The organism is Rhabdonatronobacter sediminivivens, from assembly GCF_013415485.1.
In the GTDB taxonomy this organism is placed as follows: Bacteria; Pseudomonadota; Alphaproteobacteria; order Rhodobacterales; family Rhodobacteraceae; genus Rhabdonatronobacter; species Rhabdonatronobacter sediminivivens.
The window spans coordinates 1-56,079 of record NZ_JACBXS010000023.1 but is presented as its reverse complement, the minus strand read 5'-3'; the positions used below and the strand labels follow the sequence as shown (position 1 = coordinate 56,079).

Annotated in this window: 53 protein-coding genes, 1 tRNA gene and 1 riboswitch (1 of these 55 only partly in view); of the genes, 33 read left to right on the top strand and 21 right to left on the bottom strand. The window is 65.8% G+C overall.

Annotation, left to right across the window (positions count from 1 at the left end):
- From HUK65_RS11935 to HUK65_RS11910, 6 genes are all read left to right on the top strand, one after another.
- Positions 1-98 carry the 3' portion of an ABC transporter ATP-binding protein gene (locus HUK65_RS11935; RefSeq protein ID WP_179906496.1) on the top strand. 970 nt of this gene lie to the left of the window's left edge, so 98 of the gene's 1,068 nt are visible here — the last part of the coding sequence; the start codon falls outside the window, past its left edge; the stop codon is at positions 96-98.
- The gene (locus tag HUK65_RS11930) at positions 95-1,810 is read left to right on the top strand and encodes a peptide ABC transporter substrate-binding protein (protein ID WP_179906495.1); all 1,716 of its coding nucleotides are present in this window, start codon (positions 95-97) and stop codon (positions 1,808-1,810) included. The genes HUK65_RS11935 and HUK65_RS11930 overlap by 4 nt, the downstream gene beginning before the upstream one ends.
- An 80-nt stretch (positions 1,811-1,890) precedes the next feature.
- The gene (locus HUK65_RS11925; RefSeq protein ID WP_179906494.1) at positions 1,891-2,898 is read left to right on the top strand and encodes an ABC transporter permease; all 1,008 of its coding nucleotides are present in this window, start codon (positions 1,891-1,893) and stop codon (positions 2,896-2,898) included.
- Positions 2,891-3,820, top strand: a complete 930-nt coding sequence (locus HUK65_RS11920; RefSeq protein WP_179906493.1) for an ABC transporter permease — start codon at positions 2,891-2,893, stop codon at positions 3,818-3,820. The genes HUK65_RS11925 and HUK65_RS11920 overlap by 8 nt, the downstream gene beginning before the upstream one ends.
- 206 nt (positions 3,821-4,026) lie before the next feature.
- Complete coding sequence (locus HUK65_RS11915; RefSeq protein ID WP_179906492.1) at positions 4,027-4,767, top strand: MipA/OmpV family protein; 741 nt, start codon at positions 4,027-4,029, stop codon at positions 4,765-4,767.
- Between the two features lie 142 nt (positions 4,768-4,909).
- Positions 4,910-5,356 (top strand): DsrE family protein, encoded by a 447-nt coding sequence (locus tag HUK65_RS11910; RefSeq protein ID WP_179906491.1) that lies wholly within the window; start codon positions 4,910-4,912, stop codon positions 5,354-5,356.
- A 246-nt stretch (positions 5,357-5,602) separates the two neighbouring features.
- On the opposite strand, the gene gcvP is transcribed toward HUK65_RS11910, so the two are convergent.
- A complete protein-coding gene (gcvP, locus tag HUK65_RS11905) occupies positions 5,603-8,437 on the bottom strand; it encodes an aminomethyl-transferring glycine dehydrogenase (protein ID WP_179906490.1) in 2,835 nt (944 codons plus the stop codon).
- Between gcvP and HUK65_RS11900 the strand changes: the two genes are divergently transcribed.
- On the top strand, positions 8,436-8,789 hold the full coding sequence (locus HUK65_RS11900) for a hypothetical protein (protein ID WP_179906489.1): 354 nt from the start codon (positions 8,436-8,438) through the stop codon (positions 8,787-8,789). The two genes, gcvP and HUK65_RS11900, sit on opposite strands and share 2 nt — an antisense overlap.
- Here the strand turns inward: HUK65_RS11900 and gcvH are convergent.
- Both gcvH and gcvT read right to left on the bottom strand, forming a co-directional pair.
- Positions 8,779-9,138 (bottom strand): glycine cleavage system protein GcvH, encoded by a 360-nt coding sequence (gcvH, locus tag HUK65_RS11895; RefSeq protein WP_179906488.1) that lies wholly within the window; start codon positions 9,136-9,138, stop codon positions 8,779-8,781. The two genes, HUK65_RS11900 and gcvH, sit on opposite strands and share 11 nt — an antisense overlap.
- Positions 9,139-9,170: 32 nt before the next feature.
- Positions 9,171-10,301 carry a glycine cleavage system aminomethyltransferase GcvT gene (gene gcvT, locus HUK65_RS11890; RefSeq protein WP_235442113.1) on the bottom strand — a complete coding sequence of 377 codons (1,131 nt, stop codon included), beginning with the start codon at positions 10,299-10,301 and terminating at the stop codon, positions 9,171-9,173.
- 141 nt (positions 10,302-10,442) lie between these two features.
- Positions 10,443-10,535, bottom strand: a riboswitch (glycine riboswitch).
- A 92-nt stretch (positions 10,536-10,627) separates the two neighbouring features.
- Here gcvT and HUK65_RS11885 point away from each other — a divergent pair.
- A complete protein-coding gene (locus HUK65_RS11885) occupies positions 10,628-11,191 on the top strand; it encodes a gamma-glutamylcyclotransferase family protein (RefSeq protein ID WP_179906486.1) in 564 nt (187 codons plus the stop codon).
- A 180-nt stretch (positions 11,192-11,371) separates the two neighbouring features.
- Here HUK65_RS11885 and HUK65_RS11880 read toward each other — a convergent pair whose 3' ends face one another.
- The 5 genes from HUK65_RS11880 to HUK65_RS11860 all read right to left on the bottom strand — a co-directional run bounded on the left by HUK65_RS11880 (position 11,372) and on the right by HUK65_RS11860 (position 16,797).
- Positions 11,372-12,001, bottom strand: a complete 630-nt coding sequence (locus tag HUK65_RS11880) for a CoA transferase subunit B (protein WP_179906485.1) — start codon at positions 11,999-12,001, stop codon at positions 11,372-11,374.
- A gap of 14 nt (positions 12,002-12,015) precedes the next feature.
- Complete coding sequence (locus HUK65_RS11875) at positions 12,016-12,711, bottom strand: CoA transferase subunit A (RefSeq protein ID WP_179906484.1); 696 nt, start codon at positions 12,709-12,711, stop codon at positions 12,016-12,018.
- Between the two features lie 77 nt (positions 12,712-12,788).
- On the bottom strand, positions 12,789-13,154 hold the full coding sequence (locus HUK65_RS11870; protein ID WP_179906483.1) for a hypothetical protein: 366 nt from the start codon (positions 13,152-13,154) through the stop codon (positions 12,789-12,791).
- Positions 13,151-15,754 carry a type I DNA topoisomerase gene (gene topA, locus HUK65_RS11865; protein ID WP_179906482.1) on the bottom strand — a complete coding sequence of 868 codons (2,604 nt, stop codon included), beginning with the start codon at positions 15,752-15,754 and terminating at the stop codon, positions 13,151-13,153. Before topA ends, HUK65_RS11870 begins: the two co-directional genes overlap by 4 nt.
- 242 nt (positions 15,755-15,996) lie before the next feature.
- Positions 15,997-16,797 (bottom strand): lytic transglycosylase domain-containing protein, encoded by an 801-nt coding sequence (locus HUK65_RS11860; protein WP_179906513.1) that lies wholly within the window; start codon positions 16,795-16,797, stop codon positions 15,997-15,999.
- Between the two features lie 410 nt (positions 16,798-17,207).
- On the opposite strand from HUK65_RS11860, the gene HUK65_RS11855 reads away from it, so the two are divergent.
- The 13 genes from HUK65_RS11855 to HUK65_RS11795 all read left to right on the top strand — a co-directional run bounded on the left by HUK65_RS11855 (position 17,208) and on the right by HUK65_RS11795 (position 29,457).
- Complete coding sequence (locus HUK65_RS11855; RefSeq protein WP_179906481.1) at positions 17,208-17,414, top strand: hypothetical protein; 207 nt, start codon at positions 17,208-17,210, stop codon at positions 17,412-17,414.
- Positions 17,415-17,561: 147 nt separating this feature from the next.
- Positions 17,562-17,759, top strand: coding sequence for a hypothetical protein (locus HUK65_RS11850; RefSeq protein ID WP_179906480.1), 198 nt, complete (start codon positions 17,562-17,564; stop codon positions 17,757-17,759).
- 165 nt (positions 17,760-17,924) lie between these two features.
- Positions 17,925-18,758, top strand: coding sequence for a Flp pilus assembly protein CpaB (cpaB, locus tag HUK65_RS11845; protein WP_179906479.1), 834 nt, complete (start codon positions 17,925-17,927; stop codon positions 18,756-18,758).
- 233 nt (positions 18,759-18,991) lie between these two features.
- Positions 18,992-20,392, top strand: coding sequence for a type II and III secretion system protein family protein (locus HUK65_RS11840; protein ID WP_179906478.1), 1,401 nt, complete (start codon positions 18,992-18,994; stop codon positions 20,390-20,392).
- Between the two features lie 71 nt (positions 20,393-20,463).
- Entirely contained in the window at positions 20,464-21,102 is a 639-nt protein-coding gene (locus HUK65_RS11835) for an OmpA family protein (protein WP_179906477.1), read from the top strand.
- A 317-nt stretch (positions 21,103-21,419) separates the two neighbouring features.
- Positions 21,420-22,652: an AAA family ATPase gene (locus HUK65_RS11830; protein ID WP_179906476.1), complete on the top strand. Its 1,233-nt coding sequence runs from the start codon at positions 21,420-21,422 to the stop codon at positions 22,650-22,652.
- A gap of 14 nt (positions 22,653-22,666) precedes the next feature.
- Entirely contained in the window at positions 22,667-24,106 is a 1,440-nt protein-coding gene (locus HUK65_RS11825; protein ID WP_179906475.1) for a CpaF family protein, read from the top strand.
- A 6-nt stretch (positions 24,107-24,112) separates the two neighbouring features.
- Positions 24,113-25,081, top strand: coding sequence for a type II secretion system F family protein (locus HUK65_RS11820; RefSeq protein WP_179906474.1), 969 nt, complete (start codon positions 24,113-24,115; stop codon positions 25,079-25,081).
- An 18-nt stretch (positions 25,082-25,099) separates the two neighbouring features.
- Positions 25,100-26,104 (top strand): type II secretion system F family protein, encoded by a 1,005-nt coding sequence (locus HUK65_RS11815; RefSeq protein ID WP_179906473.1) that lies wholly within the window; start codon positions 25,100-25,102, stop codon positions 26,102-26,104.
- 41 nt (positions 26,105-26,145) lie between these two features.
- Positions 26,146-26,673 carry a tetratricopeptide repeat protein gene (locus HUK65_RS11810; protein WP_235442114.1) on the top strand — a complete coding sequence of 176 codons (528 nt, stop codon included), beginning with the start codon at positions 26,146-26,148 and terminating at the stop codon, positions 26,671-26,673.
- A gap of 39 nt (positions 26,674-26,712) precedes the next feature.
- Positions 26,713-27,573 (top strand): tetratricopeptide repeat protein, encoded by an 861-nt coding sequence (locus HUK65_RS11805; protein WP_179906472.1) that lies wholly within the window; start codon positions 26,713-26,715, stop codon positions 27,571-27,573.
- Positions 27,570-28,070: a prepilin peptidase gene (locus tag HUK65_RS11800; protein ID WP_179906471.1), complete on the top strand. Its 501-nt coding sequence runs from the start codon at positions 27,570-27,572 to the stop codon at positions 28,068-28,070. The genes HUK65_RS11805 and HUK65_RS11800 overlap by 4 nt, the downstream gene beginning before the upstream one ends.
- A 76-nt stretch (positions 28,071-28,146) precedes the next feature.
- Positions 28,147-29,457, top strand: coding sequence for an ATPase (locus tag HUK65_RS11795; RefSeq protein WP_179906470.1), 1,311 nt, complete (start codon positions 28,147-28,149; stop codon positions 29,455-29,457).
- Positions 29,458-29,472: 15 nt separating this feature from the next.
- Here HUK65_RS11795 and HUK65_RS11790 read toward each other — a convergent pair whose 3' ends face one another.
- Genes HUK65_RS11790 through tcuA form a run of 3 tightly spaced genes read right to left on the bottom strand, consistent with a single transcriptional unit; the run spans position 29,473 to position 32,983 of the window.
- Positions 29,473-30,432: a D-2-hydroxyacid dehydrogenase family protein gene (locus HUK65_RS11790; RefSeq protein ID WP_179906469.1), complete on the bottom strand. Its 960-nt coding sequence runs from the start codon at positions 30,430-30,432 to the stop codon at positions 29,473-29,475.
- Positions 30,433-30,444: 12 nt separating this feature from the next.
- Positions 30,445-31,596 (bottom strand): tricarballylate utilization 4Fe-4S protein TcuB, encoded by a 1,152-nt coding sequence (gene tcuB / locus HUK65_RS11785; RefSeq protein WP_179906468.1) that lies wholly within the window; start codon positions 31,594-31,596, stop codon positions 30,445-30,447.
- Positions 31,583-32,983 carry an FAD-dependent tricarballylate dehydrogenase TcuA gene (gene tcuA / locus HUK65_RS11780; RefSeq protein WP_179906467.1) on the bottom strand — a complete coding sequence of 467 codons (1,401 nt, stop codon included), beginning with the start codon at positions 32,981-32,983 and terminating at the stop codon, positions 31,583-31,585. Before tcuA ends, tcuB begins: the two co-directional genes overlap by 14 nt.
- A 174-nt stretch (positions 32,984-33,157) precedes the next feature.
- On the opposite strand from tcuA, the gene HUK65_RS11775 reads away from it, so the two are divergent.
- The 6 genes from HUK65_RS11775 (at position 33,158) to HUK65_RS11750 (ending at position 38,215) form a co-directional block, all read left to right on the top strand.
- Positions 33,158-34,078, top strand: coding sequence for a manganese-dependent inorganic pyrophosphatase (locus tag HUK65_RS11775; protein WP_179906466.1), 921 nt, complete (start codon positions 33,158-33,160; stop codon positions 34,076-34,078).
- Between the two features lie 90 nt (positions 34,079-34,168).
- Entirely contained in the window at positions 34,169-35,041 is an 873-nt protein-coding gene (locus HUK65_RS11770) for a TIGR01459 family HAD-type hydrolase (RefSeq protein ID WP_179906465.1), read from the top strand.
- Positions 35,042-35,208: 167 nt separating this feature from the next.
- Positions 35,209-35,652: a MaoC family dehydratase gene (locus tag HUK65_RS11765; RefSeq protein WP_179906511.1), complete on the top strand. Its 444-nt coding sequence runs from the start codon at positions 35,209-35,211 to the stop codon at positions 35,650-35,652.
- Between the two features lie 25 nt (positions 35,653-35,677).
- Positions 35,678-36,634, top strand: a complete 957-nt coding sequence (locus HUK65_RS11760) for a bifunctional riboflavin kinase/FAD synthetase (protein ID WP_179906464.1) — start codon at positions 35,678-35,680, stop codon at positions 36,632-36,634.
- A gap of 64 nt (positions 36,635-36,698) precedes the next feature.
- Complete coding sequence (locus HUK65_RS11755; RefSeq protein ID WP_179906463.1) at positions 36,699-37,148, top strand: YcgN family cysteine cluster protein; 450 nt, start codon at positions 36,699-36,701, stop codon at positions 37,146-37,148.
- Positions 37,148-38,215: a threonine aldolase family protein gene (locus HUK65_RS11750; RefSeq protein WP_179906462.1), complete on the top strand. Its 1,068-nt coding sequence runs from the start codon at positions 37,148-37,150 to the stop codon at positions 38,213-38,215. The genes HUK65_RS11755 and HUK65_RS11750 overlap by 1 nt, the downstream gene beginning before the upstream one ends.
- A 254-nt stretch (positions 38,216-38,469) precedes the next feature.
- Here the strand turns inward: HUK65_RS11750 and HUK65_RS11745 are convergent, their stop codons facing one another.
- Positions 38,470-39,357 carry a ribokinase gene (locus HUK65_RS11745; protein ID WP_179906461.1) on the bottom strand — a complete coding sequence of 296 codons (888 nt, stop codon included), beginning with the start codon at positions 39,355-39,357 and terminating at the stop codon, positions 38,470-38,472.
- Positions 39,358-39,595: 238 nt separating this feature from the next.
- Between HUK65_RS11745 and mutS the strand changes: the two genes are divergently transcribed.
- Positions 39,596-42,235: a DNA mismatch repair protein MutS gene (gene mutS / locus HUK65_RS11740; RefSeq protein WP_179906510.1), complete on the top strand. Its 2,640-nt coding sequence runs from the start codon at positions 39,596-39,598 to the stop codon at positions 42,233-42,235.
- 50 nt (positions 42,236-42,285) lie between these two features.
- Here mutS and aroC read toward each other — a convergent pair whose 3' ends face one another.
- The 9 genes from aroC to HUK65_RS11695 all read right to left on the bottom strand — a co-directional run bounded on the left by aroC (position 42,286) and on the right by HUK65_RS11695 (position 50,557).
- Positions 42,286-43,389 (bottom strand): chorismate synthase, encoded by a 1,104-nt coding sequence (gene aroC, locus HUK65_RS11735; protein WP_179906460.1) that lies wholly within the window; start codon positions 43,387-43,389, stop codon positions 42,286-42,288.
- A 103-nt stretch (positions 43,390-43,492) separates the two neighbouring features.
- Positions 43,493-45,181 (bottom strand): complex I subunit 5 family protein, encoded by a 1,689-nt coding sequence (locus HUK65_RS11730; RefSeq protein ID WP_179906459.1) that lies wholly within the window; start codon positions 45,179-45,181, stop codon positions 43,493-43,495.
- A gap of 4 nt (positions 45,182-45,185) precedes the next feature.
- Entirely contained in the window at positions 45,186-46,700 is a 1,515-nt protein-coding gene (locus HUK65_RS11725; RefSeq protein WP_179906458.1) for a complex I subunit 5 family protein, read from the bottom strand.
- Entirely contained in the window at positions 46,697-48,181 is a 1,485-nt protein-coding gene (locus HUK65_RS11720) for a complex I subunit 5 family protein (protein ID WP_179906457.1), read from the bottom strand. The genes HUK65_RS11725 and HUK65_RS11720 overlap by 4 nt, the downstream gene beginning before the upstream one ends.
- Complete coding sequence (locus HUK65_RS11715; RefSeq protein ID WP_179906456.1) at positions 48,178-48,489, bottom strand: NADH-quinone oxidoreductase subunit K; 312 nt, start codon at positions 48,487-48,489, stop codon at positions 48,178-48,180. The genes HUK65_RS11720 and HUK65_RS11715 overlap by 4 nt, the downstream gene beginning before the upstream one ends.
- A complete protein-coding gene (gene mbhE / locus HUK65_RS11710) occupies positions 48,486-49,475 on the bottom strand; it encodes a hydrogen gas-evolving membrane-bound hydrogenase subunit E (protein ID WP_179906455.1) in 990 nt (329 codons plus the stop codon). The genes HUK65_RS11715 and mbhE overlap by 4 nt, the downstream gene beginning before the upstream one ends.
- Entirely contained in the window at positions 49,472-49,765 is a 294-nt protein-coding gene (locus HUK65_RS11705) for a cation:proton antiporter (RefSeq protein ID WP_235442111.1), read from the bottom strand. Before HUK65_RS11705 ends, mbhE begins: the two co-directional genes overlap by 4 nt.
- Positions 49,765-50,031 (bottom strand): monovalent cation/H+ antiporter complex subunit F, encoded by a 267-nt coding sequence (locus tag HUK65_RS11700; protein WP_179906453.1) that lies wholly within the window; start codon positions 50,029-50,031, stop codon positions 49,765-49,767. Before HUK65_RS11700 ends, HUK65_RS11705 begins: the two co-directional genes overlap by 1 nt.
- Before the next feature lies 1 nt (position 50,032).
- Positions 50,033-50,557 carry a Na+/H+ antiporter subunit E gene (locus HUK65_RS11695; RefSeq protein WP_179906452.1) on the bottom strand — a complete coding sequence of 175 codons (525 nt, stop codon included), beginning with the start codon at positions 50,555-50,557 and terminating at the stop codon, positions 50,033-50,035.
- Positions 50,558-50,794: 237 nt separating this feature from the next.
- Between HUK65_RS11695 and HUK65_RS11690 the strand changes: the two genes are divergently transcribed.
- The 5 genes from HUK65_RS11690 to HUK65_RS11670 all read left to right on the top strand — a co-directional run bounded on the left by HUK65_RS11690 (position 50,795) and on the right by HUK65_RS11670 (position 56,026).
- Complete coding sequence (locus HUK65_RS11690; RefSeq protein WP_179906451.1) at positions 50,795-52,081, top strand: homoserine dehydrogenase; 1,287 nt, start codon at positions 50,795-50,797, stop codon at positions 52,079-52,081.
- Between the two features lie 219 nt (positions 52,082-52,300).
- Positions 52,301-53,266, top strand: coding sequence for a class II fructose-bisphosphatase (gene glpX / locus HUK65_RS11685; RefSeq protein WP_179906450.1), 966 nt, complete (start codon positions 52,301-52,303; stop codon positions 53,264-53,266).
- A 39-nt stretch (positions 53,267-53,305) separates the two neighbouring features.
- A complete protein-coding gene (gene recJ / locus HUK65_RS11680) occupies positions 53,306-55,081 on the top strand; it encodes a single-stranded-DNA-specific exonuclease RecJ (RefSeq protein ID WP_235442110.1) in 1,776 nt (591 codons plus the stop codon).
- 86 nt (positions 55,082-55,167) lie between these two features.
- Positions 55,168-55,242: transfer RNA gene (locus HUK65_RS11675), tRNA-Glu, on the top strand.
- A 445-nt stretch (positions 55,243-55,687) separates the two neighbouring features.
- Complete coding sequence (locus HUK65_RS11670) at positions 55,688-56,026, top strand: transposase (protein ID WP_179906449.1); 339 nt, start codon at positions 55,688-55,690, stop codon at positions 56,024-56,026.
- Positions 56,027-56,079 lie beyond the last annotated feature (53 nt).

Sequence of the window (56,079 nt, the reverse complement as noted above, 5' to 3'; positions counted from 1 at the left end):
ACCTGCACGATGCGGGGATCATGGATAATCAGACGAACGCCGGATCAGCCGGCGCCCCCCCGAGGAACGAGCATAAACAACAAGGAGAGGACGCATGAAACGAAGAACAGCCCTGATGGGTGCTGTCGCCGCCGCCGCGCTGGTGCCGGGGATGGTCATGGCCGAGGAGCGCGAGCGCGGATCGTCGGGCCATCTGAATGTCATCTACTGGCAGGCCGTGTCCACGATGAACAGCTACCTGTCCGGTGGCACCAAGGAGATGAACGCGGCCTCGGTCGTCTGGGAGCCTCTGGCGCGTTTCGACAATGAAGGCGAGCTTGTCGCCTGGCTGGCCGAGGAGATCCCCACGCTGGACAATGGCGGCGTGTCCGAGGACCTCAAGACCATCACCTGGGTCCTGAAGGAAGGCCTGCTGTGGTCGGACGGCACCGATGTGACCGCCGAGGATGTGGTGTTCACCTATGAATACTGCACCCATCCCGAGGGCGGTTGCTCCTACCGCGACCGGTATGCGGGCATCGAGAGCGTCGAGGCCGTGGACGACCGCACCATCCTGATCACCTTCGAGGATGCGACGCCCAACCCCTACATCCCCTTTGTGGGCGCGGGCTCGCCGATCATCCAGCGGGCGCAGTTCCAGGACTGCATGGGCGCCCGGGCGCCAGAATGCACCGACGAGAACTTCGCCCCCATCGGCACCGGCCCCTATGTGGTGACCGACTTCCGCCCCAATGACGTGATCCAGTTCGAAGCCAACGAGAACTACCGAGTCGCGAACCAGCCCTATTTCCAGACCATCACCTGGGCCGGGGGCGGCGATGCCACGGGCGCCGCGCGCGCCGTGTTCCAGACCGGCGAGATGGATTACGCCTGGAACCTGCAGCTTGCCCCCGAAGTGATCGAGCAGATGGAAGGCGGCGGCATGGGCACGCTGCTGGTGGACTTCGGCCCGCTGATGGAGCGGATCGAGTTGAACTTCACCGATCCCTCGCCCGACCTGCCGGCCGATGAACGCGCCACCATGCAGCATCCGCACCCGATCCTGAGCGATATCCGCGTGCGCGAGGCGCTCAGCCGCGCCATCGACCGCGAATTGCTGACCGAGATCGGCTATGGCCCCACCGGGCGCCCGGCCTGCAACTTCATCGTCGCACCTCCTGCCATGGTGTCGCCCAACAACGATGACTGCCTGGTGCAGGACATGGACCGCGCCAATGCGCTTCTGGACGAGGCCGGCTGGGAACGCGGCTCGGACGGCATCCGTGTGAAGGACGGCGAGCGGCTGGAACTGCTGTTCCAGACATCGACGAACGCCGTGCGTCAGGACTTCCAGGCGCTGATCCAGCAGTGGTGGCGTGAAATCGGGGTCGAGGCGCGCCTGCGCAACATCGACGCCGGTGTGTTCTTCGGCTCGGACCCCGGCAGCCCGGACACCTACATCAAGTTCTGGGCCGATGTGCAGATGTATGCCTCGCTCTTCGAAGGCACCGACCCGACCCCCCACCTGGAGCAGCGCCGCTGCGGACGCGAGCCGCGGCCGGAAACCCAGTGGCAGGGGCAGAACATCAACCGCTACTGCAACCCGGAATACGATGCGCTCTGGGCCGAACTGAATCGCGAGCCTGACCCCGAGCGTCGTCAGGAACTGGTGATCGCGCTCAACGACATGTTCATTCAGGACTATGCGCATATTCCGCTGGTCGCGCGGGGCCGGGTGTCGGCTGCGGCGAACACGGTCGGCGGCATCATCCTGAACGTCTGGGACTCCGAGCACTGGAACCAGGCCGAATGGTACCGGATCGAGGATTGATCCACGCCTGAGTCTGCCCGCCCCGGTTTTGACCGGGGTGGGCCCCTCGAATGACCGCTCAAGCCGCGGGGCTTCGCTGCATGTTTACCTATACCCTCCGCCGCCTGGCCTTCGCCGTGCCCACGGTTCTGGTCATCAGCCTGATCGTTTTCCTGATGCTGGACATGGCGCCGGGTGATCCGACCGGCAGCCTGCCGCTGACCATCCCGCTGGAAGTCCGCGAACAGATCCGCGCGGCGCTTGGCCTGGGCGATCCAGTGCTGGTGCGGTATTTCAAGTGGCTGCATATGATGGTGATCATCGAGCCATCGCATATGCTGGCCAATGCCACCGGCTGGAACGTCGCCGTGGAGGGCCCGCGCATCCTGTCCTGGCAGACCCGGTCGCCGGTGGGCGATATCATCGTGCAGCGCATTCCGCAGACGCTGTGGGTCGTGGGGCTGGGCTATCTGTTCGGCATTCTGATCGCCGTCCCCATCGGGGTGATTTCCGCCTACAAGCAGTATTCCTGGTTCGATCAGACCGGGACATTCGTCTCCATGGTCGGTTTTTCGGTGCCCACATTCTTTACCGGCGTGGTGTTCATCCTGATTTTCTCGGTCTGGCTGGGCTGGTTCCCGTCCATGTACGACACCACGCACCGGGTGCGTGACTGGGACAGCTTCCTGTTCCAGGTCCGCCAGATCGCCATGCCGGTTGCGGTGCTGGCGCTGTTCAACGCCAGCCAGATCAGCCGCTTCATGCGCGCCTCCATGCTCGATAACCTCAATCAGGATTATGTGCGCACCGCGCGCGCCAAGGGCATGGCCGAAAAGACCGTGCTGCTGGTCCATGTGCTGCGCAATTCCATGATCCCGGTCGTCACCGTCATCGCCATCGGCATCCCCACCGTGTTCACCGGCGCCATCATCACCGAACAGATCTTCCGCGTGAACGGTCTGGGCGATGCGCTGATCCGGGCGATCTATGTCAGTGACTGGCCCATGGTCCAGACCATCACCTTCATCTTTGCGATCCTGATCGTGCTCTTCAACCTGATCGCCGACGTGCTTTACGGCATCCTTGACCCGAGGATCCGCTATGACTGACACCACCCCCGTCACCGCCGCCGAGGACGTCCACGACCTGCGCCCGCCGCGCAACCAGTGGTGGGATGTCTGGGATCAGTTCAAGTCTCACAAGGGCGCCATGGCCGGGATGTTCGTCTTCATCTCGATCCTGCTGTTCGTCTTTGCGGGGCCCTGGGTCTGGCAGGTTGATCCCGGCCTGATCGATATCCGCTCACGCAACCAGGGATCAAGCTGGGCCCACCCCATGGGCACCGACCAGCTGGGCCGCGACCTTCTGGCCCGGATGATGTACGGGGGGCGCATTTCCGTGGCCGTGGGCCTGACCGCCATGCTGCTGGGGCTGGTGCTGGGCACGCTGATCGGTGTGCTGGCCGGGTATTTCAAGCTCATGGACGGCCCGCTGATGCGGGTGACAGACCTGTTTCTGGCGCTGCCGCTGCTGCCGCTGCTGCTGATTCTGGTCACCCTTTTCCGGGATCCGCTGGAGGGCGCCTTTGGCCAGGCTGCGGGCGTGTTCGCGCTGATTGTCGTGGCCATTGCCGTGACCAGCTGGATGCAGACCGCGCGAATCGTGCGCGGGGATGTTCTGGCGCTGAAGGAACGCGAGTTCGTGCTGGCCGCACGCTCCATCGGCACGCCTGCACGGCGTATCAGTACCCGCCACATCCTGCCCAATGTCATGTCTCCGATCATGGTCTCGGCCACGCTGGGCATCGCTTCGGCCATCATCACCGAATCAGCGCTGTCCTTCCTCGGCCTTGGCTTCCCGCCGGATTTTCCCACCTGGGGGCGCATTCTCTATGACGGCCGCGACTGGATCGAACAGTATCCCGCGCGTGTGGTCTGGCCGGGGGTCTTGATCTCTCTGACCGTGCTGAGCGTGAATTACATCGGAGACGGGCTGCGCGACGCGCTGGATCCGCGTATCCGGGGCCGCTAGGCCAGGAGGCCGTGGGCCAGTCAACTGTGGGAAGGGTGTTGCAGCGAAACCCATGCATGGTGGCATTGCGCCCGTCCCGGACCATGTGAATTGACCACGGCAGGCTCTCGGGCCTAGGAGCGGGCATACCCACGCGATTACCCAAGGGATCACTCAGAATCATGCGATACCTGTCATCTCTGCGCCATGCACTTCGTGCCGCCGTTGTGTCCGCAGCCGTTTTCGCCGCAGCCCCCATGGCCCTTGCCGAAAGCCCCCGGCTGGCCTTTGGCCTTGGCCCTCAGGCGGTAATCGCCCCCAGCTATCCTGGCGCGGATAGCTACACTGCCCGCCCGGGCGCCATCTTTCAGCTCCAGAACCTGCGTCTGGGTGGGGTGACGCTGTCCGAATCCGACGGCTGGTTCGACCGGGATGGCACTGGTTTTCGCGGCTCGCTGCGGGTGCTCAGCGCCCGCAAGGCAAGCGACAACCCCGAATTACAGGGGCTTGAGGATCTGAGCACCGCCCTGGAACTGGGCGGCGGTATCTATCACAAGACGCGCGAGTTCCAGATCTATCTGGATCTTCGTCACGGAGTGACCGGCCATCGCGGCTGGGTCGGCGAGGCCGGGATCGACATGTTCCTGCGCCCGGTCGACGGTCTGACCCTGGCTGCAGGCCCAAGGGTCGGCTTTGCCGATGGCGGCTACATGCGCCAGTATTTCGGCGTGACCGGCGCCGAGTCTGCCGACTCGGGGCTGGCCGCATTCACTCCGGGCTCGGGATTCCATTCCGCAGGCGTGGGGCTGCGCGCCGTCTATGAGCTGAACCAGGACTGGGCCATTCTTGGCTCTGTCGGGTATGATCGGCTGATCGGCGATGCCGGCCGTTCGCCCATCGCCCGGCAAGGGTCGCGCGATCAGTTCAGCGTCACTCTGGGCGTGGCGCGGGTCCTGCGCCTGCACTGAATGTGCTGCAGGGATTGCCGGGGGCCACGCAGGCCCCCGGCTTTGCGGCCATTGCTGTGGTCGCGTCATAATGTCTTATTTGAATTTCTGAACATTTCCATCATGACTCCGGGGCGATCCACCAACCCACACGGAGGTCACGATGATTTCGAACAAGCTCACAGTCGCAGCGGCTGCCCTGGCCACGGCCACCGCCTTCGCCACCCCCTCGATCGCCGAGGATTCCATGCCTCTGGTCACCGTCGTGACCAGCGAAAACGCACAGACCCAGCTCATGGCGATGGTGCTGACGACCCAGGCCATGGAACAGGGGGCCGAAACACGGATACTCCTTTGTGGCCCCGGTGGTGACATTGCCCTGGCCGAGGCCCCCGAAACAGCCACCGCCCCGCAACCCCCGCGCGACATGAGCCCTCAGGGAATGCTGCAGATGCTTATGGACCGTGGCGCCACGGTCGAGGTCTGCGCCATCTACCTGCCAGGGCTGGGCGCCGATGAGAGCGTCCTGATCGAAGGTGTGGGCGTTGCCCAACCGCCCGCCATGGCCGCGGCCATGCTGGGTGAAGGCACACGGGTCTGGTCCTTCTGATTGCTTTTCCGGGTCGCGGCATGTGACCCTGGGTCACGTGCCGCCCTGCCGCTTCGGATACGCTATCAGGACCTACGACCCGGCACGCGGTCAATCTCCCCGTCGGCAAGAAGCCCGGTACAACTGACTTGCAGCAAGGCAAGGTCTGTGCGCCTGCCGCCGCGCGCCCGTCAGGGCGCGCGGCCCGGCCCAACCGAAGGGCGCGGATTTTCAATCCGTGCGCTTCGGGCGGGAGCCCGCCCCGCCCTATTCTGCCGCTTCGGCGTAATCCTCCATCGGCGGGCATGTGCAGACCAGGTTGCGGTCGCCATAGACATTGTCCACCCGCCCCACCGGAGGCCAGTACTTGTCTGTCCGGAAACTGGCGGGTGGAAAGCACCCCTGTTCGCGGCTGTAGGGCCGATCCCATTTCGCCACCAGATCCTCGACCGTATGCGGCGCACGCTTCAGCGGGTTGTTGGCGGCGTCGATCTCGCCCGCTTCCACCGCCGCGATCTCCGCGCGGATGGCCAGCATCGCGGTCACAAAGCGGTCGATCTCGGCCTTGGTCTCGCTCTCGGTCGGCTCCACCATCAGCGTGCCCGCCACGGGCCAGCTCATGGTCGGCGCGTGGAACCCGTTGTCGATCAGCCGCTTGGCAATATCATCCACGGTGATCCCGGCCTTGGCAAATGGCCGCGTGTCCAGAATGCACTCATGCGCCACCCGCCCCCGGTTGCCCATGAACAGCACCTCATAGGCACCCTTCAGCCGCGCAGCGATATAGTTCGCGTTCAGGATCGCAACCCGCGTCGCCTGTGTCAGCCCCGCACCCCCCATCATCACGCAGTACGCCCAAGAGATCAGCAGGATCGAGGCCGAGCCGAAGGGCGCGGCCGAAACCGGTCCTTCGGCGCCGCCGGTCTCCGGGTGGCCGGGCAGGAAGGGCGCCAGATGCGCCCCAACCCCGATCGGCCCCATCCCCGGGCCGCCACCGCCATGGGGGATGGCAAAGGTCTTGTGCAGGTTCAGGTGGCTAACATCGCCGCCGATCTCGCCCGGTTTGACCAGCCCGACCATGGCGTTCAGATTCGCCCCGTCGATATAGACCTGCCCGCCGTGGTCATGGGTGATCTTGCAGACCTCCCGCACGGTTTCCTCGAACACGCCATGCGTGCTGGGATAGGTGATCATGCAGGCCGCCAGCCGGTCGCCCGCCGACGCCGCCTTGTCGCGGAAATCATCCAGGTCGATATCACCGTTGGGCGCGGATTTGACCGCCACAACCTTCATGCCGCACATCTGGGCGCTGGCCGGGTTGGTGCCATGGGCCGACATTGGGATCAGACAGATATCCCGCGCGCCCTCGCCCCGGCTGCGGTGCCAGGCCTGAATGGTCAGCAACCCCGCATATTCCCCCTGCGCGCCCGAGTTGGGCTGCATGGACATGGCGTCATAGCCGGTGATCTCGCACAGCTTCGCCGCCAGATCGTCGATCACCTCGGCATAGCCCTGTGCCTGGTCCGCGGGAGCGAACGGGTGGAGGTTTGCAAACTCGGGCCAGGTGATGGGCAGCATCTCGGCCGCGGCATTGAGCTTCATGGTGCAGGACCCCAGCGGGATCATCGCCCGGTCCAGCGCCAGATCGCGGTCGGCCAGACGGCGCATGTAGCGCATCATCTCGGTTTCCGCCCGGTTCATGTGGAACACCGGATGGGTCAGGTAATCGACATCGCGCAGCATCGGCTGCGGAAAGCCCAGCCGTTCACGGTGCGGCGGAACCCCATCTATGCCAAAGGCGCGCAAGACGCGCATGCAGACCCGTTCGTCACAGGTCTCGTCCAGGCTGATGCCCACCCGGTCCGTGCCGACACGGCGCAGGTTCAGCCCTTCCAGACGCGCGGCGGCCAGGATGCCAGCCTGGCCCACGCCGACCTCGACCGTGATGGTATCGAAGAACGCCTCGGTCAGGACTTTCGCCCCGGCCGCGCGCAGCGCGCGGTGCAGCCGCTCGGTCAGTCCGTGGACCCGTTCGGCGATGGCGCGCAAGCCTTCGGGTCCATGGAATACGGCGTACATGGAGGCCATAACGGCCAGCAGCGCCTGCGCCGTACAGACATTGCTGGTGGCCTTCTCGCGCCGGATATGTTGCTCTCGTGTCTGCAGTGCCAGCCGGTAGGCCGGGTTGCCGCGCGCGTCGATGCTGACGCCAACGATCCGCCCGGGCATGGAACGCTTGTAATCATCCCGGCAGGACATGAAGGCCGCATGCGGGCCGCCATAGCCCATGGGCACGCCAAAGCGCTGCGCAGACCCCACGGCGATATCCGCCCTCATGGCGCCCGGCTCTCGCAGCATGGTCAGCGCCAGCAGGTCCGTGGCCAGAATCGCCACGGCCTTTGCCTCATGCAGCGCGGTGATGCTGCCGGTGTAATCCACCACATCGCCATAGGTCCCGGGATACTGGAAGATCGCGCCAAAGACCGCTGCGGGGTCCAGCGCATCAGGGCGGCCGACAACCACCTTGATCCCCAGCGGCGCGGCCCGGGTCTGCATCACGGCGATATTCTGCGGGTGGCAGTTTTCATCCACAAAGAACGCCGCAGCCTTGGACTTTGCCACCCGCTTTGCCATCACCATCGCCTCGGCGCAGGCGGTGGATTCGTCCAGCAGCGAGGCATTGGCGATCGGCAGCCCGGTCAGGTCCGCCACCATGGTCTGGAAGTTCAGCAGGGCCTCCAGCCGCCCCTGGGCGATTTCCGGCTGATAGGGGGTATAGGCCGTATACCAGCCCGGGTTTTCCAGGACGTTGCGCTGGATCGCCGGCGGAGTGACCGTGCCGTAATACCCCTGCCCGATGAGCGAGGTCAGCACCTTGTTTCCCCCCGCCGCCTTGCGCAGATGCGCCAGCATCTCGCCCTCGGACAGCGGCGCCCAGCTCAGGGGCTTGTCCTGGCGTATGCCCTGCGGCACCGTCTGGTCAATCAACTCCTCCAATGATGCCACGCCCAGCGCCTGCAGCATCGCCTCCATCTCGGATGGCGAGGGGCCGATATGACGGCGGTTGGCGAAGTCATAGGGGTTGTAGGTGCTGTAGGTCATGGGGTTACCTTTGAGGGTCCGCGTATTTCTCGGTAAAGCGCAGCGTCAGGCGGAGATTTTCTGTGTCAATGTTCAGATCAGTGAACCTGAAGACCCCGACATATCCGTCGCGGGCCAAGGTTTGCGCGTCACGGTCGCGCTGAATGACAACCAGATCATTTCCCTCCAGAGCCGCGACGAGTTCCTGAAACCGCTTCTGGTTCAGGTGTTCGGGGAAAATCTCGGCGCTGTATCCATCCCGTCCCTGCCGGTGCAGGTGGTGAAGGACGCCCAACATGCGTCCTTCTACCTCGGCCACCCATCGACCGCGCTGGCCGCGTATGTGGACCCGCCGCAACATGTCAGCCGATGAAAGCCTTGTACTCATCCTCGGACATGAAATCGTCCAGGACGCTCATGTCATCAAGCTTCATCTTGAAGAACCAGGCATCGCCCTGCGGGTCATCGTTGACCATGCCGGGGGCGTCGGACAAGGCATCGTTGACGGCGACGATCTCCCCGTCGCAGGGGGCCAGGATATCGGAGGCGGCCTTGACCGATTCGATCACGCAGACCTCATCGCCCTTCGCGACCTGGGTTTCCAGTTCGGGCAGTTCCACGAACACCACATCACCCAGCTGTTCGGCAGCATGTTCGGTGATGCCCACCACCACCAGATCGCCTTCGACCCGCAGCCATTCGTGTTCCTCGGTGTATTTCATTGCACGCGCTCCCTCTGCACTTGTGCTGTTGCCTATTTCCTGTATCCGGCAGGGCGGAAGGGCAGGTCAACCACCCGCGCCGGGTGGCGCTTGCCGCGCAATTCGCCGAAAACCTGTGTGCCTGTGGCGCTGAGCGCGGCCGGCAGATAGCCCATGGACATGGGCGCCTCGATGCTGGGGCCATAGGCGCCCGAGGTGACGGTGCCGACCGGCGTGTCCGCCGTGTCATCGGCGAAAAGCTGCGTTCCCGCGCGCATCGGTGCACGGCCTTCGGGGCGCAGACCCACGCGGCGGCGCTCTGGTCCCGTTTCAAGTTGGCGCAGGATCACATCGGCGCCGGGGAACCCGCCTTCGCGCGCCCCGCCCCGGCGGCGGACCTTCTGGATGGCCCAGCCCAGAGCGGCCTCCACCGGCGTTGTGTCGCGGGTGATATCGTTGCCGTAAAGGCACAGCCCCGCCTCCAGCCGCAGGCTGTCGCGTGCGCCCAGGCCAATGGGCGCCACCTCGGGGCGGGCCAGCAGGGCGCGGGCAAAGGCCCCGGCGCAGGGTTCAGGGACCGAGATCTCGAACCCGTCCTCACCCGTATAGCCCGAGCGCGAGACCCAGAGCGCCGCGCCGTCCCAGTCATACGTTGCCACATCCATGAACCGCATGGCAGCCACACCAGGAACCAGCGCGGCCAGTGCGGCTTCGGCCAGTGGCCCCTGCAGGGCGATCAGGGCGCGATCGGTCACCGGCGTGACCGTCACCCCGTCCATATGCGCGCGCATATGGGCAATGTCGGCCTCCTTGCACGCGGCATTGACCACCAGGAACAGATGATCGCCCCGATTGGCCACCATCAGGTCATCCAGAATCCCGCCCCGCTCATCGGTGAACATGGCATAGCGCTGGCGTCCTTCGGCCAGCCCCTGCAGATCGACCGGCACCAGCCGCTCAAGCGCCGCCGCCGCGGCCTCACCACGCAGGATCACCTGCCCCATATGGCTGACATCGAACAGCCCGGCCTGGGCGCGCGTGTGCAGATGCTCGGCCATTACGCCGGGCTTGTATTGCACCGGCATCGCATAGCCCGCAAAAGGGACCATCTTCGCGCCCAGATCCAGATGCAGGTCATGCAGGACCGTGCGCTGCAAATCCCCGTTCTGACCACCTTCAGCCATGCCGCCCCCTTGTCTGCCTCGGCCGGACATCCGGCACCGCCATGACGGGCAAGGCCCGCCGGTCCAGTGCCCCCTCTGTCCTGTCGCCTGAGATCGTTATCCCTTCGGCGGGCGCGCGCGGGCGCCACTCTCCAGAGCGTATCGGCGTGTTCGGTCCTTTTGCCTGAGAGTTTACCGGGGCGGTTGCTCCTTCGGCCCTGACGGCGATGCGCCAGTGTCTCCCGAACACATGGGGACGCTAACGTATACCTTGGTATCCTGACAAGAGGATTTCTGCCTGGGTGTCAGCCTTGCCTTTCGCGCGCTGCAGGGACAGACTGCGCGGCATGAGCGATCCTTTCTTCTTTGGCTACGGCAGCCTGGTAAACCGCCGAACCCATTCCTTCCCCGAGGCATTCCCCGCCCGCATCCGTGGCTGGCGCCGGGCCTGGCGCCATTCACGCAGCCACGGGCGCACCTTTCTGACCGCCATCCCCGATCCAGGCGCAGAAATCGACGGGCTGGTGGCCTGCGTGCCCAGGGGAGACTGGGCGGCACTGGACCAGCGCGAAGCTGGCTACCAGCGTCACGCTGTCCCGGGGCCAGAGCTTGTCCATTCCACCGCGCGTGATCTGGCCGCGCAGATCTACGCCATCCCCGCCGAAAGCTTTACCGACACGGTACACCCGATCCGGCTGAGCTACCTGGATGTGGTCATACAGGGCTATCTGATCGAATTCGGCGAGGCTGGCGCGCTTGAGTTCATCGACACAACCGACGGCTGGAACACACCGATCCTCGATGACCGTGCGGCGCCCACCTATGCCCGCCATCAACGGCTGACCCCATCCGAACGCAGCTTTGTCGATGAACAATTGCGCAGGCTGGCGGCGACCGTGATTCGCGGCTGACGCTGCGCCGCGCCTGACACTTCCGCGACCGGACCCGCCCTGCCTCACCGGTGCGCCTGCGCACCAGAGCGCCCCCGAGGCGCGCAGGGTGGGCGGGTGGGCGCGGCTCGGGGGCGCTTGCCCCCATATGGTTTTCCCGCGCCCAGCGGCGGATACTCAGACAGCCTCCGGCCGGAAAGGTCAGTTCACGATAGCGGCTTCGGTCTTGGCGCGGATCTCGTCCTCGGTCACGCCCTCGGCGGTTTCGACGATCTTCAGCCCGCCTTCGACCACATCCAGCACGCCCAGATTGGTGATGATCCGGTTGACCACCCCCTGCCCGGTCAAAGGCAGCGTGCAGGATTTCAGCAGCTTCGATTCGCCCGCCTTGTTGGTGTGATCCATCACCACAATGATCCGCTTCACCCCGGCCACCAGATCCATGGCACCGCCCATCCCCTTGACCAGCTTGCCGGGGATCATCCAGTTGGCGATATCGCCGTTCTCGGCAACTTCCATCGCGCCCAGGATCGCCATGGCGATCTTGCCGCCACGGATCATGCCGAAGCTCGTGGCACTGTCGAAATAGGACGTATGCGGCAGCGCCGTCACCGTCTGCTTGCCTGCGTTGATCAGGTCGGGGTCGATCTCATCCTCGGTGGGGAACGGGCCGATGCCCAGCATCCCGTTTTCCGATTGCAGCGTGACGGTCACGCCTTCGGGGATGTAATTGGCCACCAGCGTCGGAATCCCGATGCCTAGGTTCACATACATCCCGTCCTGAAGTTCCTGTGCGGCGCGTGCCGCCATCTGGTTGCGATCCCAGGGCATGATCTTCCCTCCCCTCAGGCTGCGCGCGTAGTGCGCTGTTCGATCCGCTTTTCATGCTCGCCCTGAACAAGGCGATGCACATAGATGCCGGGCAGATGGATATGATCCGGGTCCAGGCTGCCGCGCGGGACGATCTCTTCGACCTCGGCCACGCAAATCTTGCCGCACATGGCCGCAGGCGGGTTGAAGTTGCGCGCGGTGCGGCGGAACACCAGATTGCCGGTGTCATCGGCCTTCCAGGCCTTGACGATGGACAGGTCGGCGACGATGGCGCGTTCCAGGATATAGGTTTCGCCGTCGAAATCCTTGTGCTCCTTGCCCTCGGCGATGACGGTGCCGACGCCGGTCTTGGTGTAGAAACCGGGAATGCCGGTGCCGCCTGCCCGCATCCGCTCGGCAAGGGTGCCCTGCGGGTTGAATTCCAGCTCCAGTTCACCGCTCAGATACTGGCGCATGAATTCGGCGTTCTCGCCCACATAGGAGGACATCATCTTGCGCACCTGCCGCGTCTGCAACAGCAGGCCCAGGCCGAAATCATCCACCCCTGCGTTGTTGGAGGCCACGGTCAGTTCCTTCACCCCTGCGTCGCGGATCGCTTCGATCAGAAGTTCGGGGATCCCGCACAGGCCGAAGCCCCCCGCCGCGATGGTCATGCCATCGAACAGCGCCCCATCAAGCGCTTCCGCCGCGCTGCCATAGACTTTCTGCATAAGTCCCTCTCCCATTCCGGTGTGGCGGTGTTGTGGCGCAGCGCCCGGCGCAAGTCAATCGCCGCGCCGCAGCGCGATCAGAGTTTCCAGGGCACGCAGCGCGCCGCCAGCGCCGCCGGCATCCGGGCAATGTGATACTGGCCCTGCTGGTGCCACGAGGCGGTTTCCATATAGCCCGCAACCTCGGGCCAGGCGGTCATTTCGTCATGGGGGACAAGAAACCAATCCTCGCGGTCCGGAAAGGCCAGCCACAGGTTGCGGCCCATGTATTTGCGAAAGATGCCCCAGCGGCTTTTCTGCTGGATCAGCCGCAGGGCATCGTCGCTTTCCCGGTGCGCGATCAGGTCGATCCCTTCATCGAACACCGGCAGGAACACGTTGAACCCCTGCTCCAGCAGCCGCGTGCTGAGGATGTTGCGCAGGATCACCTCGCGCCGGCTCATTCCTTGTCGGTCTCGGTGCTGGCCTTCTTCGTGGTCTTCTTCGCCGTCTTCGCCCTGGCCGCCGCAGATTTGGTTCTGGTCGCCGGTTTCTTCGCCGCCGTAGCCTTGGCGGCAGGCTTCTTCCTGCCCTTTGAGCCAGCCTTGGCGGCGATCAACTCCAGCGCCTGCTCCAGCGTCACATCCGCAGGCTCCACCCCCATGGGCAGGGTGGCGTTCACCTTTTCCCATTTCACATAGGGACCGTAGCGGCCCTCCATCACGGCGATATCGCCACCATCAGGATGCGCGCCCAGGGTGCGCAGGGGCTCAGGCGCCGCGCGGCCGCGCGTCTTCTTGGCGGCCAGAACCTCCACCGCGCGATTCATGCCGATGGTGAACACCTCGTCCACCTCGGGCAGGTTGGCGTATTTCTTGCCATGCTTGACGAAAGGGCCGTAGCGCCCGATTCCGGCCTCGATCATCTCGCCATCATCGGGGTGGGGGCCGACAGGGCGCGGCAGCGACAGCAGCATCAGCGCCTTTTCCAGGTCCATATCCTCGACCGCCCAGCCCTTGGGCAGCGATGCGCGCGGAGGTTTGGGCACCTCCTCGGTGGCCTCGCCGCGCTGGACATAGGGACCGAAGCGCCCGGTGCGGAGCGTGATCGCATCGCCATCGTCATGGCCCAGCAGCTTGCCATCCCCGGACAGTTCGGCCTCGGCTTCATCCGTCACACCCAGCGGGCGGGTGTAACGGCATTCGGGATAGTTGTTGCAGCCGATGAAGGCCCCGCCCGACCGCGCGGTCTTCAGGTTCAGCCGCCCCGCCCCGCATTTGGGGCAGGTGCGCGGGTCCGCACCGTCCTCGCGCGGGGGGTAGAGTTGGGGCGCCAGCACCTCGTCGATCTTTTCCAGCACCTCGGTGATGCGCAGGTCCGAGGTCTCGGCGATCGCGGCCGAGAAATCCCGCCAGAACCGCTCCAGCACCTCCTTGTAATCGCGTTCACCGGCGGAAATGTCGTCAAGCTGCTCTTCCAGCCCGGCCGTGAAATCGTATTCCAGATAGCGGCGGAAATAGTTGACCAGAAAGATGGTCACCAGCCGGCCCTTGTCCTCGGGGATCAGGCGGTTCTTGTCCTTGCGCACATAGCCCCGGTCCTGAATGGTGGTGACGATGCTGGCATAGGTCGAAGGCCGCCCGATCCCCAGCTCCTCCATCTTCTTGACCAGCGTGGCCTCGGTATAGCGCGGGGGCGGCTGGGTGAAATGCTGCTCGGGCGTGACAGCGCGCTTGGCCATCCCCTCGCCCTCGGCCACCTGGGGCAGGCGCTTGTCATCGTCATCAACCACATCGTCGCGCCCTTCCTCATAGACGCGCAGAAACCCGTCGAACAGCACCACCTGGCCGGTGGCGCGCAGCCCCACCTGACCATCGGCCGAGCCGATATCGACCGTGGTGCGCTCCAGACGCGCGGCCTCCATCTGGCCCGCGATGGTCCGTTTCCAGATCAGGTCATAGAGCTTGCGCTGGTCCGCGTCCGACACCTTCAGCTTGTCGGGGCTGACGGCCATGTCTGTGGGGCGAATGCATTCGTGGGCTTCCTGGGCGTTCTTGGCCTTGTTCTTGTACATGCGCGGCGATTTCGGAACATAATCATCGCCGTAGCGCGATTTGATCTCATCGCGCGCGGCCATCACGGCCTCGGGCGCCATGTCGATCCCGTCCGTCCGCATATAGGTGATGTAGCCCGCCTCATAGAGCCGTTGCGCCGTGCTCATGCACTGTTTCGCCCCCATGCCGAACTTGCGGCTGGCCTCCTGCTGCAGGGTCGAGGTCATGAACGGGGCCGAAGGATTGCGGCTGGCGGGCTTGGCCTCGACCGAGGTTACCTTAAGATCGCGCGACGTGACAGCCTGCACCGCAAGCTCTGCCGCCTCGGCGGTAGCAATGTCGAAGCGGTCCAGCTTCCTGCCGCCCAGAACGGTCAGGCGGGCGTCAAATTCCGCCCCGCGCGGGGTCGCCAGCCGCGCGGTGACCGACCAGTATTCCCGCGCGCGAAAGGCCTCGATCTCCATCTCGCGCTCGACAATCAGGCGCAGGCAGACCGATTGCACCCGCCCGGCGGATTTCGCACCCGGCAGCTTGCGCCAGAGCACGGGCGACAGATTGAACCCCACCAGATAGTCCAGCGCGCGCCGCGCCAGATAGGCGCGGACCAGTTCCATGTCGACCTCGCGCGGGTTCTTCATGGCCTCGGTGACGGCGGCCTTGGTGATGGCATTGAACACCACGCGCCGCACCGGCGTGTCCTTCTTCAGCGCGCGCGATTTCGCCAGGGCCTCGGTCAGGTGCCAGCTGATGGCCTCACCCTCGCGGTCGGGGTCGGTGGCCAGGATCAGTTCCGGATCATCCTTCAACGCCTCCGAGATCGCGCGGATGTGTTTGCGCGAATCGCTGGCAACCTCCCATTTCATGCTGAAATCATCGTCGGGCGCGACAGATCCATCCTTCGGCGGCAAGTCGCGGACATGACCATATGAGGCCAGCACCGTGTGGTGACTTCCCAGATACTTGTTGATTGTCTTGGCCTTGGCCGGTGATTCGACAACAACGACTGCCATGAAATACCTCTGCTGCAACACCGACGCAGTGTGGCTTGCGTCTGGCGCGGCAAGATGTGCGCCCGATGCGCGGATTGTCAATGCGTCCCCTCGGCGCCGCCCCCCGGCCCGTCCTGCCCTGTGCCCCTGCACAGGGCAGCGCACCCGAGGCGCGCAGGGTGGGCGGGCGGGAGCGCGGCTCGGGTGCGCTTGCGGCGCCTGACACAGCCGCGCCGGTTCGGGATACGCGGCGTCCGGCGGCCTCAGCCGCTCTGACCGATCCGGAACACACACGGGTCCGAAGGCAACTCGGGCAGGGTCGCACACAGCCCGCGCGCCACCGACCAGGCGGCAAGAACCTTGGGCACATAATCGCGGGTTTCGGCAAAGGGCGGCACCCCATCGTTGCGCCGCACGGCCCCCTCACCCGCATTATAAGCCGCCAGTGCCAGCACCACGTCATTGTCGAAATGCCGCATCAGCCAGTCCAGATACGCGACCCCGCCGCCAATGTTCTGCACGGCATCGAAACTGTCCTCGACCCCGAATCGTGCTGCCGTGGCGGGGATCAGCTGCATCAACCCCTGCGCACCGGCATGGCTGACGGCATCCTGCCGCCCCGCCGATTCGACCGAAATCACCGCCAGGGCCAGCGCCGGGGACACCCGCTTGCCAATGGTCGCGCGCAGGATCGCGGGGCCATGGCGTTGGGCGATATCCTGCAGATGCTGCATCCGCGGCGCGCGCACCGGCACCCCGCCCGAAGGCGGGTCCCCCAGCACCACCATGGCACTGGCATACCGCCCCGCACCGTCGCCCAGCGCAGGCGAAACGCGCTCCCAGAACCAGGCATGCTGCGCCTCTCCGCGCGGGGGCCGTGGCGTGGCGGGTTGCGTTCCGGGGGTCACGATCTCTGGCACGCGGGGCGGAATCGCCAGCCGCCGGGCCTGATCCTCGGGGTCGATCTGCGTGGTGATTCGTCGCCCGCCGTCGGCCTTTGGCACTGCAATCCGCCGAAAGGTGAAATCTTCCTGCCCCGAAGCGATCGCCTCGGCCTGCAGCATCGAGGCGCCCAGAATGACGCTGGACATCGCCAGCGCTGCCAGACCGCAACGCGGGAAAATGCTTGTGAACATGGGTTCTGCCGACTGCTCGTTTTACTTTTTATTAGGCCGACCATGCCAGAACCGGTGCATCCGGGCCAGAAATTTGCGAATCCGCCGCCATCTGCGCCCGCAACCGGCGTTTTTCAGCCACGCTCCATGGGTGATCGACCGTTTTCGCGGCGATTGTTTCGCCCGGGCGTTGCTGCCCGCATATGGGCACAGACAAACACCGAAATTGAACGATTCAGGCCACAGTCTCGCCACGGTTGGGGGGGCATATGGTCCTCAGCCAAACGGAAGGCGCAGCGGAGAACACACCCTGAGTTGACCGGCGGGCTGAGCAAAACGTTCAAAACTGGAGAGTACACATGAAACTGTTCGCAATCATCGAAAACTTCCGCAATGACGAATCCGGCGCCGTGACCGTTGACTGGGTCGTGCTGACCGCCGCCATCGTGGGCCTGGGCATCGCCGTGGTCGCTTCGGTCCGTTCGGGCACCACCCACGTTGCCGACGCCATCGACGAATCGCTGTCGGCTGGCACCCTGGCCGACGTCGACTTTGACAACAACTGATCGCCCGGGACAGCATGACCTGAACGGGTTGAAAGCAACGGCCGCACCAACCCTGGTGCGGCCATTCTGTTAGGGTCGGCATTCAGGCCCTTCTCGCAACAGGTTTTTCGGGTTGTTCGAGGTTCCAATAGTCACGAGGGCAGAGACATGATCGACACAATCAAATCCTTCGCCAGGTCCGAATCCGGTGCGATGACGGTGGATTGGGTGGTCTTGACTGCTGCGACCTGCCTGCTGGGCGTGATCTTCGTGCTACAGATCAAGGGACCGCAGGACGATATCGGCGGCGAAATTGACCGCAGTCTCAGCGCAGGCACGCTGAGCGAACTGTCCTTCATGGAATGATGCCGACCCCGGGACAATCCTTGCAAAGCGCGGGCTTTGGCCCCCTTCAGGCCGCAATCCGTTCACAGGAATGCCCGATTCCGCAGCAATCCTGACGACCGGAATTGAACGGCACCCTGTGCGCCCTCCAGCGCAGGCCCGAAACACAGAAATACAGGTGAAATCATGCGTGCAGTATTCGGACTTGTCCTTCTGGCCGGCGTCGCTCTGGCGGGCTTTGCCGTATACATGACGCAGGATTACATCTCCAAGACCCAGGCCGAGCTGGCCGCCGCACGCGCCGGTCAGGGCGCCGATGTAGAGATGGGCGAACTGGTGCTGGCCCGGCGTCCCCTCCGCTATGGCGAGCCGCTGGAGCGTGACGCCGTGGTAGTTGCCCCCTGGCCAAAATTCGCCATCCCCGAAGGCGCCTTCACCAGCGTGGACGAACTTTTCCCAGAAGGTGAGCGTGAGCGCGTTGTGCTGCGCATGATGGAACCGCGCGAGGCGGTGATGACCTCGAAGATCAGCGCGCCGGGGGCCGATGCGGGCATCACCTCGCGGCTTAGCCGGGGCATGCGCGCCTTTACCATTCAGGTCAACGTGACCACCGGTGTTTCGGGCTTCCTGCGCCCCGGAGACCATGTCGATGTCTTCTGGACGGGCCGCACCGGCGGCGGCGAAATCACTCGCCTGATCCAGAGCCAACTGCGGCTGATCGCCGTTGATCAGAGCTCGGACATGGACCGGCGCAGTGCCGTGGCCGTGGCCCGCAATGTGACGGTTGAAGCCTCGCCCTCGCAGATCGCCGCCCTGGCCCAGGCACAAAGTACCGGTCGCCTGTCGCTGGCGCTGGTCGGCCTGGATGATGACAGCGCCGAATTCGCCGAGATCGACCAGCGCCGCCTGCTGGGGATCGAGGAACGCGAGGAAACCGTGGTGCAGGAGGCCGAGAAATGCCACGTCCGCACCCGCCGCGGCGGAGAGCTGGTGCTGATCGAAATCCCCTGCACCAACTGATTGCCCCCGTCGCGGCCGCCAGGAGCGTTGCATTTTCGCCGCATCAGGACACCAGATACGGTAGAAACCCTTGGAATCGGCGCCTTCATCTAGCGGTGAGTGGTGCCGTTCTACGTAAAGATCACGCCACAACCAACTGAATCTTGAAAAAAATACGGAAATGGCGCAATCTTCACGGCAAGCGGGCAATGTCAGACCCGCATTTTTCCGTGATCACCAGAGGCAGGATCACAATGCATATGAAAAGACTTCTTGCCGCTGCCCTGATGGGTGGCGCGCTCATTGGCCAGGCCCCGGCACCAGCACAGGCTGAGGTGCTTCGGGTTCTCAACGGGCAGGCGTCATCGACGTTGAATGTGGCCATGAACCGCGCAGTGGTGGTCGAAAGCGACACGCCTTTCGCGGAACTTTCGATTGCCAACCCGGGCATTGCCGATATCTCCACCCTGTCGGACAGGTCCATCTATGTGCTGGGCAAGGTCCCCGGGCGTACCACCCTGACGATTCTGGATGCCGAAGGGCGGCTGATCTCGAATGTCGAGGTGCGGGTCACCCCCGATGTGGCCGAATTCCGCGAGCGGTTGCGCCAGGTGTTGCCGAACGAACGCATCGAAGTGCGCACCGCCAATGACGGGATCGTGCTGTCGGGGGTCGTCTCATCCATCACCAGGATGGATGCCGCGCTGCAATTGGCCCAACGCTACGCGCCGGAACGGGTGTCCAACCTGATGTCCGTCGGCGGCACCCAGCAGGTGATGCTGAAGGTGCGGTTTTCCGAGGTCCAGCGCGACGCCGGCAAGAACCTGGGCGTGAGCCTTGTGGCCGGATCGGACCGCGCGGCGGTGGGCACGGGCATCTTTTCGGACGGCGGGACCGCTGGTGCGGCCCTGGCCGGGGAACCCTTCACATCCGCCACCCCCCGCTTCGGCGCGCTGGGCGCACGTTTTGGCGGCGGCAGCTTCGCCGCGCAGGTCCTGCTGGAGGCGCTGGAATCCCAGGGCATGGCCCGCACACTGGCCGAACCCAACCTGACCGCCCTGTCCGGTCAGGAGGCCAGCTTTCTGGCCGGTGGCGAGTTCCCCATCCCCATCGTCGATGACGAAGGGCGCGTGGCCATCGAATACAAACCCTTTGGTGTGGAGCTGGAGTTCACCCCGCGGGTGCTGGACAACAATGTCATCAATCTGGAGCTGAAGGCTGCGGTCAGCGGGATCGACGGGTCGGCCTCGGTCACGCAAAGCGGTGTGCCGGTGCAGGCCTTCCGCCGCCGCGAAACCCAGACCACGGTGGAACTGCGTGACGGCGAAAGCTTCGCCATCGCCGGGCTTCTGGAAGACGACTTCCGTGCCGCCGCGCGCCAGGTGCCCTGGCTGGGCGATATCCCGGTGCTGGGTGCGCTGTTCCGCAGCTCGGAATACAACCGCAACCAGACCGAACTGGTGATCATCATCACCGCGCATCTGGTCAGCCCCACCCGCGGCGAGGCGCTGATGCTGCCCACCGACCGTGTCCGCCCCCCCAGCGAACGCGCCCTGTTCCTGGACGGCAATGTGGCGGCACGCAGCGGTGGCGGTGCCGTGGCCGAGGTCTCGCGCCAGGATTTCGCCAGCCCCTATGGCTATGTGATGGACTGAACCATGATCGCCGCGATTGGCCTGGCAGGGCCCCGACCGGTGAATCGTAACGCACTGAAGCGAGGCGCATCATGCAGATAACACGTCGTTTGTTTCTGACCGGGGCCAGTGCGGCGGCGCTTGCGGCATGCGCCGGCCCCGACGGGATGGAGCGCGAGGCCGGGATCGAGATCGACGAGGGCGGCTTCGGCAATCCCACCATGCGCAATCAGCAGGTGCAGAGCGGGCAGATCGACTACACACGCGCCTTGGCCGAACGCTTTGCGCGCGAGGTCCCCAGCATGGTGAACTTCGCCTTTGACAGCGCCACGCTGGATGCCGAGGCCCGCGCGATCCTGCGGCGGCAGGCGCACTGGATCCGCCAGTTCCCCGAGGTCCGCTTCCGCGTCTATGGCCACACCGATCTGGTGGGCAGCGCGGCCTATAACCACCGTCTGGGCATGCGGCGCGCCAATGCGGTGGTGAATTACCTTGTGCAAAACGGTGTCGGCCGCGACCGCTTGGCTGGTGTGGTCTCGCATGGGCAGACCCGGCCGCTGGTGGCAACCCAGGCGCCGGAACGGGCGAATCGCCGCACCGTGACCGAAGTTTCCGGCTTTGTGGGCCGCCATCCCACCGTGATGGATGGCCGTTACGCGCAGGTCGTGCACCGGGAATATGTCGGCAGCGCCACAAGGGTGCACGGCCAGGTCACCGGCAATATTGACTGAAGCCCCTTGCATCTGATGCGATCAAGCGACCCGCAGCACGCTGCCGGGTTGCTTTTTTCATGCGTTTTCAAAGTTCTGGCTGTTCCGAATCGCGTGTAACGCCGCCAGGGACATTGCCGTAGGCAAGACCGGCGAAACCGGGCACCAGCAGCGAACAATTCGCGCCTTTTGGCCAAATTGTCGCCAACATTCTCGGCAACTCTCTGATCATGGCTCCCGAGTGTCCGGCCGTGCGCAGGTATTCTGCGCGCGCGGTAGTCTCGGGTAAAGCATTTCACCCCAGAATGGGGCGGTACAAAAGTTGAGAGGTTGAGCCCATGGCAGGCAATGTCGCGATGAAACAGGAAGTCGAGAGTGTCCGCGCCTGCACGGTTTCGCGCGATGTGCAGAATTTCGATCTTCTGATCGAGGATATGGAACTGGAATACGGTGAAGCCTGGGGGGACCTGAACTTCGCCCAAGCCTTGCAATACCTGGACCAGCCGGCCGCGGAAACGCTTGAAATGCTGGCGATCGCCATGGACGACGATGATGAGGCCAGCCTGCCTCAGATCCGCGCATTGATCCAGCGCGCCTGTGCGATGAATGTTCAGGTCCTGCTGATCGCCGAGGCGCTCTCGCCCATCCTGCTCCATCAGCTTCTGCGTCTGGGCGCCGATGATTTCGTGCCCTATCCCCTGCCCGAAGGCGCGCTGCATGACGCCATCGAACGGCTGAACCGTCAGCAGGAAGCTTTTTCCGCCACGCCAACCCCAGCCGGGGGCGGTGGCAAGAATGGCGTTGTCTTTGCCACCCAGGGCCTTGCGGGCGGTGTCGGGGCCACCACCCTTTCGGTAAACCTGGCCTGGGAACTGGCCGCGCGCCAATCCGAACAGGAACTGACGGTCTGCGTGCTGGATTTCGACCTGCAGGGCGGGTCTGTATCCACCTATCTGGACCTGCCGCGCACCGAAAAGGTGTTCGAACTGCTGTCCAACACCGCCAGCATGGACCGCGATGCGTTCATGCAAACCCTGCAGAAGGTCAATGACCGCCTTCATGTGCTGACCGCACCTTCGGACATGCTGCCGCTGGACCTTCTGGGTCCTGATGAGATCGAGCGCGTGCTGGCAATGGCGCGGAGCAACTTCGATTTTGTCATCGTCGATATGCCCCGCACCATCGTGCAATGGACCGAAACCGTGATGTCCAGCGCGACAATCTATTTCGCCCTGATGGATCTGGACATGCGTTCGGCGCAGAACACGTTGCGGTTGATCCGGGCGCTCAAAGCCGATGACCTGCCGCTGGACAAGCTGCGCTTCGCGCTGTCACGCGCGCCGAAATTCACTGACCTTTCCGGCAAGTCCCGGGCCAAGCGGATGGCCGAAAGCCTGGGCGTCTCGATCGGCCTGAACCTGCCCGACGGCGGCATCCAGATCCGCGAGGCAAACGACCACGGCCTGCCGCTGGCCGAATTCGCGCCCAAGAACCCGTTGCTGAAGGAGGTTCGCAAACTGGCCGAATCACTGTTTGAAATCGAACTCGCCGCCGCTTCCGGCAAGAACTGACAAGGGAAACCCCGATGTTCGCGCGATACAAGAAGAACGCCCCGCCCCCCAAGGCCAGCGCCGCCGTGCCGCCCCGGCCCGAACAGGCCACCATCCCTGACGCGGCTCCGGCCCAGCGCATTCAGAAACCGCGCCCCGGCAACACCCCTGCCCGCCCGGAGATGACCGACAAGGAGCGCCAGCGAAAGCGCAAGCTTGATGAGGTCAAGCGCGAGTTGCACAAGCGACTGCTGGAGAACCTCAACCTTGCTGCGCTGGAACGCGCCAGCGAGGCTGAGCTGCGCGCCGAAATCTCGGCCATCGCCGCCGAGGCATTGAGCGAACTCAACGTCGTTCTGAACACCGAAGAGCGTATGACCCTGAACCAGGACCTGTATTTTGAGGTCATGGGGCTGGGCCCACTGGAACCGCTGCTTGCGGATGACTCGGTCAACGACATCCTCGTGAACGGCCCCCACCGGGTGTTTGTGGAACGCAGCGGCAAGCTGGAACTGTCCGAAGTGACGTTCCGCGATGAAAAGCACCTGCTGCGGATCATCGACAAGATCGTTTCGGCCGTGGGGCGGCGGGTGGATGAATCGAACCCCTATGTGGACGCGCGGCTGGCGGACGGCTCGCGCTTCAACGCCATGGTGCCACCGATTGCGGTGGATGGGTCGCTGGTGTCCATCCGGAAATTCAAGAAGGAAAAGCTGGGGATCGACGATCTGATCCGCTTCGGGGCGTTTTCCGAAGAAATGGCCATGTATCTGGAAGCTGCCGTCGCCACACGCCTGAACGTGATCGTCTCGGGCGGGACGGGTTCGGGCAAGACGACCACGCTGAACGCGCTGTCCAGCTTCATCGACAACCGCGAACGGATCCTGACGATCGAGGACACGGCCGAATTGCAGCTGCAGCAGGTGCACGTGGGCCGCATGGAAAGCCGCCCCGCCAATGTCGAGGGCAAGGGCGCGGTGACCCAGCGCGACTGTCTGAAGAACGCGCTGCGGATGCGGCCGGACCGGATCATCGTCGGGGAAACCCGGGGCGAGGAAGTGATCGACATGCTGCAGGCCATGAACACCGGCCATGACGGGTCCATGACCACCATCCACGCCAACAGCGCCCGCGATGCCGTCAGCCGCCTGGAAAACATGATCGCCATGGCGGGGATCGAAATGCCGCTGAAGGCGATGCGCGCGCAGATCGGATCGGCCGTCAACCTGATCGTGCAGGCCAGCCGTTTGCAGGACGGCTCGCGCCGCATGACCTCGATCACCGAGGTCACGGGCATGGAGGGCGAGGTGATCACCCTGCAGGAAGTGTTCCGCTATGAGCGCACCGGAATGGAACCGGATGGCACCATCCTTGGCCATTTCACCGGCACCGGGTTGCGCTCGCATTATTCGGACCGGTTCAAGCGCTGGGGCTACGATCTGCCGCCCAGCATCTACAACGAAGTTCGGGGGTAACCGGCCATGGAATTCTCTATCTCTCCGCTGATCTATCTGGCGATCTTCGGCGCGGTTCTGCTGCTTGTCGAAGGGATCTATCTGCTGGCCTTTGGCAAGTCGATCCAGCTCGGCGGCCGGATGAACCGGCGGCTGGAGATGATCGAGAAGGGCAAGTCCCGCAATGATGTGCTTGAACAACTCCGCAAGGAGATCAACCAGCATGTCAGCGGCAATGGCATCCCACTCTACTCCCTGCTGGCGGACAAGGCACGCAAGGGAAATATCGCCTTTGCGCCACGCACCCTGATCCTGCTGATGGTGGTGCTGAGCATCTTTGCCTTCACCGCGCTGAGCCTGGCCACCCCCGCGGAACCGGCGGTTGCTGCGCTGGTGGCCACGGGTTTCGGTGTCGGTGGCGTCTATTTCTGGGTGTCCAGCAAGGCCAAGAAGCGGTTGGCCCTGATCGAGGAACAACTGCCCGATGCGATCGAACTGATCGTGCGCAGCCTGCGCGTGGGCCATCCCTTTGCCTCGGCCCTGTCCATCGCCGCCAAGGAGGTGCCTGACCCCCTTGGCACCGAATTCGGCATGATCGCCGATGAAGCCGCCTATGGCCGCGACGTGGGCGAGGCGCTGGCCGAATTCGCCGAACGGGTGGACATGCAGGACATCCGCTTCCTGTCGGTCGCGGTAACGATCCAGATGCAATCCGGCGGCAATCTGGCCGAAATCCTGGATGGGCTGGCCAAGGTGGTGCGCGCGCGCTTCAAGCTGTTTCGCAAGGTCCGCGCCATCACCGCCGAGGCAAAATGGTCCGGCATGTTCCTGTCCGGCTTTCCCATCGTCGCCATGATCATGATCACGATCATCAAGCCGGACTATTACGACGATGTGAAGGAACACGCGATGTTCATTCCCGTCGCGCTGATCGTCTTTGCCTTCCTGGTCGTGAATATCCTCTACATGCGCAAGATGGTCGACATCAAGGTTTGAACCGAAAGGACGCGGCAGATGCTGGATTCCGTTACACAGATGCTTGTTGACCTGCTGGGTCCGCTGGGTCCGCTGATCGTCATGGGGCTGGCGGGGGTGGTGCTGATCCTGGTCACGCTGGTGATGGTCATGCCAAAGGGACGGCGGGACCCCATGGACCGGCTGCGCGAGGAAACGCGCCGCAAGTCAGCCCCCGGCGCCAATGCCACAGGGCAGTCCATGCGCCGCGCAACCGGCGGCTCGCGCCACAGCAAGAAGCTGGAGAAATACGCCGCCTTCCTGGAGCCGACCAACGAGCAGGAAATGTCGGATGCGCGCCTGAAGATGATCCAGGCGGGCTATTACAGCAAGACCGCGGTGCGCGACCTGGCCGCCATCCAGTTCATCCTGTCGGTGTTGTTCCTGCTGGGCGGCCTGGCGCTGGCGCTGCTGGTGGTGGACCCCGATGGCGAAAGCCCGGTGATGATGGCGGTCACGGTTCTGGGTCCGACCCTGCTGGGATACTATGGCCCGCGGATGTGGGTGGATAACCGCCGCAGCCTGCGCCAGGAGGAGATCATTCAGGGGTTCCCCGATGCGCTGGACATGCTGCTGATCTGCATCGAGGCAGGGCAATCGCTGGACCAGGCGATCCAGCGCGTGGGCAAGGAAATCGGCCGCGGCTATCCTGCCCTTGGCGAAGAGCTGCAGACCGTCAGCCATGAAATCCGCGCGGGCAAGGACCGGGCCGATGTGCTCAAGGACATGGGCAAGCGGTGCGGCGTGCGCGATATCGACAGCTTTGTCACCGTGATGGTGCAATCTGCGACCTTCGGCACCTCGATCGGCGATGCCCTGCGCGTCTTTGCCGAGGAAATGCGTGACAAACGCGTGATGACCGCCGAAGAAAAGGCGAATGTCTTGCCCACCAAGCTGACCTTGGGCACAATGATGTTCACGGTCCCGCCCTTGCTGATCATCCTGATCGGCCCTTCGGTGCTTGGCATTTCCGAAGTTCTGGGGGGCGGCGTAGTTGGTGGGTGATCTTGCGCAATCTGCTGTTTGTCCTGGTGCTGGTTCCGGCAATGGCCGCATGCACGGTGTCGCAACAGCAGACCTCGTGGGGGATGGACGGCCCAGCCGCACCGGCCGGAACCGCGCGCGTCACGGATGCCGTTGACGGGCTGGAGGTCGGCCACCGTCTGATGGGCGCGGGCGAGTATGAGCTTGCCTTGCGCGCCTATTATCGCGCCGCAGCCGAGCAGGGGATCAGTGTCGATGTCCTTTCGGCCGTCGGCTCTGCCAATCTGCGGCTGGGGCGGCTGGGCCAGTCCGAACAGATGCTGCGCCGCGCCCTTGAGGAAGACGAAACCTTTGTGCCCGCGCTGAACAATCTGGGCGTGGTTCTGGCCGAACAGAACCGCTGGGCCGAAGCGCAGCATTATTTCCGCAATGCCTTTGCCTTTGACAGTGGCCGGTCGGACGCGATCCGTGAAAATTTACGCCTTGCTATCGCAAATTCAGAGCGAACCAGCTATGCTGAACCTGAGGCAAGTGCGTTTGCGCTGGTGCGCCGCGGGACAGGTCAGTATCGCCTGCTTGCAACACCCTGAGCGGATGCGCTTGAAGCACGAGCAGTAAGGGACGCAAAAATGCGCCAAATGATGTTGCTTCCGCTGATTTTCAGCGGAGCGTGGCTTCTGTCCGCCTGTGGCGAGAGAAGCGACGCGCAGGTGTCACGCGCCATGGAAAGCGTGGCCGCCGTCGATCAGGAAAACATGCAGGAAATCATGCTCAGCGCCGCCGACCCGGCCGAGGCGGTGAGCTATTTCCAGGGTGCGGTAGAGCGGAACCCGGACTCGATCTCCGCCAAGCGCGGGCTTGCCCGGTCGCTGGTGCGCGCCGGCGGCGCCGCGGAATCGATCCCGGTCTGGCGCCAGGTGATGGAGCACCCCGACAGCACCAACGAAGACCGGGTGTTCATGGCCGAAGCCCTGTTGCGCGACAACAAGTGGGACGAGGCCGAGGCCGCGCTCAACGCGATCCCGCCCACGCATGAAACCTTTCACCGTTACCGGCTGGAAGCCATGATTGCCGATAACAACAAGCAATGGGACAAGGCCGATCATTTCTATGAAACCGCTATTGGCCTGACAACGCGCCCCGCTGGCGTCTACAACAACTGGGGGTATTCGCGCCTGAGCCGCGGCCAGCACCAGCAGGCCGAACGCCTGTTCGCCCAGGCCCTGCGCCATGATCCCACATTGTTCACCGCCAAGACCAACATGGTGCTGGCCCGTGCCGCGCAGAACCAGTATTCGCTGCCGCTGATCGAAATGTCCCAGACCGAACGCGCCATGCTGCTGCACACCATGGCCATTGCCGCCATCCGCAAGGGTGATGTCTCCATCGGCCAAGGGCTGCTGGTCGAAGCCATCGACACCCACCCGCAGCATTTCGAAGAAGCCGTGCGCGCCCTGCGCGCCCTTGAAGGCAACGTGAGGGCCGGATGAACACCCACCTGCCGGCCGATGCCGCCCTGTGGTTCCTACCCTTCGTGCTGCCGATCGCGCTTTGGGTCGCCTATAGCGACATGAAGTGGATGAAGATCCACAACAAGGCCGTGATGGCGCTGGCGGCGGTCTATCTGCTGGTCGGTATTCTGGTGTTGCCGATGCAGGTCTGGCTCTGGGGCTGGGTGCATCTGGGGGTGGTGCTGGTGCTGGGCTTCGTGCTCAGCCTGACCGGGATGCTGGGCGCTGGGGATGCCAAGTTCGCCGCCGCCATGGCGCCCTTCATCGCACTGGGGGATCTCAGCCTGTTCCTGCCGCTGCTGGGCGCGATGGCAATCCTGGCGCTGATCATGCATCGGGTGGCCCGGCGCATTCAGCTGGTGCGGCGCGCCGTGCCGGATTGGGAAAGCTGGGAGCGGCGGGAATTTCCCATGGGCCTGGCCCTTGGCCCTGCGCTTCTGTTCTATCTCATTATTGCCGCAATCTACGGATATTGATCGCAGAACTTCACCCTGACGCCCTTTCGGCTCAGGGACCGCCATGACCCGCTTCCAGAGTGCCCGAGGTCCGGACATGAACAAACCCGTTCTCAGCATCACCGCCCCCGCCACCCCCAAGAGCCTTGACGATACCGGGCTGCCCTATGTGATGATGCGCGACATCGTGCTCAAGACGATGTTCCGCACCTCGCTGACCAAGCTGACCGATATCGCCGCGCGCGTCTGCCTGCCGATCCCCCAGACGCTGGAGATCATCGACCGCGGGCGTGAGGAAAAGCTGATCGAGGCCATGGCCACCATGACCGCCGGCGCCAGTTCGGACGCAGGGTTCCAGCTGACCGATGCGGGCCGCGCGCGCGCGCTCGATGCCCTCGGCCAGTCGGAATACTACGGCGCCATGCCGGTGCCGCTGGATCAATACCGCGAACAGATCAAGCGCCAGTCCATCCGCAACATCCAGATCACGCGACGCCAGTTGAAGATCGCCATGGGCGATCTGGTGCTGCCGCCCGCGCTGATGGATGATCTGGGCCCTGCGGTCAGTGCCGGGCGCTCGATCCTGCTCTATGGCCCGCCGGGGAACGGAAAATCCTCCATCGCCAACGGCATCCGCGCGGCCATGGGGGACAACATCTACGTCCCCCGCGCGATCCTGCTGGGCGGCCAGATCATGAGCGTCTATGACCCCACCGTGCACCGCATGGTGCGCCAGTCCGATGACAACCCCTCGCTTCTGCGCCAGACCGGCAACCGCTTTGACAACCGCTATGTCCATTGCGAACGCCCCACGGTCATCACCGGGGGTGAGCTGACGCTGTCCATGCTGGATCTGACCTATGACAATGTCGCGCGCACCTATCAGGCGCCGCTGCAGTTCAAGGCCATGGGCGGGGTTTTCATCATCGACGACCTTGGCCGGCAGGAGGAACCGCCCCAGGCGCTCATCAACCGCTGGATCGTGCCGATGGAGATGTATTACGACATCCTGGCGCTGAACTCGGGCGAGAAGATCATCGTGCCCTTCGACACGCTGATCATCTTCTCCACCAACTTCCACCCCAACGAGATCTTCGACCAGGCCGCCCTGCGCCGGATCTTCTACAAGATCAAGATCGACGGCCCCCGGCAGGAGGATTTCCTGAAGATCTTCTCGCTGGTGGCGCGCAAGCGCGGGATGCCGCTGGATGAAGAGGCGCTGATACACCTGCTGCGCAACCGCTACCCCGAGATCGACAACATCTATTCCAACTATCAGCCGGTGTTCCTGATCGACCAGATGATCGCCATCTGCGAGTTCGAGGGCATCCCCTATCAGATGACCCCCGATCTGATCGACCGCGCCTGGAAGAACATGTTTGTCGAGGATGAACACATCGTGAAATAAGCCCGGCGCCGGGCCTCAGCCCTCAATCACCCGCAGCGGTGTCCCTGCGGCAAAGGCGTGCACACATTCGGCCGTTTCGCGATACATCCGCGCATAGGTGGCCAGCGCGCCATAGCCGATATGCGGGGTCAGGATCAGCCGCCCGCTGTCGATCAACGCGCCATCGCGCCAGGGGCTGTCGGCGGGCAGCGGTTCTTCCTCGAACACATCAATGGCGGCGCAGCCGGGGCGGCCCTGATGCAAGGCGGCCAGCAGGGCGTCACGGTCAATGATCGGCCCGCGCGAGGTATTGACCAGCACCGCATCGGGCTTCATGTGCGCCAGTTCCGCCGCGCCGATCAGCCCGCGCGTGCGATCCGACAGCACCTGATGGATTGACACCACGTCCGATGCCTCCAGCAGCGCGTCCAGGCTTTCGGCGCGGGTGACGCCGACCTCGGCGCAGCGGGCATCGGTGAGGTTCGCGCTCCATGCGGTGATCTCCATGCCGAAGGGGCGGGCCAGGGCCGCCACGGCGGCGCCCAGCCGGCCAAGACCCACCAGCCCCAGGGTCAGCCCCTCCAGATCGCGCCCGGCCCCGGCCTGCCAGCCGCCGCCATTGACGGCGTTCAGGTTGGGGATCAGGTTGCGCGCGGCCACCAGGATCAGCGTCATCGCCAGATGCGATGTCGCGCTGGCACGGCTGGCGGTGCCGCAGACGGTCACCCCGCGCGCCGCCGCCGCACCCATGTCGATGGCGGCATTGCGCATCCCCGTGGTCACGATCAGCCGCAGCTTTGGCAGCGCCGCGATCAGCGCGCCGGGCAGCGGCGTGCGCTCACGCATGATGCACAGCACATCGAAGGGGGCAAGCGTTTCGGCCAGCGCGTCGTCCGGGATGGAGGTGTCAAAGACCGTGACATCCGCCCCCAGCGCGCCCCAGTCGCCAAAGCGCATGGCGTAGCCGTGGTAGTCATCCAGAACCGCGATCTTCATGTCATTCCCCCGTCATGATGCCACAGGCTTGCCCGAAGCCCGCGCCTGCTGCAACCCGTTGCGCCGGGCCATGGCAAAGCGGCACAGGGCCGCGAAGCGGTAAAGCCCGTGGACGAACTTGCCATAGGGCATGGTCAGGAACAGCGCAAAGACCACCCCCAGATGCAGCGCCAGAAGCGTCCCCATGGCCGCCGTGCCGCCCAGGAATTGCAGCGCCAGACCCGTCACGGCGGTCAGGAACAGCATCAGCGTGAAGCCCACATCCATCCCCAGCGTGCGTGCATCACGCAGCGCCGGAAGCTGCGCGCGCTTCGCCGCCAGCAGCCCGCCGGTGCCGATGGCCAGCGCCACGCCCCCGATATTGCCCAGCACCTTCGGCAGCTCCCACCAGGCATAGGGCGCCACTCGGTCGAACCCGTAGTGATAAACCGTCCCGGCCGAGGTCGCCGCAAAGCACAGCAGGAAACCGTAGAAGGTCAGGTGATGATAGAGGCGCCGGTTGTCCGTGGGTTTGTCGGTTTCGTTGAAGCACCCTGCCCCGCCGCCATCCAGATAGCGCAGCGACCCGGCATCGCGGATCGCCTGCCAGAGCGAGGGGCTGTCGCCTTCGACCGAGCGCACGGCATTGGCGTCAGACCAGAAATTGCGCAGCCCCATGCCCATGGCAAACAGCGCAAACAGGAACACCGGGCCAAAGACCGCCACCATGGCGTTATGCGACATCAGCGCATAGAAGCCTTCGGGCGCGGTCTGCGCGGAAAAGAGCGCGCCGGGGTCATTCCACAGGATCATGCCGATCAGAAACGCCGCAACCGACAGCGCGGCGGCCATCGCGATCACCAGCCCGTTGCGCTGGAACGCGGGCGCCAGTGCCGCGGGCCAGGCGTAATGGGCGTAGCTTTCCTGGCGGACCCTGGCCAGCGTGCGCGGCAGGTCGATGGCGAATTCATGCGGCGGCGAGAACTGGCAATCATGGTAGCAGGCGCCGCAGTTGTGGCAGAGGTTGGCCAGATAATCGATATCCCCGGCGGCAAAGCTGCGCTGCATCTGCAGGGCGGGAAAGACGGCGCAGATCCCCTCGCAATAGCGGCAGGCGTTGCAGATGGTGATCTGGCGCGCGGCCTCCTGTTGCAGGTCGGTTGCGGTGGCGTCAGTTGCGGACATGGCGTGCGGCCCCTTCTCCTGCGACGCGGCCAAAGACGGCGCCGATGGTCATTCCGATACCGGCCAGATAGCCCTTGCCCAGGACATTGCCGGCCATGATTTCGCCTGCGGCGTAGATATTGGCACTGGGGCGCCCGTCATTGGTCAGGATGCGGGCCTCGCGGTTCACGCGGGTGCCAAGATAGGTGAAGGTGATCCCCGGCCGCACCGGATAGGCGTAATAGGGCGGCGTATCGATCCGCCGTGCCCAGTGGGATTTCGGCGGCTCCAACCCTTCGGTCCGGCAATCGTCCAGTTCATCAGTGTTGAATGTGCCATCCACCACGGCGGCATTGAAGCCCTGGACGGTGGCCTCGAATTTCGCCGGGTCCAGTTCCAGCTTCTCGGCCAGTTCGCGCAGGGTCGGCGCCTCGATGGCCGGAAAGACCGAGGGCATGAAGCGGCCGATCGCCTTGTCATCAAAGACGATATAGGCGATCTGGTCGGGCTGGTCGGCCACCAGTCGCCCCCAGATGGCATAGCGTTTGGGCCAGAAATCCTCGCCCTCGTCATAGAACCGCTTGCAGTCGTTGTTCAGGACGATGCCGAAGATGATGCAATCCAGCCGGGTGACAATCCCGCCGTCGAATTGCGGCGCGCGGGCGTCGATGGCGACAGCGTGGCATTGGGTGGGATCGCCCACCGGCTGCATGCCCGCGTCCAGCAACTGGCGCAGCAGCGAGCCGCGGTTATAGGGGGTGCCGCGGATCAGGAAGTTCTCGGCCCGGTCGCCCCAGTATTCACGCAGCCAGTCGATATTGGCCTCGAACCCACCGGCGGCGGCGACCACGGCGCGGGAATGGACGCGCAGCGGCCCTTCGGGGGTGTCGATCAGGGCGGAGCGAAAGGCGCCGTCCTCGATATCCAGTTCCGTGGCGGCGCTGTCATAGCGGATCTGAACGCCCAGGTTTTCGGCGGTGTCATAAAGCGCATTGAGCATCGCCCGACCGCCGCCCAGAAAGAAGGCATTGGTGCGGCCCAGATTCAGCGTCCCGCCCAGCGGTTTCTGGAAGCGCACGCCGGCCTCGGTCATCCAGTCCCAAAGCTCCTTGGACTGGGCGATGGTGAAACGTGCAAGGTCCGGGTCGGTCTGGCCGCCGGTGACGCGCATCAGGTCGTCGTGGAACTCGTCCTCAGGGTAAGGGCCGGTCAGGATTTCGTTGCCCTGGTCATGGGCGCAGCGCAGGTTGCGGGTATGGCGCGTGTTGCCGCCGCGATAGAATTTCGGCGCGGCCTCGACCACCAGCACCTCGGCGCCCTTGCGGCGGGCCGAGATCGCCGCGCAAAGCGCCGCGTTGCCGCCGCCGATCACCAGCACATCGGTGCGTATTTCGGAAATTTCGCTCATGGGTCTGCCTCTGATCGCCGCGTGGCCTTCGGGTGCGTCTCTTTGTATACACTTGGATGCAATCCGGTCAAGCCACTCTGCGCCCCATACCCGTCCGTGGCCAAGCGACCGGGTGACAAGCCCGGGCGCAGGCCCTATAACACCGCCGAAGTATGCAAACGCAGGGCAGCACACATGACCGTTCTTGTCTTTGGCCACAAAAACCCGGACACCGATTCCACCGGCTCGCCGCTGATCTGGGCCTGGTATCTGTCGGAAATCGCCGCCACCCCGGCCCGTGCCGTCCTGCTGGGTGAACCCAGCGCCGAGGCAAAATTCGTGCTGGATCATTGGGGCGTGGACCAGCCCGAGATCATTTCGGATGTGGAGCCCGGCACACAGGTGGTGATCGTGGACACGAACAACCCGGCCGAGCTTCCCGCCTCGGTGAACAAGGCCGAGATCCGCGCCATCATCGACCATCACAAGTTGACCGGCGGGCTGCAGACCGTGGCGCCCATCGACATCACCATGCGCCCGCTGGCCTGCACCGCTACCATCATGCATGACCTGATGGGCGACGATGCCGGACGCATGCCGCGCGCGATCAAGGGGCTGATGCTGTCCTGCATCCTGTCGGACACGCTGGAGTTCCGCTCGCCCACCACCACCGACCATGACCGCCAGCTGGCCGAGGGACTGGCGCGCGATCTGGGGCTGGACCTGTCGGCCTATGCCGCCGAGATGTTTGCGGCGAAATCCGATGTCTCGGGCCTGTCGGATGAGGATCTGCTGCGCGTGGACGCCAAGTCCTTTGACGTGGGCGGGCTGACACTGCGGGTATCGGTGCTGGAAACCACCGCTGCCGCGCCGGTGGTTGCGCGCAAGGCCGGGATCATGGAGGCCATGGCCCGCGTGGCCGCCGATGATGGTGCCGATGAGGTGTTGCTGTTTGTCGTCGATATCCTGAATGAGGAAGCGACACTTCTGTTGCCAAATGACCGGGTGCGCAGCATCGCCGCCAAGTCCTTTGGCATAGCGCCCGAGGGGGACACGGCGGTCCTGCCCGGCGTGATGAGCCGCAAGAAGCAGATCATTCCGTTCCTCAAGGTCTGAGCCTTGCGCCACGCGCCCCTGAGCGCCTCCCACCCGCCCACCCGCGGCGCTCTGGGGCGCGCGTATCCCTCCCAGCGCAGGTTCCCGCCCATGACCGAGATGATCGACTCCCTTGCCGCCATCGCGGCGCGCTATGATGTGCTGTTCTGCGACCTCTGGGGTTGCGTCCATGACGGTGAGCGCGCTTGGCCCGCGGCCGTTTCTGCCTTGCAGGCGTTTCGCGCGGGTGGGGGCAAGGTGGTGCTGATGACCAACGCCCCCCGTCCGGCCCCTGCGGTGGAAAAGGGATTCCAGCGGCTGGGCATCCCGGATGACGCCTGGGATCTGATCGTCAGTTCGGGCGATGCGGCGCAGGAGGCCATGGCCAATGGTGCTGTAGGGCGCAAGATATGGCATCTGGGCCCGGAGAAGGACTATCGCTTTTTCACCGACCTTCCCGAAGGCTTGACCGCGCCGGAACGTGTTCCCTTTGAACAGGCCGAGGGGATCGTCTGCACCGGCCCGTTCGACGAGTTCAACGACCATCCCGATGACTATCGCGGCACGTTTCTGGCCGCCAAGACGCGTGGGCTGAAGCTGCTCTGCGCCAACCCGGATATCGTTGTGGATCTGGGACATCAGCGCATCTGGTGCGCGGGCGCTCTGGCTGCTGTTTACACCGAAATGGGCGGCGAGAGCCTGTATTTCGGCAAGCCGCACCCACCCATCTATGACCTGGCCCGGCGCAAGCTGGCGCAGGCGGGGATCGATGTCCATTCCGATCATGTCCTGGCCATCGGCGACGGGATCGACACCGACATCCGCGGCGGGGTTGGCGAAGGGGTCGATACGCTGTTCATCACCGGTGGGCTGGAGGTGGCACGCTTCGGGGATGACCCGACCGCACCGGAGCCGGATCTGTTGCGCGACTGGCTGAAGGGACGCGACACGCCGCCGCGCTTTGCCATGGGGCGGCTGCGCTGACGGCTGCCGAAGCCCCGAAACGCACGCGCAATATTATTGCAACATACAACCTGTTGGATTATCAAAATTACCCTCAGGGGTTGCGCCGAGTCGCGCGCCGGACTATGCTGCACTGCAACATGACCCGGACCCCAGCCTCAGGGAGCAACCCCATGCTCGATACCGACATGACCCGCAACATGCCCCGCGGCACGATCTGCATCGAGGATCTGGAAATCGGCATGCGCCGCTACCTGCGCAAGGAAATCACCGACCGCGATATCGAACTGTTTGCCGAGGTCTCGACCGACCGCAACCCGGTGCATCTGGATGATGATTATGCCCGCGACACCATCTTTCAGGGCCGCATCGCCCATGGGATGCTGACTGCGGGGCTGATCTCGGCGGTGATTGGCGAGCAGCTTCCGGGCCATGGCACGGTCTATATGGGCCAGAGCCTGAAGTTCATGGCCCCGGTGCGCCCGGGCGATGTTGTGCTGGCCGAAGTGACCGTCACAGCCATCGACCATTCCCGCCGCCGCGTGACCCTTGATTGTCGCTGCGCCGTGGGCGATACCACCGTCCTGAAGGGTGAGGCGCTGGTTCTGGCGCCCAGCCGCAAGTTCGATTAGGCGGGGCAGCCCCCGCGGGGGCTGCATGCAGGAAGTCACCGGCTGGAAATGCGTAGATCCCGCCCTGCGCGGCGCGTCAGTGGCGCTGGGCAATTTTGACGGGGTGCATCTGGGTCACCAGTCGGTCATCAACCTGGCGCGGCGCCCCGGGGCTCCGCTGGGCGTTGTCACTTTTGAACCCCATCCGCGCGAGTTCTTCGCCCCCCAGGCCCCGCCTTTTCGCCTGATGAACGCCGAGGCGCGTTCGAACCGGCTGGCGCGACTGGGGGTGGAGCGGCTGTTCACCCTGCCCTTTGGCCCCGACCTGGCCGGGCTGAGCGCCGAGGCCTTCGCCGCCGAGGTCCTGCATGACGGGCTGGGCGTGTCGCATGTGGTGGTGGGCGAGGATTTCTGTTTCGGCAAGGGGCGTGCGGGAACGGCGCCCATGCTGGCGGACATGGGCCGCCAGATGGGATTTGATGTGACCATCGCACCGCTTTTGGGTGGGGCCAGCGGGGCGGTGTCATCGACCGCGATTCGCGCCGCTCTGACCGAAGGCCGCCCCGCCGATGCCGCGCGCATGCTGGGCCATTGGCACCGGATCGACGGCGCGGTGATGCATGGCGAAAAGCGCGGGCGAGAGCTGGGCTATCCCACCGCCAACATGTCCATCGAAGGGCTGCACCCGCCGCGCTTCGGGGTCTATGCGGTGAAGCTTGATGTGCTGAACGGCCCGCATCAGGGCGCGTATGCGGGCGTGGCCTCGCTGGGGGTGCGGCCGATGTTCGGAGAAAACCGGCCCAATCTGGAAACCTTCATATTCGACTTCACGGGCGATCTCTACGGCACCAGCCTGTCGGTCGCACTGGTCGCCTTTCTGCGCGGCGAAGTGAAATTCGAATCTCTGGAGGCGCTGATCGCACAGATGGACCGGGACAGCGCAGAGGCCCGCGCCGCCCTGGCAAAGGCGCCGGACTGGCCGCGGGTGGGTGCCAGCCGATGACCGCCCCCTGTCGCCTCCTGGCTGGGGGGATGCCCCGTGCCGCGAATCCCGATAGGGTGCCTGCATGACCCTGCGCCCCCGCTTCTGGGAGAAGATCCCGCTGAACCGCATGACCCCGCAAGAATGGGAAGTGCTGTGCGACGGCTGCGGGAAATGCTGCCTCAACAAGCTTGAAGACGCCGACACGGGCGAGGTCGCCTTCACCCGCGTTTCCTGCCGGTTACTGGATACCGAAAGCTGCCGCTGCGGAAATTATGCCATCCGCAAGCAACTGGTGCCCGAATGCGTGGTCCTGACGCCAAAGACCCTGCCGGATGTCGCTTATTGGCTGCCGCGCACCTGCGCCTATCGGCGCCTGCATGACGGGCGCGGGCTGGCCTCGTGGCATCCGCTGGTTTCCGGCGACCCGGAGACGGTGCATGAGATGGGCGTCTCCGTACGCGGGTTGGCAGTGCCGGAATACACGGTCAGCGAAGACGACTGGGAAGACCACATCATCGACGAGGTGCCGTGATGCAATTTGCCTCGGACAATACATCAGGGGTGCCGGGGCCGGTGCTGGAGTCACTGGGCCGGGCCAACGAAGGCTATGCCATGGGCTATGGTGGCGATGCCTTGACCACGCAGGTCCGCGACCGCCTGCGCGATCTGTTCGAGGCCCCGCAGGCCGAGGTGCGCTTGGTCACCACCGGCACCGCGGCCAACGCCCTGGCGCTGGCGGTGCTGACGCCACCCTGGGGCGCGATCTGGTGCCATGATGCAGCCCATATCGAATGCGACGAATGCGGCGCGCCCGAGTTCTTTGTCGGCGGGGCGAAGCTGATCACCATGCCGGGCGATCACGGCCGTATCGTGGCGGATACGCTTGACAACAGTCTGGCCCGCGCGCCCCGGTCCGTGCACAACATCCAGCCCGCCGCCCTGTCGCTGAGCAACCTGACCGAGGCCGGAACCCTCTATGACCCCGATCACCTCGCCCGCCTGTGCACCGTGGCCCGTCGCCACGGGCTGGGCGTTCATCTGGACGGCGCGCGTTTCGCCAATGCGCTGGCGGCCAGTGGCGCCTCGCCCGCCGAGGCCAGCTGGAAAGCCGGGGTGGATGTGCTTTGTCTTGGCGGCACCAAGAACGGGCTGATGGGGGCCGAGGCCGTGATGATCTTCGACCCCGCCCGCGCCGCCGAATTTGACCTGCGCCGAAAACGCGCGGGGCATCTGCTGTCAAAACATCGCTATCTGGCGGCGCAATTCCTGCCATGGTTGGGGGATGGGCTGTGGCTGACCCTGGCACAGCGGGCCAACGCCGCCGCCGAACGTCTGGCCAAGGGCCTCGCCGCGCTGCCCGGCGTCACCCTGCGCCACCCGGTTGAAGGCAACATGATCTTCGTCGACTGGCCCGAAGACTTGGCGCGGCACCTGCGCACCAACGGCGCGGTGTTCTATGATGCGCCGGGACCGGGGACTCCTCCGACCAGCGGTGCGCGGCTGGTCGCATCATGGGATACGGACCCACGCCAGATCGACGCGTTCCTGCAGCTGGCCCGGGACATCCCTGCGGATGCAATGGCGGCAGGCACCGGATGATCTGCGACAGCGGGCGCAACGCCCTGCCCTGAATACCCGGCAAGCGCCAGAAGCGCCCACGAGCCGCGCCCCACCCCCCCCACCCGCGCGCCTCATGGGCGCTGGCCAAATGCGCAAGCGCTTTTGGCCATATATTGATGGTGCCGAAGCGCAAACCAGACTGAAGCTGCAGGCAGGATCAGCACCTTTGCGCAGCCTCCCAGGGCGTGTTAAGTGCCACTGCGCAAGCCGACCGCCTGTCCTGGCACTGCCGGTCAGGCGCGATCCTGCTCTGCCAGGAACGCCGCAACCGCATCGGCGTCCGGCATGGCCTCGGCGGTTCCATGTTGCGTGACTTGAAGCGCAGCGGCGGCGGTTGCGCGACGCATGGAGTCGGTCGGCGGCAGGCCCGCATCAAGTGCCGCGGCCAGCGTTCCGGCGAAGCAATCCCCTGCCCCTGTTGTATCCACTGCCGTCACTGCAAAGGCCGGCATATGGATTGGTGGTGCCCCGCGGGCAATCCAGTCTGCACCGTCGCTGCCACGGGTCACCACCACCGTTTCCACCGGCAGATCTTCCAGCGGCATGTCAAGTGCCTCGGACAATTGCGCCGCTTCGACCGCGTTCAGCACCAGCATGTTGCAAAAGGGCAGGATCGCGCGGGTCGCCTCAACCTCGAAGGGCGCTGCGGAATAGATCACCTCAAGCCCCTTGCCAATGGCCAGTTCGGCGACTTCGGGTTGCAGGTCGGTTTCGTTCTGCAACAGCAGAATATCGCCAAGTGCCGCCTGCGCCAGTGCCGCCTGAACAGCGCCCAGATCCTGCGCGCGATTGGCGCCGGGGTGGATGACAATGCTGTTTTCCCCCGCGTCATCCACCATGATCACCGCATGCCCAGTGACCATGTCATCGCGCTGCACCACACCGGCGCAATCCACCCCCAGGGCTGCCAGCCGCTCCAACATACCGGCCCCATCGCGCCCCACGGCCCCCAGATGCACCGTGCGCGCGCTCGCCCGCGCCGCGGCCACCGACTGGTTCGCCCCCTTGCCGCCCAGCCCGGTGGCATGGTCCAGCACCGCCAGTGTCTCGCCCGGCGCGGGCAGACGCGGCAGCCGGTAGAAATGATCGATATTGATGGACCCGAAACAATAGACCGTCATCGTGCCTGCCCCGCCAGAAAGATGCCCCGGTGATACAGGCGCCATGGCACCGCGGCAAGCACGCTGCCTGCCCGCCGTCCCCGGGGCGCGCAGGGTGGGCGGGTGGGCGCGCCCCGGGGACGGCGGGCAGGCAGCGTGTTTTTCGGTTTCACCCGGGTTGGGGCTTTTGTAGGGTCAGACCCGCAATGCAGATGGTCCGGGACCAACGGGGGACGCGGTGGGCGAAACGGTCACGCCGATGATGGCGCAGTATCTGGAGATCAAGGCGCAATACCGCGATGCGCTTCTGTTCTACCGGATGGGCGATTTCTACGAACTGTTCTTCGATGACGCCGTCGCCGCTGCGGCGGCGCTGGATATCGCGCTGACCCGGCGCGGCAAGCATCAGGGCGATGACATCCCCATGTGCGGCGTCCCCGTCCATTCCGCCGAAGGATACCTGCTGACGCTCATACGCCGGGGCTTTCGGGTGGCCATTGCCGAACAGATGGAAAACCCCGCCGAGGCCCGCAAGCGCGGTTCGAAATCGGTGGTCGCGCGCGATGTGGTCCGTCTCGTCACCCCCGGCACCCTGACCGAAGAGTCGCTGCTGGATGCGCGCCGCCACAACTATCTGGCCGCCTACACCGAGGTGCGTGAAGCCGGCGCGCTGGCCTGGTGCGACATGTCCACCGGTGAATTGCGCGTCATGGCCTGCGACCGGGCGCGGCTGGGCCCCGAACTGGCCCGCCTCATGCCGCGCGAATTGCTGGTGCCCGAACCGCTGGAAACCGACCTGCGCCCCCTGAGCGAGGAACTGGGCGCCGCGCTCACCGCCTCTGCGCGTGCCAGCTTCGACAGCCAGTCCGCCGAGGGTCGCCTCTGCACGCTCTATGGTGTGGGCACGCTGGAAGGCTTCGGCAGCTTCAGCCGGGCGGAACTGGGTGCTCTGGGCGGGCTGGTGGCCTATCTGGACCTGACCCAGCGCGGAAACCTGCCACTGCTGCGCCCTCCGGTGCGCGAAGCGGCTGCGCAGGTCATGCTCATCGATGCCGCCACCCGCCGCAATCTGGAACTGACCGCTGCCCTGGCGGGCGGGCGCGAAGGGTCACTGCTGGCCGCCATTGACACCACCGTCACCGCCGCCGGGGCGCGGCTTCTGGAACGGCGGCTGTCCAGTCCCTCCTGCGTTCTGGGTGAAATTCACGCCCGCCAGGCGGCCGTCGGCCTGCTGCACCAGGAGGCGAGCCTGCGCGCAGAGCTTCGTCGCGCCCTGCGGCAGGTGCCGGATATGGACCGTGCGCTGTCACGGCTGGCACTGGAGCGGGGCGGGCCGCGCGATCTGGCCGCCATCCGCGACGGGTTGGCCCAGGCCGGACAGATCGCCGGGCTGCTGGACCCGCAGGAGTTGCCCGAGCATCTGCAACAGGCCACCCGGGCCCTCGGCGGCCATGACCCGCTCCTCGAAGCGCTGGATGCAGCCCTGGTGGCCGATCCGCCCCTGCTGGCGCGCGATGGTGGCTTCATCGCACCCGGCCATGACGCGGATCTGGATGAAGCCCGCCGTCTGCGCGACGAAGGCCGCAGCGTCATCGCCGGGATGCAGGCCGATTACGCCCGCCAGACCGGGATCACCGCGCTGAAGATCAAGCATAACAACGTGCTGGGCTATTTCATCGAAACCACGGCCACCCATGCCGAGAAGATGCTGGCGCCGCCGCTTTCGGAAACCTTCATCCACCGCCAGACCACCGCCAACCAGCTGCGCTTCACCACCGTGGAACTGTCCGAGATGGAGACCCGCATCCTCAACGCGGGCGCCCATGCGCTGGAACTGGAAAAACAGCTTTTCGACGGGTTGCGCCGCGCCGTGCTGGAGGCCGCGGGCATAGTCTCGGCCTGCGCCCGTGCGCTGGCAGAGATCGACCTGGCGGCGGGGTTCGCGGAACTGGCTGCCAGCGGCGACTGGTGCGCGCCCCGGGTTGATGACAGCCGCGCCTTTGACATCCAGGCCGGACGCCATCCGGTGGTCGAAGCCGCCCTGCGCCGCGCGGGCGACAGCTTTGTCGCCAATGACTGCACCCTGTCACCCGCCGACACCGATGGCGCAGCGATCCGGCTGCTGACCGGGCCGAACATGGCGGGCAAATCCACCTTCCTGCGCCAGAATGCGCTGATTGCCGTGCTGGCGCAGGCGGGCGCCTTTGTCCCCGCGCAACAGGCCCATATCGGGCTGGTGAGCCAGGTCTTCAGCCGGGTCGGCGCCTCGGATGATCTGGCGCGCGGGCGGTCCACCTTCATGGTGGAAATGGTGGAAACCGCGGCGATCCTGAACCAGGCCGATGCCCGCGCGCTGGTGATCCTGGATGAGATCGGTCGCGGTACGGCCACCTGGGACGGGCTGTCCATCGCCTGGGCGGTGCTGGAACATCTGCATGACATCAACCGCTGCCGCGCGCTGTTTGCCACCCATTACCATGAGATGACGGGCCTTGCCGCGCGGCTGCGCGGGGTCGAAAACGCCACCGTCGCCGTGCGCGAATGGGAGGGTGAGGTGATCTTCCTCCATGAAGTCCGCACCGGCGCCGCCGACCGCTCCTACGGGGTGCAGGTCGCCCGCCTGGCCGGGCTGCCCGAAGCCGCCGTCACCCGCGCGCGCGAAATTCTGACCGCACTGGAAAGCGGCGAACGCGAAGGCGCGCGCAATCCCGTTGCCCTGATCGACGAATTGCCGCTCTTCGCAGCCCGCCCCGCACCCGCGCCACAATCACCCGCCCCAAAGGCCGATCCGGTGGCCGAACGCCTTGCCGCCGTGCACCCCGATGACCTCTCCCCGCGCGACGCGCTGGCGCTGCTGTATGAATTGAAGGCCCTGTCGCGCCCGCCCTCCGACCCCTGAGCCGCACCGCCCTCCAGACGCAAAAGCATGCCCGGGGCGGCGCAGCCCACTCAACCGATGTGACCGCGCGGTCCCGCGCCGCATTGCGCGCGGTGCAACAGCAGATGATCCAGAAGCACACAGGCCATCATCGCCTCGCCCACGGGCACGGCACGAATGCCGACGCAGGGATCATGGCGGCCCTTGGTCACCACTTCGGTCGCCTCCCCGCTGCGCGTGATCGACCCGCGCGGCATCAGGATCGACGAGGTCGGCTTGACCGCAAAGCGCACCACAACCTCCTGCCCCGTGGAAATGCCCCCCAGAATCCCCCCGGCGTGGTTACTGCCATAGACCGGGCCTTGCGCGCCCATGCGGATTTCGTCCGCGTTTTCAACGCCGGTCAGGGCGGCGGCGCCCATGCCCTCGCCGATCTCGACCCCCTTGACCGCGTTGATGGACATCATGGCCGCGGCCAGGTCCGTGTCCAGCTTGGCATAGATCGGCGCGCCCAGGCCGGGGGGCACATTGCGCGCCACCACCTCGATCACCGCGCCGACGGAATTTCCGCTCTTGCGCAGGCTGTCGAGATACTCCGCCCAATCCGTGGCCGCCTGCGCATCGGGCACCCAGAAGGGGTTGCGGTCGATCTGCGCGGCGTCAAAGCGCGCACGGTCGATCCCATGCGGCCCCATCTGCACCATATAGCCCTGCACCTCCAGCCCCGGCACCAGATCGCCCAGCACCGCGCGCGCCACCCCGCCCGCCGCCACCCGTGCGGCGGTTTCGCGCGCGCTGGAGCGCCCGCCCCCGCGCGGATCGCGCAGCCCGTATTTCTGGAAATAGGTGATATCGGCATGGCCAGGGCGAAAGGTCGCCTCGATATCGCTGTAATCCTTGGACCGCTGGTCGGTGTTGCGGATCATCAGCTGAATCGGCGTGCCGGTGGTCCGCCCCTCATAGACGCCTGAAAGGATCTCGACCGTATCCGCCTCACGCCGCTGGGTGGTGTAGCGGCTTTGCCCGGGCTTGCGCCGGTCCAGCCAGGGCTGGATCACGCTTTCATCCAGCGCGACCCCCGGCGGGCAGCCATCCACGGTGGCGCCCAGCGCAGGCCCGTGGCTTTCGCCCCAGGTGGTGACGCGAAAGATATGGCCGAAGGTGTTGAAGCTCATCTGCGAAACCTGTCCATCCGTGATCCGGGCTGCCCCGTTGGCCCTTTCCATAGCTGTCCCGGCCCCAAGGCTCAAGCGAGGCGAGAGAGCCGGGTTTCCCCCCTCAGAGGGCCAGCGCCTCCAGGATCAGCACCAGCAGGATCAGCGCGGCAATGGCGCCTTGCCCCAGGCGCCAGCCGATCCCGCGCGCTTCAAGCGTGGCCGGAAGGGTCTGCGCCAGTTGCCGCAGCGCGCGGCGCGCGCGGGTGCCCACCAGCGCCACCCGCTCCCACAGCAGCACGAAAGGCGCCGTTACCTGGCGCAGGAAGGCCGCCGTGCCCACCGCCACCGTATGGGCATAAAGCGCCGCCCCCGCAGCCAGCCCCATCCCCGCCAGAACCGGCCAGAACGCGCCCGGCGCAGCGCCGTTCACCGGCCCGGCCCACCCGGGCACCAGCGCCGGCCACAGGAGCGGCAGCGCCCCGGACACGATGACCAGCGACAGGAAAGGCAGCACCAGCCCCTCGACCCGCGCGCCCGGGGGCACCGCGGGTGGGGAGCGCCACAGGAACACCACGAACCGCGCCATCAGCAGCGTGGTGGCAATCCCCGAAAGCGTCAGCGCCGCGATCAGCCACGGCAGCCAGACGGGTGAGCCTTCGGCAAGCGCGGTCTTGAGCGCCTCCTTGCCCAGCGCGCCGGAGCTGAAGGGCAGCCCGGCCAGCACCAGCGCCGGGACCAGCACCGCGCCGGTCAGCAGCACCCGCCCCCGCCACCCGGGCTGCGCGGCCCAGGCCCCCGCGCCCAGAAACAGCGCGCCCTTGGACATGGCGTGATGCGTGGCCTGGAACACCAGCACCGGCAGGATCACCGGCCAGGCCTGCGGCACCATCAGCGCCGCCCCCAGCCCCAGCGCGATGATCCCCATCTGGCTGACGCTGGAAAAACCCAGCACCGTCTTTGGATTGGTCTGCTGCACCCCGGTCAGGGCGGCGGCGAAGAGGCTTATCAGCCCGGCGGCCATGATGACCGTGGCGTGATCCTCGAACGCCTGGATGCCCAGCGGCAGTGTGACCATCATGCCATAAAGCCCGGCCTTGATCATCGCCCCCGACAGCACCGCGCTGGCGGGAACGGGGGCCGCGCCATGGGCAGGGGGCAGCCAGAAATGCAGCGGCATCAGGCCAAGTTTGGTGGCAAAGCCAATGATCAGCAGCGCCGCGGCCAGATCGGACATGGGCGCGATGCGCAGCTCCGACAGCAAGAGCGTCTGTGCCTGCCCGGCCGCCAGCGCCAGCCCGGCAAAAAGTGCAAGCTCCCCGGCAATGACAAAGATGATATAGAGCTGCGCCGCGCCGATGGCGGCCTTGCTGCGGGTGTGGACCACCAGCCCGAAGGCCGCAAAGCTCATCAGCGCAAACAGGGCATAGAAGCTCAGGGCGTCCTGCGCCAGGATCAGGCCCAGGTTTCCGGCCATGGCCAGCAGGAAGCAGATGCCGAAGCCCGTGCCCCGGGGGTCATCGTGCAACCAGTGCCGCGCCGCGGCCCCCGCCGCCACCCACAGCACCGCCGTCAGGCCCAGGAACACGCGTGCGATCCCGTCCAGCCCGAATTGCGCGCCCAGGATCAGCCAGTCCAGCCGTACCGTCACCGGCATGGTCAAGGACACCGGCGCCAGCAGCGCCAGCGCCAGCGCAGGCAGCGCCGCAAAGGGCATCAGCCGCCAGACCATCCCCCGCGCACCCGCCAGCGTCAGCAGCGCCGCCATCAAGAGCGGCACTCCGAACGCGGCAAGAAGGGCAAGCACGGCCATGGGCTTACTCCTGATACTCGATGGCGACGACGAAGCGCGTCCAGTCCAGCGGGCTGAAGGGCGCATTGGCGAAGGCACCGGCAAAGACCACCATGGCCGCCGTGGCAATGGGCGGCAAGGCCAGCATCCAGCCGATGCGCGGGCGACCGGGGGTGCCGGGCGGCGGGCTTTCGGCGGGGCGGTCTGCCTCCAGGAACCAGGCGCGATAGAGCATGGGCAGGAAATAGATCGCATTGAGCAGGCTGGAGCCCAGCAGCAGCGCAATCACCCAGTCCTGTCCGGCATCCAGCCCCCCCTGCGCCAGAAACCACTTGCTGATGAACCCCGCCAGCGGCGGCAGGCCGATCATGCCCAGCGCCGCCAGCGAAAACGCCGCCATGGTGAATGGCATCGCGCGGCCCACGCCGTTCATCTGGCTGACCTTCTTGACGCCCAGCCCCTCGGCCAGGTTACCGGCGACCATGAACATGGTGATCTTCATCAAGCCCTGATGGATCAGATGCGCCAGCGCGCCAGTGGCGGCGATGGGGCTGGCCAGCGCCACGCCCAGGGTGATGTAGCTGACCTGGCTAACGGTGGAAAAGGCCAGCCGCCGCTTGATGTCATCCTGCGTCAGCGCCCGGAGCGATCCATAGAGGATGGTAATCGCCGCCGCCGCCGCCAGCGGTTCTGCCAGTCCCAGCGCGTGGGTCGCCTCGATCCCGAACAGCTCATAGACCACGCGCATGATGCCAAAGGCGCCGGCCTTGACCACCGCCACCGCATGCAGCAGCGCCGAGACCGGCGCAGGGGCCACCATGGCGATGGGCAGCCAGGCGTGCAGCGGGACCAGCGCCGCCTTTACCCCCAGCGCGGCAATCAGCACCACAAACAGCGCCTGCGCCATGCGGGGTGAGTCAGCGATCACCGCGTCCAGGATGCCGCCCGGGGCGAAATCGGTATTGCCCGCCAGCATCCACAGCCCCAACGTGCCCAGAAGCAGCAGCAACCCGCCCGAGAGCGTGTAAACCAGATAGATCCGCCCCGCCCGCAACGCCTGCGCCGTGCCGTTGTGGATCACCAGCGGATAGGTGGCCAGCGTCAGCAGCTCATAGAAGATCAGAAAGGTGAACAGATTGCCCGCCATGGCAATGCCCACCGTCGCCGCCACGCAGAGGCTGAAGAAACCGAAGAACCGCGCCCGATGGGGCCCGCGCTCCAGATAGCCCACGGAATAGACGGTGGTGATCAGCCACAGCACCGCCGAAAGCCCCACGAACAGCACCGCCAGCGGGTCTGCCTGCAGCTTGAAATTCAGCCCCGGCAGCACCGTGAAGCCGATGTCATAGACCGCGCCCCGGCTGACGCGCCAGCTCAGCCAGGCCACCAGCGCCAGCTTCAGCGTGGCCGCGCCCAGGTTCAGCGCCGTGCGCAGCCGGGCGTTGTGTTCAGGCAAGGCAAACAGCACCGGCGAGACCAGGAGCGAGGTTAGCAGGATCGCCAGCGGCAGAAAGCCCCCGGCCTCGGGCAGGGGGATCATGGCCAGCCCCCCGCACGGCCGATCTCCAGGAATTCCAGGATGGGCGCGGCCACCAGCCCCAGCGCCACCCCCAGCGCGGCCAGCGCCAGCGGCGCGTAATCCATCGGCGCACGTCCGCGCTGTTCGACCACGCCCCCCGGCACATCCGCCTCCACCCTGTCAAAGCGCAGGAACCCGGCAAAGACGCGGCTGAAATAGGCCAGGCTGAACAGCGTCCCGGTCATGGTGATCACCACCCAGTGCCAGTTGCCGGCGGCCAGCGCGCCCTCCATCACCATCCATTTGCCGATGAACCCCAGCGACGGTGGCAGCCCGATCAGGCTGACCGCGGCAAAGGCAAAGGCCAGTTGCGCCAGTGCCGGGCGCACCGGGCTGCGGTCCAGATCACGGATGCGGTCATGGCCAACCTCGGCCCGGATGCGCCCGGCGGCCAGGAACATCGCGCCCTTGGCCACCCCATGCGCCAGGATCAGCACCGCCGCCGCCTTCCAGCTATGCGCCAGCCCCGCAACCCCGGCCTGCGCCAGCGCCACGAAGATCAGGCCGATCTGCGTGACCGTGGACCAGGCCACCAGCAGCTTCAGCCGGTCCGCGCGCAATGCCTGCACCGACCCCCAAAGGATCGCCCCCGTGCCCATGAGGCCCATCAGCACCACCAGCGCCTCGCCCGGGGCGGGCATGTGCTGCAACAGCCGGACGATGATATAGAGCGCGGCCTTGACCACCAGCGCCGACAGCAGCGCCGACGCCGGGGCCGTGGCGTTCGCATGCGCCGCAGGAAGCCAGAAATGCAGCGGAAACAACGCTGTCTTCAGGGCCAGCCCCACGAACATCAGCGCCAGCGCCGCCACCAGCGCCCCCGAAGGGTCTGCCCCCGCCAACCCGCCGAAATCCAGCCGCCCCAGCTGCAGATAGACAAAACCCACCCCCATCAGCAGCAGCAGCGCACCCAGGATCGACGCGAACATGTAGTCCAGCCCGGCGCGCAGCGCGGCGAGGCTGCCGCTCAGCACGGTCAGGCCCACGGCGGCCAGGGCGATGACCTCGATCATCACATAGAGGTTGAAGATATCCGTGCCCAGGTAGACCCCGTTCAGCCCGGTCAGCAGCAGCAGCCAGAGCGGCCAGAAATACTGGCGCGGGCGGGCGGTTTCAGCGCTGCGCGCAACGCGGCCGCCAAAGGTGTTGACCGCGCCCATGCTGACAACCGCGCCCACCCCGGCGGTCATGGCGAGCATGGCGGCGCTCAGCCCATCGACATGCAGGTTGATCCCCAGCGGCGCCCCCCAGCCGCCCAGGGCCACGGTGCCGGTGCCAACGGACTGCACCTGCCAGCACAGGCCCACCGCCGCCCCCGTCACGCCCAGCGCCACCCCCATGCCGACAATCGGGGCATGGCGCGGCAGCACAAAGGCCGCGATGGCGCCGATGAGCGGCAGGAACAGCAGCGCCACCATCCAGAACTGCAGCGGTTCGGTCATTCCGGGGTGTCCTCGGGGATTTCCTCGGGGGCGCTCTCCAGCGTGTGCAGGCGCCGGATCAACGCCAGGGCGACCGCCGTGGCGCTGACCAGCACCACGATCCCGGTGATCACCAGCGCATGGGGCACCGGGTCAGCGCTGTCGGGCGGCATCCGCCAGGCCCCGGCCACCAGCACGAAGGCCGCCCCCATGCCGCACAGGTTCAGCGCCAGAAGACGCCGCAGCCGGTCCCGCACGCATAGCGCGCCAAAAAGCCCGATGCCAAAAACCACGATCCCCGTCAGCCCATAGATCAGCGCCGGCGTCATTGCGCGCCCTCCGACGTGTCGGCGGGCCGGGGTTGCACCCCCGGTTCGCGGCCATGAAACAGCGCCGCCAGCGTGGCAGCGATCGAGATGGTCACCATCCCTTCGATCAGCAGGATCAGCGGCTTGGCCAGCCCGGGCGGGTATTCGAACACCGCGCGCCCGCCCCAGGCCACCAGAAGTGCCACGCCCGTGAACACCGCCACCCCCAGCACAAACAGCCCGCGCGCCGCAGCCCGATGCGCAGGCGCCGGTTCATAGACATGCGACATCAGCAGCAACAGCCCCACCGCGGCCAGCACCGCCCCGCCCTGGAACGCGCCCCCCGGCGCCACCGCCCCGGCCCAGAGCACATAGACCCCCACAACCACCGCGCCGGGCAGGACCAGCCGGGCAAAGCCCTCATAGACCTCTCCCATCACCGGGGGATCGGACTGCGGCAGGCTGCGCTCCACCAGCCAGACGGCGATGACAGCGGCCAGCAGGACCACGACCTCCATCAACGTGTCATAGGCCCGGAAATTCAGCAGTACGGCGGTCACCGGGTGGTCCACGCCGCTTTCGGGCATGGCATCGGCGACCGCCGCATCGAAGCCCGGCCCGCCCAGTGGCGCAGTGACAAATGCAGCCGCCAGCCCGATCACCACCAGCCCGCACATGACCGCATTCGCCGCAATGACCGCGCGGGGCACCTGCGGGTCCGGGGGGCGCTCGGAAAGCGCCTCGGGCAGGTGCAATGTGCCGCTGACCCGGCGCAGGTGGTAAAGCGTCTTCAACAGCAGCGCGCCAGTGACGCCGGTGCCGATGGCAGCCTCGGCCAGGGCGACATCAGGCGCGGCCAGCCGCACCCAGGCCAGCGCTGTCATGAGCCCGAAGGTGACAAACATCACGACCATCGCAAACAGGTCGCGCACCCGCAGCGCAGCCACCGCCAGCCCGATGATCAGCAGCCCCAGAAGCATGTCAAACAGCAAAAGCAGGTCGGTCATGGCGCCTCGCTATCGTTGCGGTGGGCGCGGGCATGGCGCGCGATCATGTGGCCGCAGGTGGCGCTGGACAGGGCCACCGCAAACCAGATGACGATGATGCGCAGCACCTCTCCGGGGGTTGAGGCCAGGCAGATCGTGCCCAGACAGACCAGCGCCAGGCCAAGACCATCCGCCTTGGTCAGTGCATGGAGGCGGCAGAACAGGTCAGGGAATCGCAACAGCCCCACGGTCCCGGCCACGAAGAACACGGTGCCCAGCCCCATCAGTGCCACGCCCAGAAACTCCAGCATCACCCCTGCCCTCGCCGACCCAGCACCACAAAGGCCACCAGCGACACCGCCGCCAGAACCGCAAACACCAGCGCCACATCCAGCAGCGCGGGCATGCCCATCAGCCGCGACAGGATCAGCAGCATGGCAACGGCCGCAGTGCCGAAAAGCTGCACCGCCATGATCCTTTCAGCCGGGGCGCGCCCGCGCAGCACCGCCAACAGCCCGCCCATGACGCTCAGCAACAGGATGATCAGCAGGATTGACAGGAACAGGCCAGCGGTCATCTCAGCGTTCCTCCCCTTGCGGCGGAAGCGCAAAGGCCGCGCGGATGCGGGCCTCATGCACCTGCAGCGCGCCGGTCAGGTCGGCCTCGGTATCCAGCATATGCACCAGCAGACGATCATCGGGGTGGTCCCCGTCCGCCGGATCAATCTGCGCCGAAAGGGTGCCCGGCATCAGAGTGATGGTGTTGATGAACACGGTCCGCGCCGCGCCCGGCGAAAGCTGCAGCGGATAATGCCGGAACCCGGGCCGCAGCCGCATGTCCGGCGACAGGGCGCGGCGGCTGACATCCACCGCGCCGCGCACCGATTGCACCGCAAACCAGCCCGCAAAACGCAACGCCCCCAGCGGCGAAAGCCGCCAATACGCAGGCCACGGCAGCATCATCGCCAGCGCGGCCCCGGCCAGGACCGCCGGAACGCCCATGAACCAGCCCTCGGGGTCCCAACCGGTCAGCCCGCCCCAAAGCAGCGTCAGCACCGCCACCGTCCAGACAAGACGGCGGCGCGGCAGCGGGCGCCTCAGCATGCGCAGTCCTTTGGGTTCAGCCGGTCCATGTTCGACGTCATAATATGATCCGGCGCCGGATTCGAGGGTGCTTGCGCCTTGTTGCAGGTTCCGTCACCGGATTTCTCGGCCGATGGTCGGCAAGACACCCTCTCCAGACGCAGATGGTCACGAAAAGCGGTTTTCATCCGCCCCGGAATTGCTTTAACAGACAGGCGCCGACCGGCCCTGCCCCACCCCTTTGACCGGAGATACTCCATGTCCGAACCGTTGCGCCTTGGAATTGCCGGACTGGGAACCGTGGGGATCGGCGTGGTGAAGATCGTCCAGACCCATGGCGACCTGCTGGCCGCGCGCTTCGGTCGCCCGGTGGAGATCACCGCCGTTTCGGCCCGGTCGCGCGGGCGCAACCGCGGCGCCGATATCTCGGCCTATGCCTGGGAGGATGACCCCGTCGCCCTGGCGCGCCGCGCGGATGTCGATATCGTCGTCGAACTGATGGGCGGCGAGGACGGCCCCGCCCTAGCGCTGACCCGCGCCGCCATCGCCGCGGGCAAGGATGTCGTCACCGCCAACAAGGCCATGCTGGCCATTCACGGCCAGGGCCTGGCCGAAGAAGCCGAAGCCGCAGGCGTTGCCCTGCGGTTCGAGGCTGCCGTGGCCGGGGGCATCCCGGTGATCAAGGCGCTGACCGAAGGGCTGGCCGGCAACCGCATCACCCGCGTCATGGGGGTAATGAACGGCACCTGCAACTATATCCTGACCCGGATGGAAGATGCAGGCCTGCCCTATGACACGGTGTTCGATGAGGCCGCGCAGCTTGGCTATCTGGAAGCCGACCCCAACCTGGACGTGGGCGGGATCGATGCCGCGCACAAGCTGACCCTGCTGACGGCAATCGCCTTCGGCACCCGGCCGGTGTTCAGCGCCATCGATATCGAAGGCATCCAGCGCATCTCCATCGACGATATCCGTCATGCCGCCGACCTGGGCCTGCGCATCAAGCTGCTGGGCGTAGCGCGCATGACCGGGCGCGGGCTGGAACAGAGCATGTCGCCTTGCCTGGTGCCCGCCGACAGCCCGCTGGGGCAACTGAAAGGCGGCACCAACATGGTGGTGATCGAAGGCGACAGCGTGGGCCAGATCGTTCTGCGCGGCCCCGGCGCTGGCGAAGGCCCGACCGCCAGCGCCGTCATGGCCGATGTGGCGGACCTGGCGCGCGGGCTGCGCATTGCCCCCTTCGGTCAGCCCGCGGCAACCCTTGAACATGTCGCCGCCGCCCGCGCCACCGCGGCCAAACCCTTCTACATGCGCATGACCCTGCTGGACCGCCCGGGCGCCCTGGCCCGCGTGGCCGCGGCCCTGGGCGATGCGGGCGTCTCCATCGACCGGATGCGCCAATACGGCCATGCGGGCGCCGACGCGCCGGTGATCATCGTCACCCACAAGACCACGCGCGACGCCATCGACCACGCGCTGGACCTGTTCCAGGGCACCGGCGTGGTGGTGGGTGACCCCGTGGCCATGGCGATCGAACACGTCTGATTGGATCAGGCCCTGACCGGCTGCGCCGCGTTCTCCCTTCATCGTGCCCCAAATACGCAACCTCCCGCAGCCAGCACATGCGCGGCCGTCCGGTTGGCGCCGCAAGACCACCACAGCCCGCCCGCTGTTTGCGCTCACGCCCAGCGCGGGGCTTGTCAGGGCGCAACCCGCGGGGCTAGACAGAACGCCAACCCCAGATTTCACCGACAGGAACAGTCCATGACCGCCACGCCCCCGGAATTCCACGACCGCCTGCTTTCGCTGGGCCTTGCCCGCGTGTCCGAGGCAGCCGCCCTTGCTTCGGCCCGGCTGGTCGGGCGCGGCGATGAAAAGGCCGCCGATCAGGCCGCCGTCGACGCCATGCGCACCCAGCTCAACATGCTGGACATCAACGGCGTCGTGGTCATCGGCGAGGGCGAGCGTGACGAGGCGCCGATGCTCTTCATCGGCGAAGAGGTCGGCAACGGCAACGGCCCGGCCGTGGATATCGCCCTGGACCCGCTGGAAGGGACCACCCTGACCGCCAAGGATTTCCCCAACGCGCTGACCATAATCGCCATGGCGCCGCGCAATACCATGCTGCACGCCCCGGATATCTACATGGACAAACTGGCCATCGGACCGGGCTATCCGAAGGACGTGGTCACGCTGGACATGTCACCTTCAGAGCGCGTGCGCGCCCTGGCCGCCGCGCGGAAGTGTGACCCCTCCGACATTACCGTCTGTGTGCTGGAACGCACCCGGCACGAAGAGATGATCGACGACCTGCGCTCGACCGGCGCGGCGATCCGGCTGATCATGGATGGCGACGTGGCCGGCGTGATCCATTGTGCCGAACCGGATATTACCGGCATCGACATGTACATGGGATCGGGCGGCGCCCCCGAAGGCGTGCTGGCAGCGGCGGCGCTCAAATGCATGGGCGGACAGATCTATGGCCAGTTGCTGTTCCACAACGAGGACGAGATCGCCCGCGCCCGCCGCGCCGGGATCGAGGATCTGGACCGTGTCTATGCCCTGGATGAGATGGTCAGGGGCGATGTGATCTTTGCCGCGACCGGGGTGACCGATGGCTCGCTGCTGCATGGTATCCGCCGCCAGCCTGGCTGGCTGACGACCGAAACCCTGCTGATGCGGTCCAAGACCGGATCGCTGCGGCGCATGACCTATCGCACCCCGGTCTGACGGGCCTGCGGCCCCCGCGCCGCACCCCTGCTCGAAGACATGGCTGAAACAGGCATCGATACCATGACCACACCCCACGCCTTTCTGGGGGTCGAAAGCTCGATCCTGGGACGGCGCTGGACAGGCCCCGACCCGGCAACCGAACGCGCCGCACAAGCGCTGGTGCAGGCCACCGGGCTTGCACCATTCCTCTGCGCTGTGCTGGCCCGGCGCGGGGTCACGGCGGATGCGGCCCAGGCTTTTCTCAGCCCGGCGCTGCGCGACCTGCTGCCGGACCCCATGAGCCTGCGCGATATGGAGGCCGCGGCCGAACGGCTGCTGCTGGCGCTGAAGCGGCGCGAACGCATTGCCATCTTCGCGGATTATGACGTGGATGGCGGCGCCTCGGCTGCGCAACTGCTGATCTGGCTGCGCGCCATGGGCCATGACGCCACGCTCTATATCCCCGACCGGATCGACGAGGGCTACGGGCCCAATGACGCCGCCATGGCCGCCCTGGCGCGCGATCACGGGCTGATCGTCTGCGTCGATTGCGGAACGCTCAGCCACGGCCCCATAGCAGCGGCGCGCGGGGCGGATGTGCTGGTGATCGACCACCATCTGGGGGGCGAAACCCTTCCCCCCGCGCTTGCCGTGGTGAACCCCAACCGCCAGGATGAGGACAGCGGCCTGGGCCACCTCTGTGCCGCGGCGGTGGTCTTCCTGCTGCTGGTTGAACTCAACCGTCGCCTGCGCGCCCAAAGCGTGCAGGGCCCGGATCTGATGGCCCTTCTGGACCTGGTTGCACTGGCCACGGTGGCCGATGTGGCGCCCCTGACCGGCGTCAACCGTGCCTTTGTCCGCCAGGGGCTCCGGGTGCTGGCCCGGCGCGAGCGTCCCGGCCTGCGGGCGCTGTGCGACATTTCGCGGCTGAGCAGCGCGCCCAATGCCCATCACCTGGGGTTTGTGCTGGGTCCGCGGGTGAATGCGGGCGGGCGCATCGGCGCCGCCGATCTGGGCGCGCGGCTGCTGGCCACCCCGGATGCCGCCGAAGCCGCCGCCCTGGCCGAACGGCTGGATTTCCTGAACACCGAACGGCGCGAGATCGAGGCCGCCGTCCGCAGCGCGGCCATGGCCCAGGCCGAAACGCGCGGCACTGACGGCCCGCTGGTCTGGGCCGCGGGCGAGGGCTGGCACCCCGGGGTCATCGGCATCGTTGCCGCCCGGCTGAAAGAGGCCTTCAACCGCCCCGCGGTGGTGATCGGGCTCGAGGGGTCCGAGGGCAAGGGCTCGGCCCGGTCGGTGCCCGGGGTGGATCTGGGCGCCTCGGTCCAGCGGCTGGCGGCCGAAGGGCTGCTGCTGCGCGGCGGCGGGCACCGCATGGCGGCAGGGCTGACGGTGGCCCGCGACCAGCTGGACCCGGCGATGGCGCGGCTGGCCGAATTGCTCTCACGCCAGGGCTCGGGCGCAGAGGCCCCGCGGGAACTGCGCCTGGACGGAATGCTGATGCCCGCAGCCGCCAGCGTCGAGGCCATCGAGCAACTGGAAGCCGCCGGCCCCTTTGGCGCCAGCGCCCCCGCCCCGCGCTTTGCCCTGGCGCAGGTCCGCATCGAATCGCTGCGCCGTGTCGGCGAGTCCCACCTGCGCCTGTCGCTGGGCGACGGCGCCGGTCACCGGCTGGAGGCCATTGCCTTCGGCGCTTTCGACACGCCGCTGGGCGAAGCCCTGGAACGCCAGAAGGGCCGCGCCATCCACGCTGCCGGCCGCCTGGAAGTCAACCACTTCGGCGGTCGCGCCCGCCCCCAGCTACGCCTGGACGATGCCACCCCGACATGAGCGAAAAAGATGGGCCATCCGCACGATTTTCTCTGAATCCCTCTTGCGCCCCCCGCGCCGTTTTTCTAAACAGCGCCACACCAGATGGCCCGTTCGTCTATCGGTTAGGACGCCAGGTTTTCAACCTGGAAAGAGGGGTTCGATTCCCCTACGGGCTGCCAAGTATCTACTATCTCTATTCAAAATAAGCATTTTGCTCGAAAAAGCTGCCCCACGTTTGGGGGCTGTTCGGAAACCTGGGACACTGTGCTCCGCCGTTTGAGGTCCGTATCAGCCTGCACGTATGGGCTCATCGCCTGTCAGAATGATCATCCAAGAGTGACCCGAGCCAATCCCCGGACTTCATCTTGCGCCGTCACTACTATGTCTGATCGGCTTGCATCATTTTGAGTGCCGATTGCGCGCCTGAAGATCAGCGGCTGCATAGAGGGGTTCAGCGGCACAGTCCCTGGACGAGTTTTTCCGCATGATGATGCGCGAGCAGTTCCATGACAGGGTTGACCCCAGCTTATTCACCCAATTCTTGGGAAATGGCTGGCGTGCCCACGAAAGCTCTGTAGAATCAAGCTGCTACACGAAACCCGACAGCAGCCCCCGGAGCACGCCATGGGTGAAACGCTACAGCCCTTCACCACCCGCTTCAACAGGTCCCTTCGCGTCGAGAGCCGCGCGGAGCGGCTGACCGGCGATGCCGGTGTCGTGGTGCTGCGCGAGATCATGGAGCGCAGCGGTATTGTGGAGTGGATGATCCCGCAGCTGACCGATCCGCGGCGCCAGGAGGATGTCGTCCATGACCTCGCCTCCCTTATCCGGACAAGCGTGCTGCTCGCCGCCCAGGGTTGGCGCGACCATGACGATGCGGATGCGCTCAGGGATGATCCCGCCTTCCGGCTGGCGGTCAGCTCGGCCTCTGGATGCACGCGGGAATGTCCCGGTCGATGTTGAACTTTTTGGGATGAAGGGTGGCGTTGCTCTCCCTGAGCCGTAGGCTCGGGGTG

What these genes read in the sequence shown, in the direction of transcription:
- mbhE (WP_179906455.1), bottom strand. Translation starts at nt 49,475, where the DNA reads ATGACCGACCTGCTTTTGCTGTTTGACATGCTTCTGGGGCTGCTGATC.
- HUK65_RS11810 (WP_235442114.1), top strand. Translation starts at nt 26,146, where the DNA reads ATGGCCGCATGCACGGTGTCGCAACAGCAGACCTCGTGGGGGATGGAC.
- HUK65_RS11695 (WP_179906452.1), bottom strand. Translation starts at nt 50,557, where the DNA reads ATGCTGAGGCGCCCGCTGCCGCGCCGCCGTCTTGTCTGGACGGTGGCG.
- HUK65_RS11815 (WP_179906473.1), top strand. Translation starts at nt 25,100, where the DNA reads ATGCTGGATTCCGTTACACAGATGCTTGTTGACCTGCTGGGTCCGCTG.
- HUK65_RS11745 (WP_179906461.1), bottom strand. Translation starts at nt 39,357, where the DNA reads ATGACGGTCTATTGTTTCGGGTCCATCAATATCGATCATTTCTACCGG.
- HUK65_RS11730 (WP_179906459.1), bottom strand. Translation starts at nt 45,181, where the DNA reads ATGGCCGTGCTTGCCCTTCTTGCCGCGTTCGGAGTGCCGCTCTTGATG.
- HUK65_RS11755 (WP_179906463.1), top strand. Translation starts at nt 36,699, where the DNA reads ATGACCCTGCGCCCCCGCTTCTGGGAGAAGATCCCGCTGAACCGCATG.
- HUK65_RS11910 (WP_179906491.1), top strand. Translation starts at nt 4,910, where the DNA reads ATGATTTCGAACAAGCTCACAGTCGCAGCGGCTGCCCTGGCCACGGCC.
- HUK65_RS11870 (WP_179906483.1), bottom strand. Translation starts at nt 13,154, where the DNA reads ATGAGCCGGCGCGAGGTGATCCTGCGCAACATCCTCAGCACGCGGCTG.
- HUK65_RS11875 (WP_179906484.1), bottom strand. Translation starts at nt 12,711, where the DNA reads ATGCAGAAAGTCTATGGCAGCGCGGCGGAAGCGCTTGATGGGGCGCTG.
- HUK65_RS11800 (WP_179906471.1), top strand. Translation starts at nt 27,570, where the DNA reads ATGAACACCCACCTGCCGGCCGATGCCGCCCTGTGGTTCCTACCCTTC.
- HUK65_RS11835 (WP_179906477.1), top strand. Translation starts at nt 20,464, where the DNA reads ATGCAGATAACACGTCGTTTGTTTCTGACCGGGGCCAGTGCGGCGGCG.
- HUK65_RS11670 (WP_179906449.1), top strand. Translation starts at nt 55,688, where the DNA reads ATGGGTGAAACGCTACAGCCCTTCACCACCCGCTTCAACAGGTCCCTT.
- HUK65_RS11770 (WP_179906465.1), top strand. Translation starts at nt 34,169, where the DNA reads ATGACCGAGATGATCGACTCCCTTGCCGCCATCGCGGCGCGCTATGAT.
- aroC (WP_179906460.1), bottom strand. Translation starts at nt 43,389, where the DNA reads ATGAGCTTCAACACCTTCGGCCATATCTTTCGCGTCACCACCTGGGGC.
- HUK65_RS11820 (WP_179906474.1), top strand. Translation starts at nt 24,113, where the DNA reads ATGGAATTCTCTATCTCTCCGCTGATCTATCTGGCGATCTTCGGCGCG.
- tcuB (WP_179906468.1), bottom strand. Translation starts at nt 31,596, where the DNA reads ATGTCCGCAACTGACGCCACCGCAACCGACCTGCAACAGGAGGCCGCG.
- mutS (WP_179906510.1), top strand. Translation starts at nt 39,596, where the DNA reads ATGATGGCGCAGTATCTGGAGATCAAGGCGCAATACCGCGATGCGCTT.
- gcvT (WP_235442113.1), bottom strand. Translation starts at nt 10,301, where the DNA reads ATGGCTGAAGGTGGTCAGAACGGGGATTTGCAGCGCACGGTCCTGCAT.
- HUK65_RS11795 (WP_179906470.1), top strand. Translation starts at nt 28,147, where the DNA reads ATGAACAAACCCGTTCTCAGCATCACCGCCCCCGCCACCCCCAAGAGC.
- HUK65_RS11920 (WP_179906493.1), top strand. Translation starts at nt 2,891, where the DNA reads ATGACTGACACCACCCCCGTCACCGCCGCCGAGGACGTCCACGACCTG.
- HUK65_RS11885 (WP_179906486.1), top strand. Translation starts at nt 10,628, where the DNA reads ATGAGCGATCCTTTCTTCTTTGGCTACGGCAGCCTGGTAAACCGCCGA.
- glpX (WP_179906450.1), top strand. Translation starts at nt 52,301, where the DNA reads ATGACCGCCACGCCCCCGGAATTCCACGACCGCCTGCTTTCGCTGGGC.
- topA (WP_179906482.1), bottom strand. Translation starts at nt 15,754, where the DNA reads ATGGCAGTCGTTGTTGTCGAATCACCGGCCAAGGCCAAGACAATCAAC.
- gcvP (WP_179906490.1), bottom strand. Translation starts at nt 8,437, where the DNA reads ATGACCTACAGCACCTACAACCCCTATGACTTCGCCAACCGCCGTCAT.
- recJ (WP_235442110.1), top strand. Translation starts at nt 53,306, where the DNA reads ATGGCTGAAACAGGCATCGATACCATGACCACACCCCACGCCTTTCTG.
- HUK65_RS11900 (WP_179906489.1), top strand. Translation starts at nt 8,436, where the DNA reads ATGGGGTTACCTTTGAGGGTCCGCGTATTTCTCGGTAAAGCGCAGCGT.
- HUK65_RS11775 (WP_179906466.1), top strand. Translation starts at nt 33,158, where the DNA reads ATGACCGTTCTTGTCTTTGGCCACAAAAACCCGGACACCGATTCCACC.
- HUK65_RS11825 (WP_179906475.1), top strand. Translation starts at nt 22,667, where the DNA reads ATGTTCGCGCGATACAAGAAGAACGCCCCGCCCCCCAAGGCCAGCGCC.
- HUK65_RS11880 (WP_179906485.1), bottom strand. Translation starts at nt 12,001, where the DNA reads ATGCCCTGGGATCGCAACCAGATGGCGGCACGCGCCGCACAGGAACTT.
- HUK65_RS11840 (WP_179906478.1), top strand. Translation starts at nt 18,992, where the DNA reads ATGCATATGAAAAGACTTCTTGCCGCTGCCCTGATGGGTGGCGCGCTC.
- HUK65_RS11930 (WP_179906495.1), top strand. Translation starts at nt 95, where the DNA reads ATGAAACGAAGAACAGCCCTGATGGGTGCTGTCGCCGCCGCCGCGCTG.
- HUK65_RS11850 (WP_179906480.1), top strand. Translation starts at nt 17,562, where the DNA reads ATGATCGACACAATCAAATCCTTCGCCAGGTCCGAATCCGGTGCGATG.
- HUK65_RS11830 (WP_179906476.1), top strand. Translation starts at nt 21,420, where the DNA reads ATGGCAGGCAATGTCGCGATGAAACAGGAAGTCGAGAGTGTCCGCGCC.
- cpaB (WP_179906479.1), top strand. Translation starts at nt 17,925, where the DNA reads ATGCGTGCAGTATTCGGACTTGTCCTTCTGGCCGGCGTCGCTCTGGCG.
- HUK65_RS11750 (WP_179906462.1), top strand. Translation starts at nt 37,148, where the DNA reads ATGCAATTTGCCTCGGACAATACATCAGGGGTGCCGGGGCCGGTGCTG.
- HUK65_RS11860 (WP_179906513.1), bottom strand. Translation starts at nt 16,797, where the DNA reads ATGCTGCAGGCCGAGGCGATCGCTTCGGGGCAGGAAGATTTCACCTTT.
- HUK65_RS11760 (WP_179906464.1), top strand. Translation starts at nt 35,678, where the DNA reads ATGCAGGAAGTCACCGGCTGGAAATGCGTAGATCCCGCCCTGCGCGGC.
- HUK65_RS11715 (WP_179906456.1), bottom strand. Translation starts at nt 48,489, where the DNA reads ATGACGCCGGCGCTGATCTATGGGCTGACGGGGATCGTGGTTTTTGGC.
- HUK65_RS11705 (WP_235442111.1), bottom strand. Translation starts at nt 49,765, where the DNA reads ATGCTGGAGTTTCTGGGCGTGGCACTGATGGGGCTGGGCACCGTGTTC.
- HUK65_RS11690 (WP_179906451.1), top strand. Translation starts at nt 50,795, where the DNA reads ATGTCCGAACCGTTGCGCCTTGGAATTGCCGGACTGGGAACCGTGGGG.
- HUK65_RS11725 (WP_179906458.1), bottom strand. Translation starts at nt 46,700, where the DNA reads ATGATCCCCCTGCCCGAGGCCGGGGGCTTTCTGCCGCTGGCGATCCTG.
- HUK65_RS11720 (WP_179906457.1), bottom strand. Translation starts at nt 48,181, where the DNA reads ATGACCGAACCGCTGCAGTTCTGGATGGTGGCGCTGCTGTTCCTGCCG.
- HUK65_RS11790 (WP_179906469.1), bottom strand. Translation starts at nt 30,432, where the DNA reads ATGAAGATCGCGGTTCTGGATGACTACCACGGCTACGCCATGCGCTTT.
- HUK65_RS11925 (WP_179906494.1), top strand. Translation starts at nt 1,891, where the DNA reads ATGTTTACCTATACCCTCCGCCGCCTGGCCTTCGCCGTGCCCACGGTT.
- HUK65_RS11855 (WP_179906481.1), top strand. Translation starts at nt 17,208, where the DNA reads ATGAAACTGTTCGCAATCATCGAAAACTTCCGCAATGACGAATCCGGC.
- HUK65_RS11700 (WP_179906453.1), bottom strand. Translation starts at nt 50,031, where the DNA reads ATGACCGCTGGCCTGTTCCTGTCAATCCTGCTGATCATCCTGTTGCTG.
- gcvH (WP_179906488.1), bottom strand. Translation starts at nt 9,138, where the DNA reads ATGAAATACACCGAGGAACACGAATGGCTGCGGGTCGAAGGCGATCTG.
- HUK65_RS11765 (WP_179906511.1), top strand. Translation starts at nt 35,209, where the DNA reads ATGACCCGCAACATGCCCCGCGGCACGATCTGCATCGAGGATCTGGAA.
- HUK65_RS11805 (WP_179906472.1), top strand. Translation starts at nt 26,713, where the DNA reads ATGCGCCAAATGATGTTGCTTCCGCTGATTTTCAGCGGAGCGTGGCTT.
- tcuA (WP_179906467.1), bottom strand. Translation starts at nt 32,983, where the DNA reads ATGAGCGAAATTTCCGAAATACGCACCGATGTGCTGGTGATCGGCGGC.